Annotated in this window: 44 protein-coding genes; 24 read left to right on the top strand and 20 right to left on the bottom strand. The window is 70.4% G+C overall.

Annotated features, from left to right (window positions below; translation table 11 throughout):
- Both ABZS64_RS32790 and dapD read left to right on the top strand, forming a co-directional pair.
- The coding region (locus ABZS64_RS32790) for a DUF1906 domain-containing protein (protein WP_355837572.1) at positions 1 to 447 on the top strand (447 nt) is incomplete at its 5' end.
- Between the two features lie 290 nt (positions 448 to 737).
- Entirely contained in the window at positions 738 to 1,727 is a 990-nt protein-coding gene (gene dapD / locus ABZS64_RS32785; RefSeq protein ID WP_355837570.1) for a 2,3,4,5-tetrahydropyridine-2,6-dicarboxylate N-succinyltransferase, read from the top strand.
- A 214-nt stretch (positions 1,728 to 1,941) separates the two neighbouring features.
- On the opposite strand, the gene dapA is transcribed toward dapD, so the two are convergent.
- Entirely contained in the window at positions 1,942 to 2,817 is an 876-nt protein-coding gene (gene dapA, locus ABZS64_RS32780) for a 4-hydroxy-tetrahydrodipicolinate synthase (RefSeq protein ID WP_355837568.1), read from the bottom strand.
- Positions 2,818 to 2,975: 158 nt separating this feature from the next.
- Between dapA and ABZS64_RS32775 the strand changes: the two genes are divergently transcribed.
- The 3 genes from ABZS64_RS32775 to ABZS64_RS32765 are packed head-to-tail and all read left to right on the top strand — an operon-like array spanning position 2,976 to position 5,088.
- Positions 2,976 to 3,713, top strand: coding sequence for a glucose 1-dehydrogenase (locus ABZS64_RS32775; protein ID WP_355837566.1), 738 nt, complete (start codon positions 2,976 to 2,978; stop codon positions 3,711 to 3,713).
- The gene (locus ABZS64_RS32770) at positions 3,710 to 4,345 is read left to right on the top strand and encodes a DUF4232 domain-containing protein (protein ID WP_355837564.1); all 636 of its coding nucleotides are present in this window, start codon (positions 3,710 to 3,712) and stop codon (positions 4,343 to 4,345) included. Before ABZS64_RS32775 ends, ABZS64_RS32770 begins: the two co-directional genes overlap by 4 nt.
- 17 nt (positions 4,346 to 4,362) lie before the next feature.
- Positions 4,363 to 5,088 carry an antibiotic biosynthesis monooxygenase gene (locus tag ABZS64_RS32765; RefSeq protein WP_355837562.1) on the top strand — a complete coding sequence of 242 codons (726 nt, stop codon included), beginning with the start codon at positions 4,363 to 4,365 and terminating at the stop codon, positions 5,086 to 5,088.
- Positions 5,089 to 5,100: 12 nt separating this feature from the next.
- Here ABZS64_RS32765 and ABZS64_RS32760 read toward each other — a convergent pair whose 3' ends face one another.
- Complete coding sequence (locus tag ABZS64_RS32760; protein ID WP_355837560.1) at positions 5,101 to 6,933, bottom strand: endonuclease/exonuclease/phosphatase; 1,833 nt, start codon at positions 6,931 to 6,933, stop codon at positions 5,101 to 5,103.
- Positions 6,934 to 7,260: 327 nt separating this feature from the next.
- On the opposite strand from ABZS64_RS32760, the gene ABZS64_RS32755 reads away from it, so the two are divergent.
- Positions 7,261 to 8,709 (top strand): hypothetical protein, encoded by a 1,449-nt coding sequence (locus tag ABZS64_RS32755; RefSeq protein WP_355837558.1) that lies wholly within the window; start codon positions 7,261 to 7,263, stop codon positions 8,707 to 8,709.
- Between the two features lie 632 nt (positions 8,710 to 9,341).
- On the opposite strand, the gene ABZS64_RS32750 is transcribed toward ABZS64_RS32755, so the two are convergent.
- From ABZS64_RS32750 to ABZS64_RS32735, 4 genes are all read right to left on the bottom strand, one after another.
- On the bottom strand, positions 9,342 to 9,797 hold the full coding sequence (locus ABZS64_RS32750) for a hypothetical protein (protein ID WP_355837556.1): 456 nt from the start codon (positions 9,795 to 9,797) through the stop codon (positions 9,342 to 9,344).
- 14 nt (positions 9,798 to 9,811) lie between these two features.
- Entirely contained in the window at positions 9,812 to 10,903 is a 1,092-nt protein-coding gene (locus ABZS64_RS32745; protein ID WP_355837554.1) for a hypothetical protein, read from the bottom strand.
- 109 nt (positions 10,904 to 11,012) lie between these two features.
- On the bottom strand, positions 11,013 to 11,252 hold the full coding sequence (locus ABZS64_RS32740) for a hypothetical protein (protein ID WP_355837552.1): 240 nt from the start codon (positions 11,250 to 11,252) through the stop codon (positions 11,013 to 11,015).
- A gap of 153 nt (positions 11,253 to 11,405) precedes the next feature.
- Positions 11,406 to 12,185 carry an SDR family oxidoreductase gene (locus tag ABZS64_RS32735; RefSeq protein WP_355837550.1) on the bottom strand — a complete coding sequence of 260 codons (780 nt, stop codon included), beginning with the start codon at positions 12,183 to 12,185 and terminating at the stop codon, positions 11,406 to 11,408.
- 108 nt (positions 12,186 to 12,293) lie between these two features.
- On the opposite strand from ABZS64_RS32735, the gene ABZS64_RS32730 reads away from it, so the two are divergent.
- From ABZS64_RS32730 to ABZS64_RS32715, 4 genes are all read left to right on the top strand, one after another.
- Positions 12,294 to 13,751: an alkaline phosphatase PhoX gene (locus ABZS64_RS32730; RefSeq protein ID WP_355837548.1), complete on the top strand. Its 1,458-nt coding sequence runs from the start codon at positions 12,294 to 12,296 to the stop codon at positions 13,749 to 13,751.
- A 503-nt stretch (positions 13,752 to 14,254) separates the two neighbouring features.
- Positions 14,255 to 14,929 carry a GntR family transcriptional regulator gene (locus tag ABZS64_RS32725; RefSeq protein WP_355837546.1) on the top strand — a complete coding sequence of 225 codons (675 nt, stop codon included), beginning with the start codon at positions 14,255 to 14,257 and terminating at the stop codon, positions 14,927 to 14,929.
- 14 nt (positions 14,930 to 14,943) lie between these two features.
- Complete coding sequence (locus tag ABZS64_RS32720; protein ID WP_355837544.1) at positions 14,944 to 15,960, top strand: 1-aminocyclopropane-1-carboxylate deaminase; 1,017 nt, start codon at positions 14,944 to 14,946, stop codon at positions 15,958 to 15,960.
- A gap of 39 nt (positions 15,961 to 15,999) precedes the next feature.
- Positions 16,000 to 16,230 (top strand): hypothetical protein, encoded by a 231-nt coding sequence (locus ABZS64_RS32715; protein WP_215093417.1) that lies wholly within the window; start codon positions 16,000 to 16,002, stop codon positions 16,228 to 16,230.
- A gap of 79 nt (positions 16,231 to 16,309) precedes the next feature.
- Here ABZS64_RS32715 and ABZS64_RS32710 read toward each other — a convergent pair whose 3' ends face one another.
- Both ABZS64_RS32710 and ABZS64_RS32705 read right to left on the bottom strand, forming a co-directional pair.
- Complete coding sequence (locus ABZS64_RS32710; protein WP_355837541.1) at positions 16,310 to 17,527, bottom strand: TerD family protein; 1,218 nt, start codon at positions 17,525 to 17,527, stop codon at positions 16,310 to 16,312.
- A 127-nt stretch (positions 17,528 to 17,654) separates the two neighbouring features.
- Complete coding sequence (locus tag ABZS64_RS32705; protein ID WP_355837539.1) at positions 17,655 to 18,464, bottom strand: NAD(P)-dependent oxidoreductase; 810 nt, start codon at positions 18,462 to 18,464, stop codon at positions 17,655 to 17,657.
- Between the two features lie 239 nt (positions 18,465 to 18,703).
- Between ABZS64_RS32705 and ABZS64_RS32700 the strand changes: the two genes are divergently transcribed.
- Together ABZS64_RS32700 and ABZS64_RS32695 are read left to right on the top strand one after the other, a co-directional pair.
- Positions 18,704 to 19,648 (top strand): 5-dehydro-4-deoxyglucarate dehydratase, encoded by a 945-nt coding sequence (locus tag ABZS64_RS32700; RefSeq protein ID WP_355837537.1) that lies wholly within the window; start codon positions 18,704 to 18,706, stop codon positions 19,646 to 19,648.
- On the top strand, positions 19,645 to 20,814 hold the full coding sequence (locus ABZS64_RS32695; RefSeq protein ID WP_355837535.1) for a hypothetical protein: 1,170 nt from the start codon (positions 19,645 to 19,647) through the stop codon (positions 20,812 to 20,814). Before ABZS64_RS32700 ends, ABZS64_RS32695 begins: the two co-directional genes overlap by 4 nt.
- Here ABZS64_RS32695 and ABZS64_RS32690 read toward each other — a convergent pair.
- Positions 20,748 to 22,019: an MFS transporter gene (locus ABZS64_RS32690; RefSeq protein WP_355837533.1), complete on the bottom strand. Its 1,272-nt coding sequence runs from the start codon at positions 22,017 to 22,019 to the stop codon at positions 20,748 to 20,750. The genes ABZS64_RS32695 and ABZS64_RS32690 overlap by 67 nt on opposite strands.
- A gap of 170 nt (positions 22,020 to 22,189) precedes the next feature.
- On the opposite strand from ABZS64_RS32690, the gene ABZS64_RS32685 reads away from it, so the two are divergent.
- The 5 genes from ABZS64_RS32685 (at position 22,190) to ABZS64_RS32665 (ending at position 28,414) form a co-directional block, all read left to right on the top strand.
- Entirely contained in the window at positions 22,190 to 22,834 is a 645-nt protein-coding gene (locus ABZS64_RS32685; RefSeq protein ID WP_355837531.1) for a GntR family transcriptional regulator, read from the top strand.
- Positions 22,831 to 23,742: a dihydrodipicolinate synthase family protein gene (locus tag ABZS64_RS32680; RefSeq protein WP_355837529.1), complete on the top strand. Its 912-nt coding sequence runs from the start codon at positions 22,831 to 22,833 to the stop codon at positions 23,740 to 23,742. Before ABZS64_RS32685 ends, ABZS64_RS32680 begins: the two co-directional genes overlap by 4 nt.
- On the top strand, positions 23,739 to 25,478 hold the full coding sequence (gene araD / locus ABZS64_RS32675; RefSeq protein ID WP_355837527.1) for an L-arabinonate dehydratase: 1,740 nt from the start codon (positions 23,739 to 23,741) through the stop codon (positions 25,476 to 25,478). The genes ABZS64_RS32680 and araD overlap by 4 nt, the downstream gene beginning before the upstream one ends.
- Before the next feature lie 75 nt (positions 25,479 to 25,553).
- On the top strand, positions 25,554 to 26,891 hold the full coding sequence (locus tag ABZS64_RS32670) for a S28 family serine protease (RefSeq protein ID WP_355837526.1): 1,338 nt from the start codon (positions 25,554 to 25,556) through the stop codon (positions 26,889 to 26,891).
- A gap of 116 nt (positions 26,892 to 27,007) precedes the next feature.
- Complete coding sequence (locus ABZS64_RS32665) at positions 27,008 to 28,414, top strand: NCS2 family permease (RefSeq protein WP_355837524.1); 1,407 nt, start codon at positions 27,008 to 27,010, stop codon at positions 28,412 to 28,414.
- Between the two features lie 25 nt (positions 28,415 to 28,439).
- Here the strand turns inward: ABZS64_RS32665 and ABZS64_RS32660 are convergent, their stop codons facing one another.
- The 6 genes from ABZS64_RS32660 to ABZS64_RS32635 form a co-directional block, all read right to left on the bottom strand.
- On the bottom strand, positions 28,440 to 29,891 hold the full coding sequence (locus ABZS64_RS32660) for a penicillin-binding protein 2 (RefSeq protein WP_355837522.1): 1,452 nt from the start codon (positions 29,889 to 29,891) through the stop codon (positions 28,440 to 28,442).
- Positions 29,892 to 29,984: 93 nt separating this feature from the next.
- Positions 29,985 to 30,632: a response regulator transcription factor gene (locus ABZS64_RS32655; protein ID WP_355837580.1), complete on the bottom strand. Its 648-nt coding sequence runs from the start codon at positions 30,630 to 30,632 to the stop codon at positions 29,985 to 29,987.
- A gap of 5 nt (positions 30,633 to 30,637) precedes the next feature.
- Complete coding sequence (locus ABZS64_RS32650; RefSeq protein WP_355837578.1) at positions 30,638 to 31,852, bottom strand: histidine kinase; 1,215 nt, start codon at positions 31,850 to 31,852, stop codon at positions 30,638 to 30,640.
- A 38-nt stretch (positions 31,853 to 31,890) separates the two neighbouring features.
- Positions 31,891 to 32,925, bottom strand: a complete 1,035-nt coding sequence (locus ABZS64_RS32645) for a hypothetical protein (RefSeq protein ID WP_355837520.1) — start codon at positions 32,923 to 32,925, stop codon at positions 31,891 to 31,893.
- A 79-nt stretch (positions 32,926 to 33,004) separates the two neighbouring features.
- On the bottom strand, positions 33,005 to 33,475 hold the full coding sequence (locus tag ABZS64_RS32640) for a GNAT family N-acetyltransferase (protein WP_355837576.1): 471 nt from the start codon (positions 33,473 to 33,475) through the stop codon (positions 33,005 to 33,007).
- A 6-nt stretch (positions 33,476 to 33,481) separates the two neighbouring features.
- Positions 33,482 to 34,252 (bottom strand): IclR family transcriptional regulator, encoded by a 771-nt coding sequence (locus tag ABZS64_RS32635; protein ID WP_355837518.1) that lies wholly within the window; start codon positions 34,250 to 34,252, stop codon positions 33,482 to 33,484.
- A gap of 131 nt (positions 34,253 to 34,383) precedes the next feature.
- Between ABZS64_RS32635 and ABZS64_RS32630 the strand changes: the two genes are divergently transcribed.
- The 4 genes from ABZS64_RS32630 (at position 34,384) to ABZS64_RS32615 (ending at position 38,606) form a co-directional block, all read left to right on the top strand.
- Complete coding sequence (locus tag ABZS64_RS32630; RefSeq protein WP_355837516.1) at positions 34,384 to 35,922, top strand: aldehyde dehydrogenase (NADP(+)); 1,539 nt, start codon at positions 34,384 to 34,386, stop codon at positions 35,920 to 35,922.
- A gap of 5 nt (positions 35,923 to 35,927) precedes the next feature.
- The gene (locus ABZS64_RS32625; protein WP_355837514.1) at positions 35,928 to 36,542 is read left to right on the top strand and encodes a DUF1349 domain-containing protein; all 615 of its coding nucleotides are present in this window, start codon (positions 35,928 to 35,930) and stop codon (positions 36,540 to 36,542) included.
- 228 nt (positions 36,543 to 36,770) lie between these two features.
- Entirely contained in the window at positions 36,771 to 37,490 is a 720-nt protein-coding gene (locus tag ABZS64_RS32620) for a DsbA family oxidoreductase (protein ID WP_355837574.1), read from the top strand.
- A gap of 69 nt (positions 37,491 to 37,559) precedes the next feature.
- Positions 37,560 to 38,606 carry an aminotransferase class V-fold PLP-dependent enzyme gene (locus tag ABZS64_RS32615; protein WP_355837512.1) on the top strand — a complete coding sequence of 349 codons (1,047 nt, stop codon included), beginning with the start codon at positions 37,560 to 37,562 and terminating at the stop codon, positions 38,604 to 38,606.
- Here ABZS64_RS32615 and ABZS64_RS32610 read toward each other — a convergent pair.
- Positions 38,555 to 39,103, bottom strand: a complete 549-nt coding sequence (locus ABZS64_RS32610) for a MarR family winged helix-turn-helix transcriptional regulator (protein ID WP_355837510.1) — start codon at positions 39,101 to 39,103, stop codon at positions 38,555 to 38,557. The genes ABZS64_RS32615 and ABZS64_RS32610 overlap by 52 nt on opposite strands.
- Positions 39,104 to 39,239: 136 nt before the next feature.
- Between ABZS64_RS32610 and ABZS64_RS32605 the strand changes: the two genes are divergently transcribed.
- Entirely contained in the window at positions 39,240 to 40,319 is a 1,080-nt protein-coding gene (locus ABZS64_RS32605) for an alkene reductase (RefSeq protein ID WP_355837508.1), read from the top strand.
- Between the two features lie 60 nt (positions 40,320 to 40,379).
- Here the strand turns inward: ABZS64_RS32605 and thpD are convergent, their stop codons facing one another.
- The 4 genes from thpD to ectA are packed head-to-tail and all read right to left on the bottom strand — an operon-like array spanning position 40,380 to position 43,540.
- Complete coding sequence (gene thpD / locus ABZS64_RS32600; RefSeq protein ID WP_355837507.1) at positions 40,380 to 41,276, bottom strand: ectoine hydroxylase; 897 nt, start codon at positions 41,274 to 41,276, stop codon at positions 40,380 to 40,382.
- Positions 41,277 to 41,279: 3 nt separating this feature from the next.
- Positions 41,280 to 41,684: an ectoine synthase gene (locus tag ABZS64_RS32595; RefSeq protein WP_355837505.1), complete on the bottom strand. Its 405-nt coding sequence runs from the start codon at positions 41,682 to 41,684 to the stop codon at positions 41,280 to 41,282.
- 28 nt (positions 41,685 to 41,712) lie between these two features.
- The gene (ectB, locus tag ABZS64_RS32590) at positions 41,713 to 42,981 is read right to left on the bottom strand and encodes a diaminobutyrate--2-oxoglutarate transaminase (RefSeq protein WP_355837503.1); all 1,269 of its coding nucleotides are present in this window, start codon (positions 42,979 to 42,981) and stop codon (positions 41,713 to 41,715) included.
- A 22-nt stretch (positions 42,982 to 43,003) separates the two neighbouring features.
- A complete protein-coding gene (gene ectA / locus ABZS64_RS32585) occupies positions 43,004 to 43,540 on the bottom strand; it encodes a diaminobutyrate acetyltransferase (protein ID WP_355837501.1) in 537 nt (178 codons plus the stop codon).
- A 387-nt stretch (positions 43,541 to 43,927) separates the two neighbouring features.
- On the opposite strand from ectA, the gene ABZS64_RS32580 reads away from it, so the two are divergent.
- Complete coding sequence (locus tag ABZS64_RS32580) at positions 43,928 to 45,013, top strand: amidohydrolase family protein (RefSeq protein WP_355837499.1); 1,086 nt, start codon at positions 43,928 to 43,930, stop codon at positions 45,011 to 45,013.
- Positions 45,014 to 45,331: 318 nt separating this feature from the next.
- Positions 45,332 to 46,252, top strand: a complete 921-nt coding sequence (locus ABZS64_RS32575; protein ID WP_355837497.1) for an SCO1860 family LAETG-anchored protein — start codon at positions 45,332 to 45,334, stop codon at positions 46,250 to 46,252.
- Positions 46,253 to 46,352 lie beyond the last annotated feature (100 nt).

Below are 46,352 nucleotides of genomic sequence, written 5' to 3'. Positions count from 1 at the left end.
GCCACGCAGGGAGCGAAGGACGGCGCCGACGCGGTGGCCAAGGCGACCGCCCTCGGCATGAAGGCGGGCAGCCCCCTGTACCTGGACATGGAGCCGTACGACATCAGCGACTCCGCCTGCAACAACGCCGTCCTCACCTACGTCCGCGCGTGGAACAAGGCCGCGCATGCCAAGGGCTACTGGGCCGGCTTCTACGGGTTCAAATCCACCAGCGCGACAGCCGTCGCCACCGTCAAGGACCGCACCGACATGCCGGACATCATGTGGTACGCACTGTGGGACAGCACGCGAACCACCACGCGGGACTGGCCCTGGAGCCCCACAATGTGGACCGGCCACAGGCGAGCGCACCAGTACACGGTCAACAGCAAAGAGAGCCGAGGGGGCGTCACTCTGACCGTCGACCGCAGCGACTGGGACGCCCCCGTCGCCATCATCGCCCGGTGAAACATTGCAGCCCAGGTCGCGTTCGTTTGACCCTGGGATGCCCGCTGACCTGCTGTGCTTCGTGGCTGCCATGGCGAGCGACCAAAGCGTCCTGGGTCGCTTCCGACCGCTCTGGTCTCTGGCGGGGCGCCCTGGATAGGGCGGGTGCGACCGGTCCGGTGGCTGCGGACCCGGGCGCGGGGTGCCCGGCTGCGGAGCCCGCAGCCAGTGCCCCCGGACGGGCGGGGCCGGGGCGACCGGGACGTGAGACCGGTTCGCACGCGCCCGGCCTTGCCGGTTAGGTTCTCCTCATGACCGACACCACTGCTCCTCGCACCACCGGCGCCGTCGCCGCCGGGCTCGCCACCCTCGCCGCCGACGGCACCGTCCTCGACACCTGGTTCCCCGCCCCCGTGCTGGCCGCCGAGCCCGGCCCCGCCGGGACCGAGCGGCTGACCGTCGAGCGTGCCGTCGAGCTGCTCGGCGGGGGCGCCGCCAAGGCGATCGGCCCCGACGTCCGCCGTGGCGTCGAGGTCGTCGCTGTCCGTACGGTCATCGCCTCGCTCGACGACAAGCCGCTGGACGCCCACGACGCGTATCTGCGCCTGCACCTGCTGAGCCACCGGCTCGTACAGCCGCACGGCCAGAACCTGGACGGCCTCTTCGGGCTGCTCGCCAACGTCGCCTGGACCTCGCTCGGCCCGGTCGCCGTCGACCAGGTGGAGACGGTTCGCCTGAACGCTCGCGCCGAGGGCCTGCACCTGGCCGTGACGAGCGTCGACAAGTTCCCGCGGATGACGGACTACGTCGCGCCGAAGGGCGTGCGCATCGCCGACGCCGACCGCGTCCGCCTCGGTGCGCACCTCGCCGAGGGCACGACCGTCATGCACGAGGGCTTCGTGAACTTCAACGCCGGCACGCTCGGCACGTCAATGGTCGAGGGCCGTATCTCGGCGGGCGTCGTCGTCGGCGACGGCTCGGACATCGGCGGCGGCGCGTCGACGATGGGCACGCTCTCCGGCGGCGGCAACGTCCGGATCGTCATCGGTGAGCGCTGCCTGATCGGTGCCGAGGCGGGCGTCGGGATCGCGCTGGGCGACGAGTGTGTGGTCGAGGCCGGTCTTTACGTCACCGCCGGGACGCGGGTGACGATGCCCGACGGGCAGATCGTCAAGGCGCGCGAGCTGTCCGGCGCGAGCAACATCCTCTTCCGCCGGAACTCGGTCACCGGCTCCGTCGAGGCCCGTCCGAACAACGCGGTGTGGGGCGGGCTCAACGAGGTGCTCCACAGCCACAACTAGGGCCTGTCGTTTGGATCAGGCGGGATCAGTGAGCGGCCCGCCGCGGAGCGGCTGATGTCACTGCGGTGCGTGCGATCGCAAGGCGGAGGATGGAGCCGACGCGGAGCGTCGGCGACTGACGACAACGCAGCGTGGGGGCACCTCCCGTGCCCGAAGGGCTACGGGGGAGTGCGTGCCAGGGCACGCGAGCCCGGCAAGATCCGAACGACAGGCCCTAGGCGCCGAGCAGCTCCTCGTACGCAGCGCGCAGCCCGTCGACCGCCTCGCGGCCGGCGGGCTGCAGCGGTTCGCGGACCGGGCCCGCGTCCAGCAGGGCCTTGGCCGTCACCGTGCCCGGCAGGCCCGAGGCCATCATCAGTTCGGCCAGCGGGAGCGTGAGGCCGTTGAGGCGGGCCGCCTCCGCGGTGTCGCCCTTGTCGTACGCGTCGAGCACCGCGCGCAGCGGGCGCGGCGCCACATTCGCCACGGTGCTGATGTAGCCCGCGCCGCCCACCGCGTACAGCGGCAGGTTCAGCTCCTCGCCGCCCGAGTAGTACGCCAGCGAGGTGCGGGCGATCACCTTGGCCGAGCCGAGCAGGTCGTACGCGCAGTCCTTGACGGCCACGATCCGCGGATGGTCTGCCAGGCGCAGCACCGTGTCGACCTCGATACGGGTGCCGGTGCGGCCGGGGATGTCGTACAGCATCACCGGGAGCGACGTCGCGTCCGCGACCGTACGGAAGTGCGCTTCGAGCGCGTCCTGGGGCGGGCGGCTGTAGTACGGCGTGACGACCAACAGGCCGTCCGCGCCTGCCTGTTCGGCCGCGCGTGCCAGCTCGACGGTGTGCCGCGTGGATGCGCTGCCGACTCCCGCCACGACGGACGCGCTGTCGCCGACCGCCTCGCAAACGGCCCGTACCAGCGCGGTCTTCTCCATGTCGGTCGTGGTCGGGGACTCGCCGGTTGTGCCGTTCAGGACCAGTCCGTCGCAGCCTTCGGCCACCAGCTGGACCGCATGGCGGGCGGCTGCCGCCAGGTCCAGCTCGCCGGTGGCGGTGAAGGGCGTGATCATCGCGCAGAGCGCACGGCCGAAGGGGCGTGATGTCGTCATGTTCCGCAGTGTCGGCCCGCCAACACTGAAGGTCCACTTAGATCTGCTTGGGATGAAGGGCAAGCAGAGCTGAATAGTCGGTCGGGCATGGATCACGCATTCACCTCTGACATGATCGGTTCCGGGCGAGGCAGGACCGACATGGGAGGAATCCGAACATGACTGAACAGCGTGTGGCCCTGGTGACCGGTTCGTCGTCCGGCATCGGCGAGGCCGTCGCCCGCCGGCTGGCCGCCGCCGGGATCAGGGTCGTCGTCAACTCCGCCCACTCGGCGCAGGCGGGCCGGAAGCTCGCGGACGAGCTCCCGGACGCGGTCTACGTCCAGGCGAACGTGGCCGAGGAGGGTGAGTCCGCGCGGCTCGTCGAGGCCGCCGTCGCCGCGTACGGACGGCTCGACATCCTGGTCAACAGCGCCGGCATCACCCGCTTCATCCCGCACGACGACCTCGACGCGGCGACGCCCGACGTCTGGCGGGACATCTTCGACGTCAACGTCCTCGGCGTCTGGCAGACCATCACCGCCGCCGTCCCCCATCTGCGGGCAAGCGGCGGTGGCAGCGTCGTCAACATCTCCTCGCAGGCCGGTGTGCGGCCCGGCGGAAGCTCGATCCCGTACGCCGTGAGCAAGGCTGCCGTCAACCATATGACGGCGCTGCTGGCCAAGACGCTGGGGCCGGACGTGCGCGTCAACGCGGTCGCGCCCGGGTTCATCGACACGCCCTGGTTCGACGGGGTCGAGGGCGCGGACGAGGCCAAGGCGCGGGTCGCCGATGCGGTTCCGCTGCGCCGGGTCGGCCGGGCCGAGGACATCGCTGATGCGGTCTTCGACCTCACCAACGCCTCGTACATCACCGGCGAGGTCCTGCTCGTGGACGGCGGAGGGCACCTGCTGTGAGGCGGACCGCGGGAGTGACGGCCGCCCTGGTGGCGGCAGTGGTGCTGAGCGGCTGCGCGAGCGACCCGGAGCCGCCCCAGGGACCCGGGGATCCCAGCTGGAAGTGGAGGGTGAAGGCCGACTCGCTCACCGCGTCCCCCCGGCGCCAGCACGACGCGCGGCCAGGGCCGACTCCGACTCCGATGCCGAGTCCGACGCCCACCCCGGCGGTGTGCCCCGCCTCCGGTGTGGTGATCACCAACGGTGAGGTGAATGCCGCGATGGGGCGCCGGGCCATGGTCATCACATTGAGGAACTGCGGGAAGCGGACGTATCACGTCAACGGCTATCCGCAGGTCGGGGCCCTGGGCAAGGACCGCGAACCGCTCAAGCTGAAGATCACGCACGGCGAGGCGGACGCCGGCAGGGTCCGGGGCCCGGAGCCGATCACGCTCGCGCCCGGCAAAAGCGCGGTGTCCGTGCTGAACTGGACGAACCGCGTCACCTCCTTCGATCCGCCCAAACCCGGTGCGTATCTGGTGATCGCGCCGGCCGCGGGCGAGGAGAAGCAGACGCTTCCCTTCTATCTCGACATGGGCACCGCGGCCGAACTGGACACCACTGCCTGGGCAGTTGACCTCAACCGCAGTTGACGTTTCACGATGGCGCCATGAGCGCAAACGTGATTGTGACCGTGCGGCCCGACGCCCGCCCCGACATCGGCCGTTCCGGCGTCGGCGTCGTCAAGGTGTCGCTGTGGGACGTCGGCACGCCCGAGCGGCAGCGGGCGACCGTCGACGCCATCTCCAAGGTGTGGGACAGCAGGGACTGGCCGTATGCCGGACTGCTGTCCTACACCGTCCACACCGGTGAGGACGGCAGGAGCCTTCTCCACTACACGCAGTGGAGGGACGAGGAGGCCTTCCATGAGTTCCTGCGCAGCCACCGGGACGACAGGGACGCCGAGATCGACGCCGCCGTACCCGGCATCCAGCGGCTCGGGCTCCGTTCGTACGAGCTCTACCGCAGCGGGGCGCTCAACGAGGACGACAGCCGTATCCCCGGCTGCGTCGTGATCGTCGACGTCGAGTTCGACGGACCGGACGCCGCGCGCCAGCGGACCTGGGTCGACGGTGTCTTCGATGCGCTGAGGAGCGACCCGAAGCTGCATCCCGGCGGGATCTCCGGGCACTTCCACATCAGCGTGGACGGGACCCGGGTGCTCAACTACGCCGAGTGGGAGAGCGCCGACGCACACCGCGAGGCGCTGGCCGCGCCCGGTACCGGGGTGGGATCGACCAGTCCGCAGTGGGCGAAGGTGCAGAGCTTCCCCGGCGTGACCGGCGGCGGCGTGAACCGGTACACGCCCGCGCTGAGCTTCCGCGCGGGCGTGTAGCGGGCAAGAAGGTTACGGACGGAAGCGCAGCACCTGCGGGTCGTGGTCGCTGTTCTGGTCCGCGAACTCCGCGTTGATGTGGACGCTGTCGTACGCGAAGTCGTCCACCGCCGGGCTGGTCAGGATCTGGTCCAGAACCTGGCTGTTGCCCTGGTAGACGTACGAGTAACGCTCCGAGCGCGGAAGGGACTTGACCGCCGGGTAGAGCGCGCCGCCGTCGGTCAGCGCCTTCGTCGTCGCCGAGAACTCGAAGTCGTTGATGTCGCCCACGACCAGGACATCGGCGCGGCGGTCGGTCTTGATGATGTCCTTGACGAAGGTGTTCACGGCCTGCGCCTGCAGCAGACGCTTGGCCTCGGAGGAACGGCTCGGCGGCTGGTGCTGCGAGGTCAGGCCCTCGTCGCCGCCCTTCGAGCCGAAGTGGTTGGCGATCACGAAGACCGTGCGGCCGCGGAAGGTGAACTCACCGGCCAGCGGCTTGCGGCTGTTCTCCCAGGCGGTGTTCGCCGGGTCGATCCGGCCGGGGGAGAGCGTCAGGGCCGCGCGGCCACGCTCCCCCGCGACGACAGCGGTCGGCGTCTTCGCGTCGCCGCCCGGGCGGTCCGTGAAGGAGACCCGCTCGGGGTTGAAGAGGAAGACCTGGCGGATGTTGCCGCCGGGCTCGCCGCCGTCCTTGTTGTTCTCGGGGTCGATGCTGCGCCACTCGTACGCCGGGCCGCCGGCCGCCGCGATCGCCGCGGTGAACTTCTTCACCGTTTCGCCGGCCGTTACGATGCCGGTGTTCTTGGCGCCGTTGTCGTCCTGGATCTCCTCCAGGGCGAGGATGTCGGGCGAGGCGAGGTTGTTGACGACGGCCTTGGCCAGTGCGTCGAACTTCTCCTGCGGGTCGCTCGGGTCGAGGTTCTCCACGTTGTACGTGGCGACCGCGAGCTCGCCGCGGCTCTGCTTGCGCGTCACCTCGGGCTCCAGGCCCCGGTCGGTGACCGTGCCGAGTGTGCGCGCGGTGATCGTGTAGCCGCCGAACTGGTTGAAGTCCAGGGGGCCTTCGGTCGTCCCGGAGAGCACATCACCGACGTTCGCCTTGGGGAAGGGCTTCTCGGCGAGCGGCGCCAGCTGCTGGATCTGGAGCCGGCCGGTGTTCTGCGCGGTGTACGAGCTGTAGAGCGTGCCGCCGCGGTGGGTGCGGTTCTCGAACGGCTTCACCGTCACCCACAGCTCGGCGAACGGGTCGGTGGCGCCGACGACGCGGGAGGTGCCGATGCGTACGTCGGTGCCCTCCAGGGACTCGTAGTAGTCCAGGGCGTACGTGTCGGGGTCGAGCGGGAGCGCGTTGATGCTGTTGCCCGCGGCCGCGTCGCCGGAGGGGGCGTACTCCGAGGGCACCGACCAGGCGGAGATCCTGACCGGCGCGGGCAGCGCGTTGCCGGAGGAGACCACGGTGACGGTGGGCTTGGCGATCTGCGTGAGCGACTGGTTGCCGGAGGTCGTGCCGCCGGGAATGTACTCGCCGACCGTGCCGGAGACGAGCACGCTGTCGCCGGCCGCGACGGTCGGGGTGGAGCCCGTGTAGACGAAGACACCCTCGCTGGTGGCCGGGTTGTCGTCGGCCTGCGGGTCCTGGAACCAGAAGCCCTTCGAGCCGTAGGTCCGTACGCCCGTGACGATGCCGGGGACCCCGGTCACCTGCTGGCCGGTCAGCGGGGAAATCCGGGTGGAGCCCTGGATGTCATGGATCCGGACCTCGGCCGCGGATGCGGCGGAGGAGCCGGCGAGCAGGCCGGCGGCCAGCGCGGCGGAGACGACGGCCGCGACGGCGGCGGTTCTCGGTATGACGGAGGAAGGCATCAAGGTTCTCCGGATGTGAGGGTCGAGGGGTGGTGCGGTGGTTCTACGCGCGTCAATCTCTTTGCTGCGCGGGGGAGTTGTCAAGAGTGGACGGGTGTACGGAGGGGGACGGGACGGTGAACCGGTGCGCGGGCCTCGTGCCGGAGGCGTACGGGCGGTGCTCGGGCGGATTGCCGACGGCGCTCAGAGGGCATTCGGGGGGCGTGCGGGCGGCGCGGGGTGCGTCCCGGCGGGCAGGCGCACACTCCCCGGGCGCGGCGAAACCCGGTGAAATACGTCTACGCTGGGGGCCGCCCGGACCCCGTACGCCCCGAGGAGAAGCACCAGATGCCCGAAGACCGCCCCACCCTGCCGCCGGTTCGGCTGCACTCGGAAGCGGAACTGGCGCGGGACGCGCTGGCCACGCCGCTGCTGACCAGGGCCGTCCGGCTCGCCCGCTGGGCGGGGCCGGACACAAGGGTCGGCGCGGGTGGTGAACTCGTCGACGAGCAGCTGCCCGCGGCCGCCGAAGAGCTGGGACTCGGGGCCGAGGACGACGGCCCCGCGTATGCGAGCGAGGCATGGCGCGCAGCCGTCGACACCGGGCTCGTCGAGGTCGAGGACCCGGCCGACGACGACGCCGAGTACGGCACGGCCGCGGCGGGCGAGAACCTCGCGCTGATCACCTCGGGCTCGCCGCAGGAGATCCTCGCGATCTGGCTGGACGCGCTGGAGGCCGTGCACGCCGATGCCATCGCGCCGGTCCTGGACGATCTGGCCGACGCGATCGGCGAAGACGGCCAGATCGACTACGAGGCACTGGACTGGGACCCGGACGCAGAGGCCGAATTCCTCGACGGGGTCCTCGGGAACCTGTATCTGCTGACCGTCACGGAGGGCGGCGCCGGCGACCAGCCGGTGCCGCTGCCCGCGCTCGCGGCGTCGATGATCGTGCCCGACGACATGGGCGAGCCGACCGACGACGTACTGGAGCAGGTGTCGGTCGCGATGATGCGGCTGGACGACCAGTTCCAGCTGTTCGAGCCGGTCGGTCTGGTCGAATACCGGCCGGTGGACGAGGCGTTGATGGCGGAGGAGGGCGAGGAGCCCGCGCCGCCCGTCGACGACGAGGACGTCTCCCGGTACGGGATGGTCAAGCTCACGCCGCTCGGGCTCTACGGCATCAGGGCCCGGATGCTGGAGGCGGGGATCGACGCGCCGGCGGTGGGGGAGCTGGCGGACAAGGGCGCGGACGTGCTCCTTGACGGGCTTGCGGGCTTCCCGGAGCTGGCGGCGCGGGCGGAGACGGAACAGTGGCTCGCCCGGCGTGTGCCCGCCGACTCGGCGCGCGATCTGCTGGCGGCGGCGCGGGGCGCGGACGAGGGAGCCCCACTGCGGCGCCTGCACTGCCAGCAGGCGCTGACCCTGGTGGGCCCGCAGGCCGAACCGGCGGTCCGAGCGGTACTCGACGACGCGGAACTGGGCGGTTTGGCGCGGGTCTGGCTGGTGGAACGGGGCGCGGCGGATGTGCCGGCGCCGCCGGAGTCGATGATCTTCTGGCTGGCGATCGACACGATTGCGGCGCAGCTGGACGCGGAGGGGGACCTGGAGGAACTCCAGGGCCTGGTGGAGGGCCTGGTCGGCCAGCACAGCGGCTTCTTCGATGCGGCGTGGCGGGTGGAGCATCCCGCGACGGCGGAGGTGCTGGAGGCGATGGGGAGGCTGCACCCGGACAAGCGGGTGGCGAAGGAGGCCCGGAAGGCGGCGTTCAAGGCGCGGTCGCGGTCGGGGGGTTGACGTTTCCCCACCCCGCCCCTTCCCGGCTGTGACATTTGCGGCTCCGCCGCGTGGGGGGGCTCAGCCCCCGACGGGCTGGGCGGGGGCTGACGCACCCGCGCCCCGCGGGCGCGCACGCTTCGCGGCGCGAAGGGCGGCAAGCCCGCAGGCCCGGACCGGCCGCGGGGACGCGCACGCTTCGCGACGCGGGGGTACGCCCGGGGTGCGCACGCTTCGCGGCGCGAGGGCAAGCCCTCAGGCTCGGGCCCCCGACCGGGCCTCGGGGACGCGCGGCGCGGAGGCAGGCCCCGGACACTCGGCGCGGGGGCGCAGGCTTCGCGGCGCGAAGGGGTAACTCCCAGGCTTGGGCCTGGCGACCGAGCCTCGGGGACGCACGCTTCGCGGCGCGGGAGGCGGCAGGCCCCCCTGGGCGCGCGGACCCCCCGGTCCCCTGCGGGCGCGAGCTCTGGGGTGGGCGGGGGTTGACGCCCCGGGCCTCGGGACGCGCACGCCTCGCGGCGCGAGGAGGCGAGCCCCCAGGGCCGGGCGCGGACCGGGCACCGGGGCAAGTCCGCCGGGTCCGGGGCGGAGCCCCGGGTCGGTGACGTGGCGGGCGGCGCCTCGCGCAGCGCGTCGCCCGCCCGGAGGGATCGTCAGCACTCGTACCGTGTCGTGTGCTTGAACGACGACGTCGCGCCCTCGAAGCCGTACGTACCCCGGTACGCCGGCGGGTTCTGGTACTCACCCACGATCGTGATCGTGTTCGCGCACGAGCCCTGGCCCGCCCGCTTCGCGTCCAGCCGGAGCTGGTCGCCGATCGTGCCGCCCGTGATGTTCCACGGGGCGCCGCAGATGCCCGACGTGATCTGGCCGCCCGTCACCACGTGCGGGTAGGTGTTCGGGTTGTACTTCAGCTCGATCGCGAAGGTGACCTGACCGTTGTGCAGTTCCAGCTTCGCCGTCGCCTGGAGCGCCTCCGCGGAGACCTCCATCGGCTTGGCGAACGCCTCGTCGCGGGTCTTGACCTCCGCGCCCTGCGGGTTGAGATAGCGGTGCTCGGCGTGAGCCTGCGCGCCGCCGCCCTTCTGCTTGCGTGCCTGTGTGGTCATGGTGCCTCTCCCCGTCAGGCCAGCTGCTCGGCGATCTCGACGCGCAGCAGCGCGCGGACGTTCTCGATGTGGTTGGCCACGGTCACCACCGAGGAACCGGCGAACAGCAGACCGAGCGCGACGTTGTCGAACGAGGTCACCAGCGAACCGGAGTCGCCGCCCGCCGAGATGTTCGTCGTCAGGATCTGGTCCTTGAAGCGGGCCGTCCCCGCCGTGCCGTAGTTGACGTCGATCGTCGCGTCCACCGCCACGATCCGGCCGAAGCTGACGTTCGTCGTACGCCCGGTCTTCTTGACCAGGTCGCCGACCGCCACATTCGCCTTGCGCCGCCAGGCCCGCGGTGCGGCGCCGAAGTACTGCTCGCGCGTCGCGTCCTCGAACTCGACCTTGCCGAGCGCCGCGTCGACGACGTTGTTGTGCTGCGCCGGCGGGATCTGCGGTGCGAACTGGATGGTGATGAACCGGTCCAGTGTCGCGATCCGGTCCGCCGGGTCCTGGCCTCCGTCGAACACACCGGGCTGTACGATCGGGCTGCCCAGCTGCGCGCGGTTGGAGTCGGCGAGCACATGGTTGTTGCTCAGGATGTAGAACTTCCCCGGCACACCGAGCCCCGGCCCCGGCGGATCCGTCGTGGCCCCGGGCAGGAAGTCGTACACCACAGTGCCGAGCGTCCCGGCCGTCACCCGTACATTGCCGACCGAGATACCGGAGGGCGCGGGCCGCAGCCGGCGCCGCAGCAGCTGCGGCTCCAGCGTGCCCATCTCACGAAGCTCTTCGAGCAGCGGCTGCGACAGCTGAGCGAGCTGCTCCGCGACGCTGCCGTCCGGCCGGTACGCGGCCTCCGGCTCCACCCCGCGGCGCGGCTGCTGCGGCCGCTGCCGGCGCTGGGCGGAGACATGGCCGACCGCCATCACATCGGTCGGTGTTCCGTCGTCCATCTGCTGCGGGATCACATCCCGCTCGGGCAGCATCGACTCCGGGACCTTCTGGGTCACGAAGACGAGCACGGCCTCTTCGCCCGTGGGCCGTCCGTCACTCCACTTCACGCCGTGGCCGAAGCCGACGACATTGGCGAGCGGAGCCTGCGGTCGCAGGAAGTCGCTCATCGCCTGTTGCCGGGAGCTGTCACTTACTTGCCCGCCGGTCGGTCCTCGCATCATTTCGGGCTGGCTCGTCACGCCAGACCACCTCTTCCCCTGGTCCGAAGGGGTTCCCTCAGTGCTCCTGGTCATGGGCGGTGACTTCACCGATGGCGAGCACGCGCACCGGTACGCCCTCGAGCTGTGCGGGAACCACGTCTTCTTCCCGGAGCCGGTCGCGGGGCACTTTGCGGGTGACGAAGACGACGATCACGTCCTCGCCCGAGTGCTCGTCCCTCCCGGTACCGACACCGGTCACATTGGCCAGCTGCATGAGCCGGCTCTCATGGAGTTCGCGAGCCCGTTTCACGTCCATCCGGAATGGCTCGCCTCCCCCCGCAGGTGATGCAGGTGTAGGGCATGTCTATTGCCACGCCCGTCGGGGGTCAAGGAGTACCGCACTAAATCTTGGGATTGGTGATGATCCGTTCCTGATGACCTTCTTTACGAAGATTATCCGGACGGACCGTCAGGTACGCAGATGCGAAGCCCCGTTGAGGTCGAGCACCGCCCCCGAGGCCCACTCGGCCATCGGCGACGCCAGCCACAGCACGGCCGCCGCGATCTCCTCCGCCGACGCCACCCTCCCGAAGGGGCTCTGCGCACGGATCGCATCCCCCTCGGCCCCGCTCAGCCGGTGAGCCACCCTCTCGGTGTCGAAGAAGCCTGGTGCGACGGATGCGACCCCGATTCCGTACGGGGCGAGAGACACTGCGAGCGACTGGCCGAGCGCATGCACGGCGGCCTTCGTCGCTCCGTACGCCGGATGGTCCGGCTCCCCGCGGAAGGCCCCGCGGGAGCCGATGTTGACGATCCGTCCGCCCGATGCCGCATCGATCATCCGGCGTGCGGCCAGATGGCTGAGATTCGCCGTAGCAAGGAGATTGACCGATACATGACGCTGCCACAGCTCCGCCCACTGCTCGTACGGCGTCTCGGCGAGCGGATGCGGCACGTTGACGGCCGCGTTGTTGATGAGCACATCGAGGCCGCCGAGCCCGTCCGCTGCGCGTGCGGCGATCGCCGCCGCCCCGGCCGGGTCCGACAGATCACCTCCGACCAGCACATGTCCCGTACCGGCGAGGGAATCCAGGGTGAGGCGCGCCTCGTCCTCGCGAGATCCGTAGTGCACGGCCACTCGGTCGCCGTTCGCGGCGAAAGCCTGGGCGACGGCCCGGCCCAGGCCCCGTGAGGCTCCGCTGACGAGGACACGGCGGCCGGTGGCCGGCAAGCGCACTGGGGCATTCATGGACAGCGGGGCCTCTCGATGTCGGTCGGAGTTCAATTGCCGTTTATACGCGAGCGGAAGTGTGTGCCCGTCATCAGCCAGCCGGATGCGTTCCTTCAGGAGTACTCGATGCCGCTCACCCGCAGGGAATTCACCAAACAATCCGCGCTCACCGGCGCCGGCGTCGCCCTCACGGGCGTCGTCGGCTCGCTCGCCACCGCGCCCGGCGCACTCGCCGCGGAGGACACGGCCGAGGCCGCCGGAAGCGTCGACACCGCCGGCCACCACCACGGGCCCGGCTACGGACCGCTGCTCCCCGACCCCGAGAAGATCCTCGCGCTGCCCGCCGGGTTCAGCTACCGGATCATCACGCACAGCGGTGTCACCAAGCTGGACTCGGGTGAGTTCACCCCCTCCAACCACGACGGCACGGCCACCTTCGACGGCCCGCGCGGAGTGACCCTCCTCGTCATCAACCACGAGCTCAAGGGCCCCCGCTCCGGCTGGAAGTACCCGGTCCCGCTCAGCGACGGTCTCGTCTACGACCCGGCCGCGTCCGGCGGCTGCTCGGTCGTCGAGGTCCACCGCAGCGGCGAGGTCGCCCAGTGGGTCGGCATCGCGGGCACCTCCACCAACTGCGCCGGCGGCCGCACCCCGTGGGGCACCTGGCTCACCTGCGAGGAGACCGAGGACCTCGCCGGCAAGAACGGCATGACCAAGGACCACGGTTATGTCTTCGAGGTCGACCCCTACGACCGGCGCGCCAACCGCGACCCGAAGCCCGTCAAGGCCTTCGGCCGGTACGCCCACGAGGCCGTCGTCATCGACCCCAAGCGCGGCCACGCCTATCTGACCGAGGACGCATCGGGCCCGAACGGCCTGCTCTTCCGCTGGGTCCCGCCGCAGGGCTTCCAGCACGGCCGCGGACACCTCAGGCACCTCGCCGACGACGCGGGCGTACTCCAGGCGACCAAGTGCTACGACTCCGGCGGCCAGTTCGTCGACGACCTCTCGCGCGCCACGAAGATCGGCACGGTCTACGGCGTCGACTGGATCGACGTGCCCGACCGCGACGGCCGCACCACCTCCGTGCGCAAGCAGTTCGCGGACAAGGACATCACCCGCGCCCGCAAGCTCGAAGGCATGTGGTGGGGTGACGGAGGCGTGTACATCGTCTCCTCGTACGCCCGTGAGGAGAGCCCCGTCCAGCACGACGGCCAGGTCTGGTTCTACGACCCCAAGCGCCGCACCCTCACCCTGAAGGTGCTGCTCGGCGTCAACCCGGACCCGTCCAAGGACGGCGCGTTCGACGGCCCCGACAACATCACCGTCTCGCCGTACGGCGGTCTCGTCATCGCCGAGGACGGCGAGGGCGTCCAGCACCTGTTCGGCGCGACGGAGCGCGGGCGCACGTATCCGATCGCCCGCAACGAACTGAACATCGGCACCGAAGAGGAGCCGGAGTTCAGCGAGTTCACCGGTGTCGTCTTCTCGCCCGACGGACGGACGCTTTACGCCAACATTCAGACTCCGGGCATCATGCTCGCCATCACCGGACCCTGGAAGCGCCACTCGCAGCGCGACTAGCCGGTTCTTCGACACTCGCGCGGTGGCACGCCCGTACCGTCTTGGCGGTACGGGCGTACCGGCTTGCCATGTATGCGTGCGAAGGAGCGTCAACCCCCGTGGGACGCTGCACGGATCAGTGGAGTACGCCACGGTGTCAGAGACCCTGGCGGTTCAGGTGTCAGATGCCCTACTGCGGCTCGGAGTTGCGAGCATCGTTCGGGAACGGCCCGTAAGAGTTCACGCGCGGAGTGTGATTGCCGGCCATGAAGTCGTCAGCAAGTACCCGCTGTTCCAGAGCGCGAAGTGAGATGCACGGTTACGACGGCGCTATTGGCTTGGACCGGGTAAAGAGCGTCACCGAGTCGGGGCTTCAGCCGGTATATAGCGTTGCGGTCGATCCGTCGCGACTGTATGTGGTCAACGGCATCGTAGTCGGCGATGCAGGGGCCGGGACGCCTACTGGCTCTGGACCTGAGGGCAGCCGTTGTGCTCCCATGGATTGACATCTAACATTTCAGTTCATGGGAGCACTCAGGCCTGTACCGAGGACCCTGCTGCGCGACACGGCGTACGCGGCCATCCGCGACGCCATCGTGCGAGGCGAGCTGCCGCCCGGGGACCCCGTGCGCGACGCCGATCTCGCCGAGCGGCTCGGGCTCTCGCGTGCCCCGGTGCGCGAGGCGCTCGCGCGGCTCGCCGAGGAGGGGCTCGTCGAGACCAAGCCGCAGAGCTATACGCGCGTGACGCGGCTCGAACCGCGGGCCGTGCGCGAGGCCGCCGTCGTCGTAGGCGCGATGCACGAGCTGGCCGCCCGCGCCGCCGTGCCGCTGCTCACGCCCGCTGACATCGACGCGATGCGCGAGGCGAATGCCCGCTTCGAGAGCGCCACCCGCACCGGCGCCGTCGGCGAGGCCCTGCAGGCCGACGACGAGCTGCACGACGTGCTCGTGCGGACCTGCGGCAACCGCGCCGTCGCGGCCACGATCGCGCGCCACACCCCGCTGATCCGCCGGCTGGAGTGGCGGCAGTTCGCGGAGGCGAGCGCGCTGGAGTCGGCCCGGCTGCACGACCGGCTCATCGACGCCTGCGCCGAAGCGGACGCCGACGCGGCGGCCCGTATCACCGCGCGGATCTGGCACGCGCTCGAAGAACTCGCCGATGAATCGGATGAATCGGCTGAATACGGCACGGTCTGACCGAGGGAGCCCGCATGTCGATCACGTCGTACGAGCGCTGTCCACTGCTGTTCGGGCCCTCACCCGTGCACCGGCTCGACCGGCTGACCCGCCATCTCGGCGGCGCCGAGATCTGGGCCAAGCGTGAGGACTGCAATTCCGGCATCGCCTACGGCGGCAACAAGACCCGCAAGCTGGAGTACCTCGTCGCCGACGCCCTCGCCAAGGGCTGCGACACCCTGGTGTCCATCGGCGGTGTGCAGTCGAACCACACCCGTCAGGTCGCGGCCGTCGCCGCCCGCGTCGGGCTCGGCTGTGTGCTGATTCAGGAGAGCTGGGTCGACTGGCCGGACTCCGTCTACGACAAGGTCGGGAACATCCTGATCAGCAGGCTCGCGGGCGCCGACGTCCGCCTTGTGCGCGCCGGGTTCGGGATCGGCGTCAAGGAGAGCTGGGAGCGGGCGCTGCGCGAGGTCGAGGAGCGCGGCGGCCGGCCGTACGCGATCCCGGCCGGGGCCTCCGACCATCCGCTGGGCGGTCTCGGCTTCGCGAACTGGGCGTACGAAGTGGCCGAGCAGGAGCGGGCGGCCGGTGTGTTCTTCGACACCGTCGTGGTGTGCTCGGTGACCGGCAGCACACAGGCCGGGATGGTTGCGGGCTTCGCCGCGCTCGAAGAGGCGGGCGGCCCGCCGAGGCGTGTGATCGGCATCGACGCGTCCGCCGCGCCGGAGCGCACAAGGGAACAGATTGGGCGAATCGCTCGCAACACCGCCTCACTCATCGGGGTGGAGCGTGAACTGCGGGACTCGGACATCGAGCTGGACGAGCGTTACCACGCGGGGACCTACGGCATTCCGGACGAAGCGACGCTGGAGGCCATGCGGCTCGCGGCCCGTACCGAGGGGATGGTGACCGATCCGGTGTACGAGGGGAAGTCGATGGCGGGCCTGATCGACCTGGTGAAACGCGGAGAAATCGGCTCCGGATCGAGGGTGCTTTATGCCCATCTCGGCGGTCAGCCGGCGCTCAACGCCTACAGCGCTCTGTTCTGACGTGGCGTGGCGGGCCCTCGAGGGCCCATACTCCAGGTAATGACAAAGTCAGCCGGATCCCGCCGCTATTTGCCCTCCAGTCCCTTCAACAAACCGGCCGCGGCCGCCCCGCCGATTGAGCAGTACGAGGTGGGCGACCGGGTCTCGCACGATCAGTTCGGGCTCGGAAGAGTCATCGCAGTCGAAGGAGACAACGCCGCCGTGCTTGTCGACTTCTCGGGGCGTCAGGGAAGAATCCTGAGCCCGTACTCCAAGCTGGCCAAACTCTGAAGACCGTGGCCGCCGGGCCCGCCATCACCTGAAGCGGTGGCGGGCCCGGCGGTGTCGGTCGTCGCAGTGCCTGCTGGGGTCACAGCGCCTGGGCGGCGGGCTTGACCATGCCCCGCACCGTGCGGGACTTCGCGAACTCACCCATCGCAGTCATCTCCCATTCGCCGGAGAACTGCTTGATCAACTTGGCCATCATCACGCCGGTCTGCGGCTCCGCGCCTGTCAGATCGAAGCGGACCAGCTCCTCGCCCGACGCCGCGTCGATCAGTCGGCAGTAGGCTTTGGCCACCTCGGTGAACTTCTGTCCCGAGAAGGAATTGACGGTGAAGACCAGACCCGTCACATCGGCCGGGATCCGGCCGAGATCCACGACGATCACCTCGTCGTCACCCGCACCCTCGCCCGTCAGATTGTCGCCGGAGTGCTTGATCGCGCCGTTCAGGATCGACAGCTTGCCGAAGTAGCAGCTGTCCACGTGGTTGCGGTTCGGGCCGTAGGCGATGACGGAGGCGTCGAGGTCGATGTCCTTGCCGCGGAAGGCGGGCTCCCAGCCGAGGCCCATCTTGACCTGGGACAGCAGCGGGCGGCCGCCCTTGACCAGCGAAACCGTCTGGTTCTTCTGGAGGCTGACGCGGCCCTTGTCCAGGTTGATCTTTCCGGCGCCGGGGGCCGGAGCCGCCGGGGGAGCCGCGGGCGGGGGCGGCGCGGCCGCGGCGAGACGCGGGTCGACCGGCGGGGCCGGTGCGACGGGCGCGGCGGCGACGGGAGCGGGCGCTGCGGGGGCGGCAGCGGGCTCCTCGTCGACGGAGACGCCGAAGTCGGTGGCGATGCCCGCGAGCCCGTTCGCATAGCCCTGGCCGACCGCGCGGGCTTTCCAGGCGCCGTTGCGGAGATAGATCTCCACGACGACCAGTGCGGTCTCGGCGCCGAGCTGCGGCGGGGTGAAGGTGGCGAGCGCGCTGCCGTCGTCGGCATTGCGGATGGTGGCGGTGGGCTCGATGCCCTGGAAGGTCTGGCCCGCGGCGTCCGGGCTCGCCGTGACGACGATCTTCTCGATGCCGGGCGGGACGGCGGAGGTGTCCACCACGATCGCGTCGGGGGCGGTGCCTCCGCCGGATCGGTAGCTGACGCCGGGGCCCGCCGGCTGGTTGTAGAAGATGAAGTCGTCGTCGGAGCGCACCTTGCCGTCGGCGGTGAGCAGCAGGCCCGATACGTCGAGCCGCACCGGGGCGGCGACGTCCACCGCCACGCGCGCGGCGGAGAGAGGGATGTTCGAGCCGGGGGTCATAGCGGTCATGCCAGGGGTAACGAGCGAGGGCGCTTTACCGTTCCCTTACCTTTGGACGATCACCCGGGCGACCCCTTCGGCCATCTGTTGCGCGGGTGGTTGCGGGCCGTGCGCTCGTTGCCGAAGCCCCGGCCCGTCAGTAGGGCCACCGGGGCGGGTTGGTGGTGAAGTGGCCGCCCAGATGTGCGTGGTCCGGGTTGTCCGGGTCGAGTTCGCCCTGTTCCGCGACGAGCTTCTCGGCGTACTGCTCCGAGTCGTCCTGCGGCTCGTAGCCGAGGGAGCGGGCCGTCGAAAGGTCCCACCACAGGCGGGTGTTGGCGGACGATCCGTAGACCACGGTGTGGCCGACGTTCTCGGCGGTGAGCGCCGCATGGAAGAGGCGGGCGCCGTCGCCGGGGCTCAGCCAGACCGACAGCATCCGCACCGACGTGGGCTCCATGAAGCAGGAGCCGATACGGACGGAGACGGTCTGAACGCCGTGCAGGTCCCACTGGAGCTGGGCCAGGTCCTCGCCGAAGCACTTGGACAGGCCGTAGTACGTGTCGGGGCGGCGCGGGGTGTCGATGGGGATCAGGGGGTCGTCCCCCTGGGGGCGGGGGGTGAAGCCGACCGCGTGATTGCTGGAGGCGAAGACGATGCGCTCGACGCCTTCTTCGCGGGCCGCCTCGTAGAGGTTGTACGTGCCTTCGATGTTCGCGCGGAGGATCTTCTCGAACGAGGCTTCCAGGGAGATGCCGGCGAGGTGGATGATCGCGTCGACGCCCCGTACCGCTCGGCGCAGCGCCTCTTTGTCGGCGAGGTCGGCGGTGATCGCGTCCGGCACGCCCTCTATGGGGGTGGCATCGAAGAGCCGGAGCTCGTAGCCGTACGCGGGCAGGAGCCCCCGCATCAGCGTGCCGAGGCCGCCGGCGGCGCCGGTGAGCAGGACGGTGCGGGGAGCGGGCATGGATGGATCTCCTCGAAACGCTCAGGTCCGTAGACGGCATTCACATGCATGGACACGCTAGGGAGTGGTCCGGACACCGTCAAGTGTGGCGCGGAGGGGCCGACTCCGCCTCTGAGTTGCGGGTTTCCGTCTTGACCCGGCCCGCGCGGCTGCCTTAGCGTAACGGCGTTCAGAAATATGGACGTCGATCAGAATTGTGCACGGGCCCCACGGCTCGGTGCACGGCCCAGGGAGCGCCCGTGACCTCAGCCCCGCTCGCCGCCCGGCTCACCCGGGTCGAAGGACCGCTGTTCTTCCCCGTCACCGCGTACGGACCGGACGGCGCCCTCGACCTCGATGCCTTCCGCACCCATGTGAGACGCGGCATCGACTCCGGCGCGGCCGCGGTCTTCGCATGCTGCGGCACGGGCGAGTTCCACGCCCTGACCCCCGAGGAGTTCGGCGACTGCATCGCCGCGGCCGTCGCGGAGACCGCGGGCGAGGTGCCGGTCGTCGCAGGCGCGGGCTACGGCACGGCGCTCGCCGTCCAGTTCGCGAAGATCGCCGAAGCCGCCGGCGCGGACGGACTGCTCGCGATGCCGCCCTATCTCGTCGTCGCCGACCAGGCCGGGCTGCTGCGGCACTACACCGCACTCGCCGAAGCCACCTCACTCGACGTCATCGTCTACCAGCGCGACAACGCCGTCTTCACCCCCGAGACCGTCGTCGAACTCGCCCAGGTCGACGGCATCATCGGCCTCAAGGACGGCTACGGCGACCTCGATCTGATGCAGCGCATCGTCGGCGCCGTCCGCCGCGAGCTGCCCGACGAGGACTTCCTCTACTTCAACGGGCTGCCCACCGCCGAACTCACCGGCCTCGCCTACCGCGGCATCGGCATCACCCTGTACTCCTCCGCCGTCTTCGCCTTCGCCCCCGACATCGCGCTCGCCTTCTACCGCGCGCTGATCACCGGCGACGACAAGACCGTCAACCGGCTGCTCGACGGCTTCTACGGACCGCTGGTCGAACTGCGCAACCTCGGCCGCGGCTACGCCGTCTCGCTCGTCAAGGCGGGCGTACGGCTCGAAGGCCTGGACGTCGGCGAAGTGCGGCCGCCGCTGAGCGAACCCCTCCCCGGGCACATCACCGCCCTCGCCGAACTGATCGAGCGCGGCCGTGCCCTGCTGGAGGACGGCGCGTGAAGACCTCCGCCTTCCTCTACCCGTGGGACGTCGTCGGTGACCCGGACGCGGCGGCCCGCATCGCGGACCTCGGCGTCCAGCAGGTCACCCTCGCTGCCGCCTACCACTCCACACGAGCCCTGACCCCGCGCCACCCCCGGCACCGGATCGTCACCGCGCAGCACGCCGCCGTGCTGTACGAGATGGACGAGGAGCGCTGGGCGGGCCATGAGCTGCGTCCGTACGCCGCGGGGGACTGGGCCGCCGGAGACGCGTACGCGGAGGCCGCAGCGGCCCTGACGGACGCCGGGCTCGAGGTCCACACCTGGGTGGTCCTCGCCCACAACTCCCGCCTGGGCGCCGAATATTCGGACACCTCCGTCGTCAACGCATACGGCGACCGCTACCCGTGGGCGCCCTGCATCGCCCAGCCTCGTGTGCGGGCCCTTCTCGTCGGCCTCGCGGCCGAGGCGGCGACGCGGCCGGGCGCGCGGGGCACCGAGCTGGAGTCCTGCGGCTGGTACGGCCTCGCGCATCTGCACGCGCACGACAAGATCGCGGGCGTTGGGCTGGGTGATGCGGCGCAGTATCTGATGTCGCTGTGCTTCTGCGCGTGGTGCCGGGACGGGTATGCGGAGCAGGGCCTGGAGCCGGATCTTCTCGGCGCCGCCGTGCGCAGCGCGCTCGAGCCCGTCTGGGCGGGGGCCGCGCCCGCCGACGCCGGTACCGAGAAGCTGCTCGGCGGGGAACTCGCGGCGGCGACGCTGGAGTTCAGGGCGCGAGTGGCCCGCACGCTCCAGGAGTCCGCCGTCGCGGCGGTGCGGGCCGCCGCCCCCGACGGTTTCCAGGTGCTGCTGCACGCCGACCCCGTCGCCCACCACTGCGGCGCCAACGCAGGCGTCGACCCGGCGCACATTCTGTCCGTCGCGGACGGCGTGGTCGTGCCGTGCACGGGCGGTGCGGAGTTGCTCACGCTGTTCGCGGAGCAGGGCGTGGCCGGGGCCGGGGCGGTGCTGGCCGCGAACTTCACGGTCGTCAGCGGGATGGGCGGGAGCCCGGGGACGCTGGCGGAGGACGGGGCGCGGGCGGCCGCGCTCGGCGCGAACGAATTGCGGCTGTATCACGCGGGGTTGGCGTCGGACGCGGACCTGGTGTCCGTGGCGGACGCGGTGTCCCGGCTGGGCTGAACGCCGCAGGCGTCGCCCCGCCCCCGCGCGGACCGCAGCAGCACCAAGCCCAACCCGACCCCCGCCCCGCCAACCACCACCACCAGCACCCGTACGTCGACCAGCGCCACCAGCCCCGCTCCCACCGCCAGCGACACCGCGTTCGGGACGAAGATCAGGGTGTTGGCAGTCGCCGCCGTGCGACCGAGGACCGCGGCAGGGGTTTCGCGCTGCACCGCCGTCATCGCGGCGATCAGCGCGCACGGCAGGCCGAGCCCGATCGCCGCACTGCACATCAGCGCCGTCGCGTCGTACGGCAGCGCCCGCAGCCCGACCGCCATGCCGAACACCCCAATGCCCGCGGCGACGAAGACCCGCTCCGGAAGCCGTCGCAGCAGCGGACCGGCCAGCAGGCCGCTCAGTACGGAACCCACGCCCTGAACCGCGTACAACAGGCCCACGAACGCAGGGGAGTGGCCCAACACCTTGTCGGTCACCGCGAACGTCAGCGCGCCGTTCAGGCCCGCGAGCAGCATGAGCGCGCCGCCCGCGAGGACGAGCTGGCGCAGCATCGGTGAGCGCCACAGATACCGGGCGCCCTCGGCGGTGTCCGACCTCCAATCGGCTCCGGCCGCGCGGGAGGGACGCTCCTCCCGTACCCGCAGCAGCGCGAAGATCCAGGCGGCCAGCGCGAAGGACGCCGCGTCGAGCAGGGCCACCGACTGCCCGCCGAACCGGGCGAAGAGTCCCGCTCCCGCCAGCGGCGCGATCAGCTTCATGCCCTCGTTCGCCGTCATCCGCAGTCCGTTGAAGTCGCCGAGCAGACGGCTGTCCACGGCCGCGGCGACCAGCCCGGCCTCGGCGGCGTCGTGCACCACCCAGCTCACTCCGTACACCGTCAGCACCGCGAAGAGGATCCACACCCGCGCCGCCGAGTCGAGGGCGAGCAGCGGCAGCAGCAGCACCGACATCACGAGATTCGTCCAGATCAGCAGCGGCCGTCTGCGCACCCGGTCGGCCACCGTCCCCAGCAGCGGGCCGACCAGCATCGGCGCCCACATCGCGAACGTCGTCAGCGCGGCCAGACTGTCCGAGCCGGTCAGCGACTTGACCCAGATGCCGGCCGCCAGCCACATCGCGGACGTGCCGAAGCCCGACACGACCACCCCCGACAAATAGAGCCCCGCATTGCGGTCCCGCAGTACCGCACCCGCCGCCCAGCCCATGCTCGAACCCTTTCTCGTACGGCCAGGGTGAGGTCTGAGGAGCCCTTACCGGATCGGGCAGTTGACCTACTTATGGCCTTGACGCCGACCCGGCCGCGGCCTAACTTCAACGCGTCGTACTTCGTACGTCATATATGAGACGCGAGATATGAGAGCGTGAGAGAGCGCCGATGACCTTCGCTCCGGCCCCCATCCCCTCCCGCACCCAGTACGTCCTGGACGCGGTCAAGCACGCCATCCTCACCGGGCGGCTGCACCCGGGACAGGCCCTGGTCGAGACCGAACTGGCCGCGCAGTTCGGGGTGTCCAAGACCCCTGTGCGCGAGGCACTCAAGACGCTCGCCGGGACCGGTCTGGTCGTCATGAGCCAGTTCAAGGGCGCCACCGTCCGTACCGTCGACGCCACCATGGCCCGCGAGGTGTACGACGTACGGCTGCTGCTCGAACCCGAAGCGCTGCGCCGGACCGTCGAGTGCCGGGCGGACCTGGAAGCCGCCCAGGACGCGCTGCTGAAGGCCGACGACTCCGCCGACGGGGCCGGACGGGCCCTGGCCAACCGGGAGTTCCACCGCGCCCTCTATCTGCCCTGCGGGAATCCGCTGCTGACCCGGATGCTCGACGACGTACGCGACCAGGCCGCCCTGGTCGCGGCCGTCGCCTGGGCCGCAGACCCCTCCTGGGAGCGCGAGGCGGCCGAGCACCGGGAGATCCTGCGGCTCGCGGCCTGCGGCGACGCGCAGGGGGCCGCCCGCGCCCTGCACGAGCACATCGCCGGTTTCGTACGGCGGGCCTTCCCCGAGGAGGACGAAGCATGACCGATCAGACACTGCCCGCCCTGCGCGCCGCGCTCGCCGATGTCGTGGCCATCCCGGTGACGCCGTTCGCCGCGGACGGCACCGTCGACGAGAAGGCCCAACGCGGTCTGCTGCGGCGGCTGATCGACGCCGGGGTCACCACCCTCACCCTGAACGGCAACACCGGGGAGTTCTACGCCCTCACCCCCGGCGAGCGACGCCGGGCCGTCGAACTGACCGCCGAGGAGGCCGCGGGAGCCGCGACGATCGTCGCCGGAGTGGGCCACGAGGTGCCCACGGCCGTCGCCGCCGCGCTGCACGCGCGCGATGCGGGCGCGCAGCTGGTGATGGTGCACCAGCCCGTGCACCCGTACGTCTCGCAGGACGGCTGGATCGACTACCACCGGGCGATCGCCGACGCGGTCCCCGGGCTCGGCGTCGTCCCGTACATCCGCAACCCCCTCCTCGAGGGCCGGACACTGGGCGGACTCGGCGCCCTGTGCCCCAATGTCATCGGCGTGAAGTACGCGGTCCCCGACGCGGCCAGGTTCGCCGCCTTCGCGCGCGACGCGGGCCTGAACCGCTTCGTCTGGGTGGCGGGACTCGCCGAGCTGTACGCGCCCTCCTACTGGTCCGCAGGCGCCACCGGTTTCACCTCGGGGCTCGTCAACGTCGCCCCGTCCGTCTCGCTCGCCATGCGCGACGCGCTGCGCGAGGGCCGCTACGCGGACGCCATGGCCGTCTGGGAGCGGATCAGGCCCTTCGAGGAACTGCGCGCGGCCCACCAGTCCGCCAACAACGTGACCGTCGTCAAGGAGGCGCTCGCCTCGCTCGGCCTGTGCCGCCGCGAGGTGCGCCCGCCCAGCCGCACCCTGCCCGAGGAACAGCGCGCCGAGGTCGCCGCCCTGGTCGCGGGATGGGACGCATGACCGACACGCACCCCGAGGAGCTGAGCCCCGAACAGTTGCGCAGCCACCAGTGGTACGGCACCGAGGGGCTGCGCTCCTTCAGCCACCGCGCCCGCACCCGCCAGCTCGGCTATCTGCCCGAGGAACACCTCGGCAAGCCGGTCGTCGCGATCCTCAACACCTGGTCCGACATCAACCCCTGCCATGTCCATCTGCGCGACCGCGCGCAGGCCGTCAAGCGCGGCGTCTGGCAAGCAGGCGGCTTTCCCCTCGAATTCCCGGTCTCCACGCTCTCCGAGACCTTCCAGAAGCCGACCCCGATGCTCTACCGCAACATGCTGGCGATGGAGACGGAAGAACTGCTGCGCTCGTATCCGGTGGACGGCGCGGTGCTGATGGGCGGTTGCGACAAGTCCACGCCCGCGCTGCTGATGGGCGCCGCCAGCGCCGATCTGCCCAGCGTGTTCGTCCCGGCGGGGCCGATGCTGCCGGGCCACTGGCGGAACGAAGTCCTCGGCTCCGGCACGGACATGTGGAAGTACTGGGACGACAAGCGGGCCGGTCTCATCGGTGACGCCGAGCTGGCAGAGCTGGAGAACGGCCTTGCGCGCTCGCCCGGCACCTGTATGACCATGGGCACCGCCTCCACGCTGACCGCCGCGGCCGAGGCGCTCGGCGTCACCGTCCCCGGCGCGTCCTCGATCCCGGCCGTCGACTCCGGGCACGAGCGGATGGCCGCCGCGTCCGGCCGCCGGATCGTCGAGCTGGTGCGCCGGGACCTGAAGCTGTCGAAGATCCTCACCCGGGAGGCGTACGAGGACGCGGTGGCCACCGTCCTCGCCCTCGGCGGCTCGACGAACGCCGTGATCCATCTGATCGCCATGGCGGGACGCTCGGGAGTGCGGCTCACGCTCGACGACTTCGACCGCATCGCCCGTACGGTGCCGGTGCTGGCCAACCTCCGGCCCGGCGGCCGGTACCTGATGGAGGACTTCCACTTCGCGGGCGGACTCCCGGCGTTTCTCGGACAGTTGACGGACGTACTGCATCTGGACCGGCCCACCGTCGCGCACCCGACCCTGCGCGAGCAGCTGGCGGGCGCCCAGGTCCACAATCCCGATGTGATCCGCCCGCGCGACAACCCCCTCGCCGACGAGGGCGGAGTGGCGGTGCTGCGCGGCAACCTCTGCCCGGACGGCGCGGTCATCAAGCACATCGCCGCCGATCCCCGGCTCCTCGAACACACCGGTCCCGCTGTGGTCTTCCCCGACTACCGGACCATGCAGCGGACCATCAACGACCCGGAGCTCGGCATCACCGCCGACCATGTGCTGGTGCTCCAGGGCGCGGGCCCCAAGGGCGGCCCCGGCATGCCCGAGTACGGGATGCTGCCACTGCCCGACCATCTGCTCAAGCAGGGCGTACGGGACATGGTGCGGATCTCGGACGCCCGGATGAGCGGCACCAGCTACGGCACCTGTGTGCTGCACATCGCGCCCGAGTCGCACATCGGCGGGCCGCTTGCGCTGGTCGAGAACGGCGACCTGATCACCCTGGACGTCGCCGCGCGCACGCTGCGGCTTGAGATACCGGACGAGGAGCTGGCGCGGCGCAGGGCCGCCTGGACGCCGCCGCCCGAGCGGTACGAGCGGGGTTACGGCGCCCTCTACAGCGAGCAGATCACCCAGGCGGACACCGGCTGCGACTTCGCGTTCCTCGCCGCGCAGGGCAACAACCCTGATCCGTACGCAGGTTGAGCCGTCCGGGGGACGACACGGCGGCATACGATGCCCCGACGCCCATCCGTCAACTTCCGTACGAGGGGACTCAACGTGCGCAACACGAGGTTCGCCGCGCTGCTCGGTGCCGGTCTGATGGCGGTCACGGCGCAGTTCGCCGGGGCCGGTGCCGCGAGCGCGGCGCACGCAGCCCCGGCAGCCGCCGACATCCGCGAACAGCTCGAGCGCATCCCGGGCATGACGGTCGTCTCGGTCGGCGAGAAGGAAGGATTCCCGTACTACACGCTGACGTTCGCGCAGCCCGTCGACCACAGCCGCCCCTGGGAGGGCAGCTTCACCCAGCGGCTCACGCTCTGGCACAAGGCGGCCGACAAGCCCACGGTCTTCTACACCGGCGGCTACACCCTGGCCACCTCGACCACTCAGCTCACCAAGGTGATCGACGCCAACCAGGTCTCCATCGAGCACCGCTACTTCGGCCAGTCCCGGCCCGCGGGCGCCGCCGGTGACGACTGGTCGAAGCTGACCGTCTGGCAGGAGGCGAGCGACGAGCACCGCCTCACGCAGGCGCTGCGCGGCATCGAGCGCGGCAGATGGCTGGGCACGGGCGTCAGCAAGGGCGGCATGACCGCGACGTACCACGAGCGCTTCTACCCCGGCGATCTGGACGCCGTCGTCGCCTTCGTCGCTCCCAATGACGCCAACAACCGGGACGACAGCGGCTACGAGCGGTTCTTCACGACGGTCGGGACGCCCGAATGCCGGGCCGCGCTCAATGCCGCACAGCGCGAGATGCTGGTGCGCCGCGACGCGCTGCTGCCGAAGTTCGAGGCGGACGCCAAGACGAATGGCGACACCTTCGAGGAAACACTCGGGACGACCGGCCGCGCCTATGAGTTCGCGGTGCTCGACCAGGTGTGGAACTTCTGGCAGAGCGGCACGATCGACAACTGCCCGACCGTCCCGGACGCCAAGACTGCCGGCGACGACGAGCTCTACGACTGGTCGAAGAAGCACGGCTTCAGCGTCTACCAGGACGAGTCACTGGGCACCAACGGCTCGGGGCCCTACTACCGGCAGGCCGCGACCCAGCTGGGCTGGGCGGATCTGAAGTTCAAGCACCTGCGGGACGTGCGCCGCTACCCGGACATCTACCAGCCGAACTCGGTGCTGCCCGCCGCCATGCGCGGCTCCTACGACAACGCGGCCATCGCGGGTGTCGACCGCTGGGTGCAGACCCGCGGCGAGCGGATGATGTTCATCTACGGCGAGAACGACCCGTGGAGCGCAGAGAAGTTCAGCCCGAGCCGTCATGACTCGTACCGCTATGTGGTGCCCGGCTCGAACCACGCGGCGCAGCTCGCCAAGCTCCCGGCCGGCGAACAGGCGCAGGCGGTCGAGACGATCAAGCGCTGGGCCGATGTGAAGTAACCGGATGAGAAGCAGGTGGAGCCGGTGCGGAAGTAACACCGGCATAACCTGAAACGCTCTTCCCGTGGGAACAATCCAGCTACCCGCCAGCCGGATTGCCGTCCACGAGGAGAGCCATGTCTGCACAGGTCGACCGGTACTTCCACATCAGCGCGAGAGGCTCGACCTTCGCACGCGAGATCCGTGGCGGCTTTGCCACGTTCTTCACGATGGCCTACATTCTCGTGCTCAATCCGATCATCCTGGGCAACGCGGAGGACAAGTTCGGCGCCCATCTCTCCGGTCCCCAACTGGTCACCGCGACCGCCCTGGTGGCCGCCGTGATGACCGCGATCATGGGGCTGGGCGGCAATCTCCCGCTCGCCATCGCCGCCGGGCTCGGCCTCAACGCCGTCGTCGCCTTCCAGCTCGCGCCGATGATGAGCTGGCCCGACGCGATGGGCCTGGTCGTCCTCGAAGGCATCCTCATCTGCCTCCTGGTCGTCACCGGGCTGCGCGAGGCCGTCATGCACGCCATTCCGTCCTCGCTCAAGCAGGCCATCAGCGTCGGCATCGGGCTGTTCATCGCCTTCATCGGCTTCATCGACGCGGGCTTCGCGACCCGCATACCCGGCGACAACGGCTCCGTTCCCGTCCAGCTCGGCGCGAGCGGTCATCTCTCCGGCTGGCCCGTCCTGGTCTTCTGTCTCGGCGTGCTGCTCACCGTCGCGCTCATGGCCCGCAAGGTGAAGGGCGCGATTCTCATATCCATCGTCGCGATGACCGTCGTCGCGATCGTCATCAACGAGATCGCCGACATCAAGCCGGCCGCCTGGGGCCTGACCGTGCCGTCCGTGCCCGACGACATCGTGTCCGCGCCCGACTTCGGACTCATCGGCAACTTCAGCCTCTTCGGAGCCTTCGACCAGATCGGCGTCGTCACGCTCGTCCTGCTGGTCTTCACGCTGATCCTCAGCGACTTCTTCGACACGATGGGCACGGTCGTCGGCATCACCAACGAGGCCGGGCTGCTGGACGAGAACGGTAAGGTCCCGAACCTCGGCCGGGTGCTGCTGATCGACGGCGTCGCCGCCGTGGCCGGAGGCGCGGCATCCGCCTCCTCCAACACCTCGTACATCGAATCGGCCGCCGGCGTCGGCGAGGGCGCGCGCACCGGATTCGCCTCCCTGGTCACCGGCGCCCTCTTCGCCCTCGCCCTCTTCTTCACACCGCTCGCCACGGTCGTGCCCGCCCAGGCCGCGGCGCCCGCGCTCGTCGCCGTCGGCTTTCTGCTGATGGCGCAGGTGCGCCACATTGACTGGGAGCAGTACGAGATCGCCATCCCGGCCTTCCTGACGATCGCGGTCATGCCGTTCACGTACTCCATCACCAACGGCATCGGCGCCGGCTTCATCGCCTATGTCGTCATCAAGGCCGTGCTGGGCAAGGCCCGTGCCGTGCACTGGCTGCTCTGGGGCACGGCCGCGCTGTTCGCGGTCTACTTCGCGATCGACCCGGTCGAGCAGCTCCTCGGCGCCAAGTAGCCATCCGGAGCCAGCGCTTCGGGCGTCACGACTTCAGAGCCGCGGCCATCATCTTCTGGGCGATGGGCGCGGCAAGACCGTTGCCGCTGACCTCGGAGCGGGCAGCGCCCGAGTCCTCGATCATGACGGCGACCGCGACCTCCTTGCCGCTGCTGGAGTCCTTGGCGTGGGAGGTGAACCAGGCGTACGGCGTCTTGCTGTTGTTCTCGCCGTGCTGGGCGGTACCGGTCTTGCCGCCCACCTCCGCGCCGTCGACCTTGGCATTGGTCCCGGTGCCCTCCTCCACCACCGTCACCATCGCGCTGCGCAGCTGCTCGGCGGTCGACGAGGAGACGATCCGCTTCGATCCGGCGTCCTCGTACGACTGAAGCGTGTTGCCGTCCGCGTCCACGACCTTGGAGACCATGTGCGGCGCCTGCATGACGCCGTCGTCGGCGATCGCCGCCGAGACCATGGCCATCTGCATCGGGGTCGCGGTCACATCGAACTGGCCGATGCCGCTGTAGGCGGTCGAGGGCTTGTCCATCCCGGTCGGATACACACTCGGCAGGGCCCGCACCGGGGAGTCCTGCTTCGTGTCGTTGAAGCCGAACTTCTCCGCCATCGCCCGGACCTTGTCCTGGCCGAGGTCGACCGCCAGCTTCCCGAAGACGTTGTTGCAGGAGTACTGCAGCGCGGTGCGCAGGGTCGCGTTCTCGCAGGGTGCGGACTTGTTCTCGTTCTCCAGGACCCGGGACGTGCCGGGCGGGGTGTACGGATCGGGGCTGTCCGTCCTGGTGTCCACAGACGCGTACAGCCCGTCCTCCAGTGCCGCCGCCGCGACCACCAGCTTGAAGGTCGAGCCGGGCGGCAGCGGCTGTCGCAGCGCCCGGTTGACCAGAGGCTTGTCCTTGTCGGCCAGCAGCTTCTTCCACGCGTCGCCGTCCGTCGTCCCGCTGATCTTCGACGGGTCGTACGCGGGAGTGCTGACCATCCCCAGGATCTCCCCGGTCTTCGGGTCGATGGCGACGGCCGCGCCCTTGGTGTCGCCGAGCGCCTCGTAGCCCGCCTTCTGGACGGCCGGGTCGACGGTGGTGAGCACGTCACCGGGCTCCTGCTGCTTGCCGGTGAGCGCGTCGACCGGATTCTTCAGACGGCTGTCGGTGCCGTCGAGGACATGGCTGTAGATGCCCTCGAGCTGGGTCGCGCCGTACGCCTGCGAGCTGTAGCCGGTGACCGCGGCGTAGAGCGAGCCGTCGGTGTAGGTGCGTTTGTAGGCGAGGTCGCCGCCCTCCGTCTTCTTCGAGCCCGTGACCGGTGACCCGGCCACGATTATGTCGCCCAGCGGATGCGCGTACTGCGCGATGGTCTTCCGCCGGTTGTGTTCGTCGTCCGCGAGAGCCCGGGCTTCGTACGCCTGCACCCAGGTCGCCCGTATCAGCAGGGCGAGCACCAGCAGCAGCGAGAAGACCGCGGCGTTCCTGATCGTCTTGTTCATCCCATGAGAGGGACGAGCGAGCGGGCCGTGCCGTTCCGGTCCGCCGGGCTTCTCAGAGAATCCTCATCCGCGCTCCGTGCCCGCCGTCGGGCCTCAGCCCGGCGAGATGAACCCCGACTCGTACGCCGCGATCACCGCCTGCGTACGGTCCCTGGCGCCGGTCTTCGCCAGGACCGAGGCCACATGGGTCTTGGTCGTCGCGTGCCCGACGCCCATCCGCCCGGCGATCTCCGCGTTCGTCAGCCCCGTCGCCATCAGCCGCAGCACCTCTGCCTCGCGCTCGGTCAGCCGGGCCGCCCACGGCGGGGGAGCAGCGGGCCGGCGGCTGCCGTACTCGGCGGCCAGCGAGCGCACGGCGGCCGGGAAGAGCAGCGAGTCGCTGCGGGCCACAAGACGGACCGCCTGGACGAGCTCCTCGGCCGCGGCGCGCTTGAGCAAGAAGCCCGCGGCTCCGGCGCGCAGCGCCTCGTACACATAGGAGTCGTTCTCGAAGGTCGTCACCACCACGATCCGCGGCGGCCCGTCGAGCGTGCCAAGGATCTGCTCGGTGGCCCGGATGCCGTCGATCTCCGGCATCCGCACATCCATCAGGACCACGTCGGGGCGCAGCTCACGCACCACCGACACCGCCTCCGCGCCGGTCGACGCCTCGCCGATCACCTCAAGATCGTGCTCGGCGTCGAGGATGACGCGCAGGGCCGTGCGGACCATGCGCTCGTCGTCCGCGAGGACGACCCGGATCGCGCTCACCGGCCACCGCCCAGGGGCAGCCGCGCCGACAGCCGCCACACCGCGCCCTGCGCTCCCGCCTGCGCCCGTCCGCCCAGCAGCGCGGCCCGCTCGGCGATGCCGCGCACTCCGCGGCCGCCTCCCGGACGGACCACCCGGGCCCTGTCGGGCAGCGGATTCTCCATCGTGATCTCCAACTCCTCGCCGCACAGGGCGATCCACAGGTTCACCGGGGACGCCCCGGCGTGGCGCAGGGCGTTGCTCAGCCCCTCCTGGACGATGCGGTATGCCTCGCGCGAGACGGGTGCGGGGACGGCGGCCAGGTCGCCGTCGGCGGTGAGCGACACCGGGACGCCGCTGCGGGCGAGCAGACCGTCCAGGGTGTCCAGGGTCGGCCCGGTGAGCCGGGCGGCGTTGTTGTCGTCGTCCTGGCGCAACAGGCCCAGTACGGAGTCGAGTTCGCCGACCGTACGCCGGGTGGTCTCCTCGATCGCGGCGAGTGCTTCCCGTACGAACTCCGGATCGCTGTCCAGGACCTTGCGGGCAGCGCCCGCCTGCAGGGTGACGGCGCTCAGGGCGTGGCCCACCGAGTCGTGCAGCTCGCGGGCGAGACGGTTGCGCTCGGCCAGTTCGGTGGCCCGGCGTTCGGCGGCCTCCAGCCGGTCCGCGGGCGTGGGTCCGAGCAGTACCGGGGCCTGGCGGGCCAGCAGCGCTCCGGCCGCCGCCGCGCAGGCGGCGAGCGCGGTCAGCATGGCGATCCCGGCGAACGGGGAGAGGGCCAGTGCCCAGGGGCGGTCGAGGTAGTCGGGGACCATGACCCAGTCCCGGAGCCCGGCGGAGAGCGGCAGCAGGATCAGCGTCACCGCGAACGGCGGCAGCGCCAGCGTGGCCCCGCTGATCAGCGCGCCGATCCCCACATGCAGCGTGAACCAGCCCGAGGTCCGCAGCCGCGCGGCCCGCGAGCGCGCCGGCCCCTCCGCGAAGCGCTCGGCGGGCACCCCGCACAGCGCCTTGGCCACGGCCACCGACAGTGGTCTGGCGAGCGGGAAGAGCGCGCTCACCGCGGCTATCGGCAGCGCTATGCCGTATGCGCCGAACTGCAGGGCGACGGAGTTGGTGAACATGCCCTGCGCCCCGACGACCGGGGCGACGATCACCGTGCCGACGAGCCAGTACGGCATCAACAGGGCGCCGCCCAGGATCAGATGGAGCCAGCGAAGCCTGGCCCGCATCCCGAACAGCGCCCGGCCGGACGCCGCGAGCTCTCTCTTCACGCGCCGCGCCGCCGCAGGAACGAGGCGGTCCCGGTGACGACGAGCAGACCGGCGATCATGCCCACAGAGTAGGTCAGAGTCATCAACCCCGATGCCCTCTCGCCTTCTTCACCCGTCGGCAGTACCGCGGCGATCAGCAGCCAGATGCCCCAGCAGCCCACCGCGCCCGAGCCCAGCCAGGCCATGGCCAGCGGAGCCTTCAGCGGCAGTGCCGGGGCCGGGCGGAAGGCGAGCAGCAGCACTCCGGCCACGGCGACGGCCACGAACAGGGCGCTGATCCCTTCGACCACGTAGAAGTCGGCCGTTCGCTGCTCGATCCGCGTCGCGGCGAGACCGGTCGTCGCACCGCAGGCCCACAGCAGGCGCATCGTGGCGGGGAAGAGCCCGAGCACGGCGGCGGCCACGGCGGTCACCTTCAGCGTCCGCCCGGTGGCGGCCCTGGGCAGGTCCCAGACCCGGCCCCGCCACACATGGCCCCAGCGCTGCCTTGCGTACAACACGAAGAGGGTTCCAAGGGCCAGGCCCTGGACGATGAAGCCCGTGTAGACGACCCCGAAGACCCACTCGTCCAGGAACGGCTCGTCCCCGGCCCCTGGGAACCGGTCTCCGGTGAAAGCGTGCGTCAGCAGCTGGACCGGGAAGCCGACCATGATCGGGGCGAGCAGACCGCCCGCGATCCAGATGGGCGTGGCCAGCAGCCAGGCGGGGACGCGGCGGCCCCATGCCTGGGTGAGCAGCAGCGCCAGCACGATGACGGAGCCGTCCATCAGGACGGTGACGCTGTTGGCCGCGGCCATCAGACCGCGGTGCTCGAGGAGCCCGCTGCCGTCGGGAATGCCGATCCTGCTGCCCGCGATCCAGGCGATCTTGAGCGAGAGATACGGAACGCAGGAGGCGATGGCGAGCGCCCGCAGCACCCGGTGTGCGGGGCCGTGCCGCTCGGGTGCGCCGCGAAGCCGGCGCTCGGGGGTGCGGGGGCCTGCCCCCGCCTTCGGGAACGGCCGGGACCGGGGAACACTGTGCGGGCTCATGCCGCTTACGCTCCCGGCTCCGCGAGCCGGGCACCTCCTGCGCTGCGACGATCCTTCTCCGCCGTGCGGCGGAGGGGCGTCAGCCCGCGAGGGTGAGGAGCACCTCGTCGGTCTCGCCGCCGCGGGCGTGCGCGTAGCCCCGGTCCCTGCCGGTGACGGTGAATCCGCACTTCTGAAGGACCCGGATCGAGCCCGCGTTGTCGGCTGCGGCGCGGGCGTGCAGCGGACGCTGCGGTACGAGTTCGATCAGCGCGCGCAGAGCGGCGGTGGCCACCCCGCGGCCCCAGTACGCGCGGTCGATGAAGTACGTGACCTCACGCTCCTCGGGCGGCCCGTACACCGCGGCGTGGCCGACCACCACACCGTCGGCGAGCACGGTCCGTGTGACGGCGTCCGAGGCGCGGATCCTCGCCCAGTGGGCGTCGAAGAGGGCCCGGTCGGCCGCGTTCTCACTGGTGAAAGCGGCCATCCGGTTCGACTCGGGGTCGTTCATGTGCCGGAAGAATTCCGGCACATCGCTGTCGACGACCTCGCGCAGGGCGATGAGCAGTGTCATTCAGAGTCTCCGGGTGGCGAGCGTGAGCCGGTCGCGGGCGTCGAAGAGCGCGTCCTTGATCATCTGCTCGTGGCCGGGGGTGAGCCGGGCCACTGGCACCGAGCAGCTGATCGCGTCGCGCGCCGGGGTGCGGTACGGGATCGCGATTCCGAAGCAGCGCAGCCCGAGGGTGTTCTCCTCGCGGTCCACCGCATAGCCCTGCTCGCGGATCAGATGCAGCTCCTCGATGAGCTTCTCGCGGTCCGTGATGGTGTGCTCGGTCAGCGAGGCCATGGTCTCGGGCAGCAGCTTGCGCACCTGCTCGTCGCTGTGGGTGGCGAGCAGCGCCTTGCCCAGCGAGGTGGAGTGGGCGGGCAGTCGGCGGCCGACGCGGGTGAAGGGGCGCAGATAGTGCTGCGACTGGCGGGTGGCGAGATAGACGACATTGGTGCCGTCGAGCCGAGCGAGGTGGATGGTCTCCGTGGTGTCGTCGGAGAGCCGGTCAAGGGTGGGGCGGGCGGCTGCCACGACCTCGTCGCCGTCGATGTAGGAGGTGCCGACAAGCAGCGCCCGTACGCCGATGCCGTACCGCGTGCCGGTCGCGTCGGTCTCCACCCAGCCGAGCTCCACCAGGGTGCGCAGCAGCATGTAGAGGCTGGACTTCGGGTAGCCGACGGCCTCCTGGACGGCGGCGAGGGAGTGCATGCCGGGGCGCCCGGCGAAGTACTCGAGCAATTCCACCGTCCGCACCGCGGACTTGACCTGTGCCCCACCGGAATCGGCAGTTGTCATTGCTCGTCGCCCCTTCTTGACCGCGCAGAACGCCCGGAAATAGAGTCCCCACACATTCATCATCAGGAACGCTGTTCAGAATACCGAACAAAACCCCTGATGGGTGGCAGTAGACCGGGAAGGAAGCCGCGGTGGCAGCAGCACCAGTCTGGAGTGTCGACCCCCGAACCGGGAACCCGCGTGAGCAGGTTGCGGTGGAGTCGACGGCCGAGGAGATCGACCGCGCGGTCCGTTCCGCACACGCCGCCCGCCCCGCGCTCGCCGACCGGAGTGTACGCGCGCTCCTGCTGCGCACCGCCGCCGACCTGCTCGACGAGGCGAGCGAGCACGTCATCGAGGCCGCCGACGCCGAGACCGCACTCGGCCCCACCCGCCTCACCGGTGAACTCGCCCGCACCACCGCCCAGTTGCGCGCCTTCGCCGACGCCGTCGACGAGGGCGCCTATCTCGACATCCACATCGACCACGCCGACGGCAGCCGTACGCCGCCCTGGCCGGACCTGCGCCGCTACAAGATCCCCCTGGGCGTCGTCGCCGTCTACGCCGCCAGCAACTTCCCGCTCGCCTTCTCCGTGCCCGGCGGCGACACCGCCAGCGCTCTCGCGGCCGGCTGCCCGGTCGTCGTCAAGGCGCACCCCGACCACCCCGGCACCTCCGAACTGTGTGCGTCCGTCCTGCGCAGGGCCGCCCATCGCGTCGGCCTGCCCGAGGACATCGTGGTCCTGGTGCACGGCTTCGAGGCGGGCGTCGAGCTGGTACGGCACCCGCTGGTCGCGGCCGCCGGCTTCACCGGATCCGTACGCGGCGGGCGTGCCCTCTTCGACGCCGCGGCCGCACGGCCCGCGCCCATCCCCTTCCACGGCGAACTCGGATCCCTCAACCCCGTCGTGGTCACCGAGGCGGCGGCCGGGGAGCACGCCGAACAGCTCGGCGCCGGGCTCGCGGGCTCGATGACCCTGGGGGAGGGCCAGTTCTGCACCAAGCCCGGCTTCGTCCTGGCCCCCGCGGGTGACGCGGGCGACCGGCTGCTGAAGTCCCTGACGGCCGCCGTCAGCGAGACCGAGCCCGGCGTGATGCTCGACCACCGGATGCGCTCGGCCTTCGTCGACGGCGTACGGGAGAGGGCCGCACTGCCGGACGTGGAGGCCCCCATCACGCCCGGCGCGGGCGGCGAGCACACCGTCAGCGCGGGCTTCCTGTCCGTACCGGCCAGGCTGCTGGCCGCCGAAGGCCCGCACGACCTGCTGCTCGAAGAGTGCTTCGGCCCGGTCACCGTCGTCGCGCGCTACGCGTCCGAAGCCGAGGTCACCGCGGTCCTCGGCCGCCTGCCCGGCAATCTCACCGCCACCCTCCACCTCTCCGAGGGTGAGGCCGCGGGCGAGGGCCGGGGAGCCGAGCTGCTCGCCGAACTCACCCCGCTCGCGGGCCGCGTCCTGGTCGGCGGCTGGCCCACCGGCGTCGCGGTGGCCCCCGCCCAGCACCACGGCGGCCCCTACCCGGCCACCACCTCCACCTCCACCTCGGTCGGTGCCACGGCGATCGAGCGCTGGCTGCGCCCGGTCACGTACCAGACGACGCCCGAGGCACTGCTGCCGCCCGAGCTGCGCGACGACAACCCGCTCGGTCTGCCGCGTCGGGTGGACGGCCGCCAGGAGACTCCGGGAAGCTGAGCGCTGTGAGCGACCAGATCGAACTGCCCGAACTCCCCTTCCCGTTGCGCCCGTACGGCCCCGATGCCAACTGGTCGTACGAGAAGGGCGCGCTGACCGGCTGGGCCGGCGCCCGGCAGGACCGTTTCGTCCCGCCCACGGGCGATTCGCTGGAACCCGCCTCCGACACTCCGCGCCTGCTCGGTGCGCCGGAGGGCGACTTCCAGCTCATCGCGCGGGTCACCGTCGGCTTCGCCGCGGCCTTCGACGCAGGCGTGCTCTATCTGCACGTCGGCGAACAGGAGTGGGCCAAGCTCTGCCTGGAGCTCTCCCCGGACAAGCCCACCATCTGCACGGTCGTCACCCGCGGCCACTCCGACGACGCCAACTCCTTCGAGGTGGACGGCGACAGCGCATGGCTGCGGATCAGCCGCACCGGCAAGGCGTTCGCCTTCCACGCGTCGACGGACGGCGAGCGGTGGACGTTCGTACGGATCTTCGCCCTGGGAACCGAGGAGCAGGCCGGGGCCGCGCTCGTCGGCTTTCTGGCGCAGTCCCCGGTGGGCGAGGGCTGTGTGGTGACGTTCGACGGGATCGAGTTCCGGGCGGGCTGGCCCGAAGGGCTGCGCGACGGCAGCTGAGGATCACCCGTGCATCAGCTGAGGATCACAGGGCGCACCAGCGGGCTCCTCATCGGCTGAGCCGAAGCCGGGCCGTCGCCGCCGCGGTGAGCGCCGACAGGACAGCACTGACCTGACCTCCGGGCGCTCCGCCACCGCGGGAATGAGCCGGTCCCGCAGCGCGTTGACCTCGCAGCGGAGGATGCCTCCGCACAGCCCTGCCCCCGCACGACCCTGGAGAGAATGAGCATGCGCGTCGAGATCTGGAGCGATATCGCCTGTCCCTGGTGCTACATCGGGAAGGCCCGCTTCGAGAAGGGGCTCGCGGCCTTCGCCCATCGCGACGAGATCGAGCTCGTGCACCGCTCCTTCGAGCTCGACCCGAGCCGCGCGAAGGGCGAGACGGGCCCGGTGGTCCCCATGCTGGCGAAGAAGTACGGGCGCACCATCGAGGAAGCCCAGGCGATGGAGGAGCACGTCGCCTCCAACGCGCGCTCCGAGGGGCTCGACTACCGCACCGAGGGCCGTGACCACGGCAATACCTTCGACATCCACCGGCTGCTGCACCTGGCCAAGGCCCGCGGCCGCCAGGACGAGCTGCTGGACCTCGCCTACCGGGCGAACTTCGCCGAGGAGCGTTCCGTCTTCGACCCCGAGATCCTGGTGGACCTCGCGGTCGAGGCGGGTCTGGACGCGGACGAGGCCCGGGCGGTCCTGGCGGACGAGGACGCCTACGCCGACGACGTACGGGCGGATGAGCGCGAGGCCGCCGAGCTGGGAGCGACCGGCGTGCCGTTCTTCGTGCTCGACCGCCGCTACGGGGTCTCGGGCGGCCAGCCCGCCGAGGTCTTCACCCAGGCGCTGGAGCAGGCGTGGCAGGGCCGGGCCATCACCCCGATCGGCACGGACTCGGCGGCCTGCGACGCGGACGGTTCCTGCGAGGTTCCGCAGGCCGGGGCCCATGCTTAGGCGTTACTGAGCGGTGTCCCTCAACGATTCGCGATTGACCTGCGGTTGAAGGCACCGCAGGGTGATCTCATGGAGAGCCTGGGTGGCGCCGAATTCGCGCCGGAGATGACCTATCTGAACACCTCCAGCTGCGGGCTGCTGCCGCGCCGGACCGTCGCGGCCGTGAGGTTGCTGGCCGACGAGCTCGCCGCCGGGCGTCCCGGAGGGGCAGGCGAGTGGTCCGCGGTGACCGCCGCCCGCCAGTCCTTCGCCCGGCTGAGCGGTGTGGACGAGGGGCGGGTGGCCGTCGGCGGTTCGGTCTCCGTGCACGTCGGACTGATCGCGTCCTCGCTGCACCCCGGTGCGGAAGTCCTCTTCCCGGAGGGGGAGTACGCCTCGGTCATCACGCCCTTCCTCGTGCGCGGCGATCTCAAGCTCCGGTACGCCCCGCTGGAGCATCTGGCCGACGCGGTGGGTCCGCAGACCTCACTGGTGGCGTTCTCCTCGGTGCAGTCCTCGGACGGCCGGATCGCGGACCTGTCTGCCGTCCGGGCCGCGGCCCTCGCGCACGGCGCCCGGACGCTCGTCGACGCCAGTCAGTCGGCGGGCTGGCTGCCGCTGGACGCTGCCGCCTGGGACCTCACCGTCACCGGCGGCTTCAAGTATCTGCTCTGCCCGCGCGGTGTCTCGTTCCTCACGATGACCGAGGAGGCCCAGGCAACCCTGGTGCCGATCCACGCCGGGACCTTCGCCGCCGAGGATCTGTGGGGCACCACCTACGGGCCGATCGAGGAACTGGCACGCTCGGCCCGCCGGTTCGACGAACCGCCCGCCTTCCTCTCGTACCACGGGGCCAAGGAGTCGCTCGCGCTCCTCGAAGAGACCGGCATCGACGCCGTGCACGCGCATGACACGGCGCTGGCCCGGCGGTTCAGGGCAGGACTGACGGAACTCGGGCACCGGCCGGTGCCCGGCGACTCGGCCATCGTCGCCGTGCCGGGGCTCGGCCACCGGGTTCCAGGTCTTGCCGATGCGGGAGTGGTCGTCTCGGAGCGGGCGGGCAATCTCCGCGCCGCCTTCCATCTCTACAACACGGCCGCCGAGGTGGACCGGGTGCTCGACGTGCTGTCCGGCTGAGACCGGCCCGGGCACTCCGCGGTCTGGAAGCAGAGGTTCTCCTCGACCTTCCCGAGCAGCCGGGTCAGTTCACGACGCTCGTCGGGGTCGAGCCCGGCGAGCGTGTACTCCTCCAGATTCGCCCAGGCCGCCTCCACCGCGGAGTGCAGGGCGCAGCTCTCCTCCGTCGCCTCGACGAGCACCGCGCGCCGGTCGCCGGGGTCGGGGCGGCGGCGGACGTGTCCTGCCTGTTCCAGCCGCTGGAGCATCTTCGTCACGGTGGACGGGTCCAGGTCGACGGCCTTGATCAGCTCCGACTGGCGCACCGCGCCCGCGTCCCACAGATGCATCATCACGAGCTCCTGCCCCGGGTAGAGCCCGGCTCCGCGCAGCAGCTTGCCCGCCGCCATGCGGTGCAGCCGGGCGACGCGGGAGAAGGCGAGGCTGACGGGTCCGCCGAGCGCGGCGGTCGGCAGCGACTCGGTACAGACGGGATCGGCCGCGGTCTCGGGCGTCATCGGGGCCTCCTCGGCAGGGGTGCGACTGTCTCGTGGACAGTGTCTCCAAGAATTTTACCTTGGTCGGCCAATTAATGGTCTACAGTGGCACTCGGCGCAAATGCTTGGCCGACCATATAACTCTCTGGGAGCACCCATGACCACCGCGTTCGACCCCATCGAACTGTCCGGCACACAGCTCGCGAACCGCATCGCCATGGCGCCGATGACCCGCAGCCGCGCCTACGGCGACGGCCTCACCGTGACCGAGTCCACCGTCGAGTACTACAGCCAGCGCGCCTCGGCCGGACTGATCGTCACCGAGGGCATTCAGCCCTCCGTCCTCGGCCAGGGATACCCGAACACTCCGGGCCTGCACAGTGAGGACCAGGTCGCCGCCTGGCGCAAGGTCACCGACGCCGTGCACGCCAAGGGCGGCAAGATCTTCGCCCAGATCATGCACGCCGGACGCATCGGCCACCCGGTGCTCTGGCCGGACCAGGAACTGGTCAGCGTGGCCCCCTCGGCCGTCGCCCCCGCGGGGCAGCTCTACACGCACGAGGGACCCAAGGACTTCATCGCCCCGCGCGAGCTGGGCGCCGACGAAATCCCGGGCATCATCGCCGAGTTCGTCGAGGCGGCCCGCAACGCCGTCGCCGCCGGCTTCGACGGCGTCGAACTGCACGGCGCCAACGGCTACCTCATCCACCAGTTCCTCGCCCCCAACACCAACCTGCGCACCGACGAGTGGGGCGGCTCCGTCGAGAACCGCATCCGCTTCGCCGTCGAGGTGACCAAGGCTGTGGCCGAGGCGATCGGCCCCGAGCGGACCGGACTGCGCGTCTCTCCCGGCAACGCCTACAACGACATCGCCGAAACCGACACCGAAGCGGTCTACCCCGCGCTGATCAACGAGATCGAGCCCCTGGGCATCGGCTATCTGCACATCGTCGAGATGGCCCCGGGGTACCGGGAGGTCACGCTCGAGCTGCGCAAGCGGTTCAGCGGCACCCTGATCCTCAACCCGGTTACCGAGGGCCCGACCGACCACGCGGCGCTCGGCCTGATCGAGGACGGGATCGCGGACATCCTCGCTTTCGGCGCGCTGTTCCTGGCCAACCCGGACCTGCCGGTCAGGCTCAAGGCCGAAGGCCCGTACAACACCCCGGACACGGCATCCTTCTTCGGCGGTGACGACAAGGGCTACATCGACTACCCCACGCTGAGCGCGAACTGAGCGCACACGGAAAGGGGGCGGGGCCGGTCCACCGGACCGGCCCCGCCCCCTTTCGCGCCCTCAGCGCACCGGCGTGAAGTCCCGCGCCCCGATGAAGTCCGGCCGCGGCACAGGCGCCGCGAAGGGCTTCACCGCAGCGTTCTCCACGCTGTTGAAGACGATGAAGACATTGCTGCGCGGATACGGGGTGATGTTGTCCCCGGAGCCGTGCATGCAGTTGCAGTCGAACCAGGTCGCGGACCCGGCCCTGCCGGTGAAGAGCCGGATGCCGTGCCGGTCTGCGAACCGGGTCAGCGCCCCGTCCGACGGGGTGCCGGCGTCCTGCATCTGCAGCGACTTCTTGTAGTTGTCCTTCGGCGTCTCACCCGAGCAGCCCAGGAACGTCTTGTGCGATCCAGGCATGATCATCAGGCCGCCGTTGGTGTCGCGGTTCTCGGTCAGCGCGATCGAGACCGAGACGGTCCGCATGTTCGGCAGTCCGTCCTCGGCGTGCCAGGTCTCGAAGTCCGAGTGCCAGTAGAAGCCCGAGGCGCCGAAGCCCGGCTTCACATTGATCCGGGACTGGTGGACATACACATCGGAACCGAGGATCTGCCGGGCCCGGCCCACCACCCGCTCGTCGCGCACCAGCGAGGCGAACACCTCGCTGAGCTTGTGGACCTCGAAGACCGAGCGGACGTCCTGGGACTTCGGCTCGATGATCGAGCGCTCGTCGGCCCGTACGGCGGGGTCGGCGATCAGCCGGTCCAACTCGGAGCGGTAGAGCGCGACCTCGTCCTGCGTGATGAGCTCGTCGACGGTGAGGAAGCCGTCGCGCTCGAAGCCCATCAGCGCGGACGGGACGATCGGCCCCGGCGCGCCGGGCGAGGACCAGACGACCGGGTCCTGGCGCGGGGTCGTCACCTCGCCCACGCCACGGGTCGGGTACAGGTCGGCGCGTACAGCGGCGGTGGTCATCTCTCAGCCCTCCTCGGACTCGGTCAGCAGGGGGTAGACGCCGTTCTCGTCGTGGTCCTCCCGTCCGGTGACGGGCGGGTTGAAGACGCAGACACAGCGGAAGTCGGTCTTGGGACGCATGGTGTGACGCTCATGGCCGTCCAGCAGATACATCGTGCCGGGCTCGATCCAGTGGGTCTCGCCGGTCTCGTCGTTGGTGAGCTCGGCCTCGCCCTGCACGCAGAGCACGGCCTCGATGTGGTTCGCGTACCACATCGACGTCTCCGTACCCGCGTACAGCGTGGTCTCGTGGAGCGAGAAGCCGACCCTCTCCTTGGCGAGCACGATGCGCTTGCTCTCCCAGGTGCCGGACGCGGCCTTCACATGGCGCTCGGTGTTCTCGATGTCCTTGAACGATCGGACGATCACGGTGAGTTGCTGCCTTTCTGTTCTGTGGTTAAGCCGTCTCGCGGATGCTGCGGGCCAGGATGCGCAGGCCCTCGTCGAGCTCTTCGGGCGAGACCGTGAGCGCGGGCAGCAGTTTGACCACTTCGCTCTCCGGGCCCGAGGTCTCGAGCAGCAGCCCCAGCTCGAAGGCGCGGGCGCACACGGCCGAGGCGCGCGACTTGTCCTCGAACTCCAGGCCCCACACCAGGCCGCGGCCGCGGAAGCTCACGCCGGGCTCCGCGCACTCGCCCACGATGGCCAGCAGCGCCTGCTCGACCTGCTGGCCGCGCTCGAGGGTCTGCTTCTCCATCTGGCCGTCGGCCCAGTAGGTCTCCAGCGCTGCGGCGGCGGTGACGAAGGCCGGGTTGTTGCCGCGGAAGGTGCCGTTGTGCTCGCCCGGCTCCCAGATGTCCAGCTCCGGCTTGAACAGGCAGAGGGACATGGGCAGTCCATAGCCGCTGATGGACTTCGACAGGGTGACGATGTCCGGCGTGATGCCCGCCTCCTCGAAGGAGAAGAAGCCGCCGGTACGGCCGCAGCCCATCTGGATGTCGTCGACGATCAGCAGCATGTCCTGGCGGTGGCACAGGTCCTGGAGCGCGCGCAGCCACTCGGGGCGGGCGACATTGATGCCGCCCTCGCCCTGCACGGTCTCGACGATGACGGCGGCGGGCTTGTTGAGCCCGGAGCCCTGGTCCTCCAGCAGACGCTCGAACCAGAGGAAGTCCGGGACCTGGCCGTCGAAGTAGTTGTCGAACGGCATGGGCGTGCCGTGCACCAGCGGGATGCCGGCACCGGCCCGCTTGAAGGCGTTGCCGGTGACGGCGAGTGAGCCGAGCGACATGCCGTGGAAGGCGTTGGTGAAGGAGACGACGGACTCGCGCCCCTTCACCTTGCGGGCCAGCTTGAGCGCCGACTCGACCGCGTTGGTGCCGGTCGGGCCGGGGAACATGACCTTGTACGGCAGGTCGCGCGGCCGCAGAACCACGTTCTGGAACGACTCCAGGAAGGCGCGCTTGGCCGTGGTGGCCATGTCCAGGCCGTGGGTGATGCCGTCGCGCTCGATGTAGTCGATCAGCGCGCGTTTCAGCACCGGGTTGTTGTGCCCGTAGTTGAGTGATCCGGCGCCGGCGAAGAAGTCGAGGTAGGTGTGGCCGTCCTCGTCGTGGAGGTAGCTGCCCTGCGCACGGTCGAACACTGCGGGCCAGCCGCGGCAGTAGCTGCGCACCTCCGACTCCAGTGTCTCGAAGACGCTCAGGGCGGGCGGGGTGATGGTCACAGCAGTCTCCAGATGTGGGGGGTCAGGCGGAGAAGGGGCCGATGCGGTACAGGACTTCCGGCTGGTGCGATCCCTCGGGGAACAGCCCGCCGTCGAAGAGGACTTCGCGCGACAGCTGCGCGCCGTGGCGCTTCGCGTACGAGGTGAACAGCCGGTCGGACGCGGTGTTGTCGGGGGTGATGGTCGTCTCGAACTCCCGCACCCCGCGCTCGCCGGTCACTCTGGCGGTCAGCGCGTCGAGCAGCACACCGGCCAGTCCCCGGCCGCGGTGCGCGTGGTCGACGGCGACCTGCCAGACGACAAGGGCCTCGGGGCAGTCGGGGCGTACATAGCCGGTGACGAAGGCGATGGGCTCGCCGTCGGCGCCGCGCGCCACCACGGAGGTGGCCGCGAAGTCCCGACACCACAGCAGGTAGCTGTACGAGGAGTTGAGGTCCAGGACCTCGGAGTCGCGGGCGATGCGCCAGATCGCGGCTCCGTCCTCCACTCGTGGGGTGTCGATCTCCGTGAATTCGCTTTGGGGGTTGGCTCGTACAAGGTCTTCTTGTGCGGCGGTCATGCCGAGGGAATTTACCGAGCTAATTCAGAAAATGCATTGAGGGAAGGGGTTGGGTGAAGCGGCTGACTGTGTTATCGCGCGTGCGCGGACGCCGTGGCCGACGGGTAGCGATTTCAGGTGTTTTGTCCTGCAAATAAGGGGTGAACCGGGCGCGCTTGTGGGGTCGGTCACATATCTGTAACCGTCGCGAGATCGGTCCGAATTACGGCCTTCGGTCCTGTCGAAACCTTGGCGTTTAGGATCGCGGAACGGGGGCAGACGAATACGGGAAGCTGCCCGAAATAAAGCAGATTCCTGAATTCTTGATTAACGCCGACTTTGCTGTCCGGAGAAATACTGTTCACTGCCGTTCTCGGGGCGGGGCCAGACGCCTCGTACAGTGCTCGTATGAGCGATCACGTGGTGCTGCATGTGAAGGGGCGGGTGCTCGTCGGGCCCGAGGAGGTGAGGGACGAGCTGTGGGTGGTCGACGGCCGGATCTCGTACGACAGGCCGCGTGCCGAGGCCGTCACCGTGAGCGGCTGGGTGCTGCCCGGACTGGTCGACGCGCACTGCCATGTCGGGCTCGACCACCATGGCGCGGTGGACGACGCCACCAGCGAGAAGCAGGCGCTCACCGACCGGGACGCGGGCACGCTGCTCATCCGCGACGCGGGATCCGCGGCCGACACCCGCTGGATCGACGACCGCGAGGACCTGCCGAAGATCATCCGAGCGGGCCGTCATATCGCGCGCACCCGCCGCTACATCCGCAACTTCGCCCATGAGATCGAGCCGGAGGACCTGGTCGCCTATGTCGCCCAGGAGGCCAGGCGCGGCGACGGCTGGGTCAAGCTCGTCGGCGACTGGATCGACCGGGACGCCGGGGACCTGACCGCCTGCTGGCCGCGGGACGTGGTCGAGGCGGCGATCGCGGAGGCGCACCGGCTGGGCGCCCGGGTGACCGCGCACTGCTTTGCCGAGGACTCGCTGCGGGATCTCGTCGAGGCGGGCATCGACTGCATCGAGCACGCCACAGGGCTCACCGAGGACACCATCCCGCTGTTCGCCGAGCGTGGCGTCGCCATCGTGCCGACCCTCGTCAACATCGCCACGTTCCCGGACCTCGCGGCGGGCGCCGAGTCCAAGTTCCCGAAGTGGTCCGCCCATATGCGGAGGCTGCACGAGAGCCGATACGACACCGTGCGCGCGGCCTACGACGCGGGCATCCCGGTCTTCGTCGGCACGGACGCAGGCGGCTCACTGGCCCACGGTCTGGTGGCGGCGGAGGTGGCCGAGCTGGTGAAGGCGGGCATCCCGCCGGTCGAGGCGCTGTCGGCGACGGCCTGGGGTGCGCGTCAGTGGCTGGGCCGCCCGGTCCTCGAGGAGGGCGCACCGGCGGATCTGGTGGTGTACGACGAGGATCCGCGGGCGGACGTCAGGGCGCTGGCGGGGCCGCGCCGGGTGGTCCTCAACGGCAGGGTGATCGGCTGACGGACGCTGTCCCCGTGCTGATCGCCGTGTTGACCGAGCGTGACGCGGGGCGGGCGTCGTTCGTTGATCCCTTTTACGTGCGATCACGCGAAGTCGACCGGCGCACGACCCCTTCGCCGTGACGCGCGGGGCTCAGGGGAACGGACGTACCTCAAGAATCGAATATGGGCACGGAAACCCCACTTTGGGATGAACTCACGCCAGGTGTCTGTCAGTTCACTCTCAGTGCGTAAAGATTCCGGTGTCTCAAGTCGCCGCCGCACCACGAGTCCCCGTGGGGGCGGCCGACGCCGTGTCTCTTGTGGGGGTTCCACCACCTTGAACAGCAACACCCTCCGCATGCCCGCACGCCGCTGTGCCGCAGCGACGGCCGCCGCCGCGCTGGTCGCAGCACCCGTGGCCCTCGCCGCCCCGGCGCATGCCACCGGGGGCGGCGGCGAGGGCCGGGCGAGCGCCGTCGTCCTCCGTGCCGGGCTCGATGTCTCCCTGCTCAACAAGACCGTCAGCGTCCCGCTCAAAGCCGCACTCAACGAGGTCCAGGCGCCCGCGAGCGCCGAAAAGACCGCGCTGACCGTGCAGTTGGACGGGGTCGACCAGGGCAGGCCCCTCCAGCTGCTGCGCGCGGACGTGGCCACCGCCAAGGCGACGGCCGACCGGCACCGGGCCGAGGGGTACACCAACCTCGCGCGCGCCCGCGTTCATGTCCCCGGCCTTCCGCTGCTCTCGCTCATCGAGGTCGAGCAGGTCACGTCCAAGGCCGTCTGCGAGGCGGGCAGGCAGCCGGTCGCCTCGTCGAATCTGCTCGGCCACGTGACGGTGCTCGGCAAGAAGACCACGCTCTCCACCGGTGGCACCACGCGGGTCGAGGTGCCGGGGGTCGGCGAGGTCAGGCTCGATCTGTCGAAGACGCACACGACGTCGCGTACGGCCGCGGCGACGGCACTTCGGCTCAAGGTCTCGGTGAACCCGCTCAAGCTGAACGTCGCGGAGGTGACGGGGGTGGTCACGCTCGCGGAGGCGACGTGCGAGTCGCCGAAGGCACCGGTTGAGCCGAAGCCGTCCGCGAAGCCGAGCGGCGGGGTGAAGGCGCAGTCCGGCTCCGGCCCGTCGAAGGAGAACCTCGCGGAGACGGGGGGCGGTTCGGCCACGTCGTACGTCGCCGGGGGCGCGGCGATTCTGCTGGGGCTGGGGGGTGGGGCGATGATTCTGGCCCGCGCCAGGTCCCGCGCGCGGGACTGACACGGACCAGCTTCAACTGGCACCACTTCTACGAGCGGCTGGGCGGCGGGATCTTCCTCCAGTCGTTACGTGAAGAGATGATCAGGCGTTACGACTACGT

Source organism: Streptomyces sp. NPDC005408, assembly GCF_040606445.1.
Taxonomy (GTDB): Bacteria; Actinomycetota; Actinomycetes; order Streptomycetales; family Streptomycetaceae; genus Streptomyces.
Note: the sequence above shows the minus strand (reverse complement) of the source record. Positions and strands in the feature narration are given on the sequence as shown.

Excerpts from the sequence above, each read along its gene's own strand:
- dapD (WP_355837570.1), top strand. The coding sequence starts at position 738 with ATGACCGACACCACTGCTCCTCGCACCACCGGCGCCGTCGCCGCCGGG.
- dapA (WP_355837568.1), bottom strand. The coding sequence starts at position 2,817 with ATGACGACATCACGCCCCTTCGGCCGTGCGCTCTGCGCGATGATCACG.
- ABZS64_RS32775 (WP_355837566.1), top strand. The coding sequence starts at position 2,976 with ATGACTGAACAGCGTGTGGCCCTGGTGACCGGTTCGTCGTCCGGCATC.
- ABZS64_RS32765 (WP_355837562.1), top strand. The coding sequence starts at position 4,363 with ATGAGCGCAAACGTGATTGTGACCGTGCGGCCCGACGCCCGCCCCGAC.
- ABZS64_RS32760 (WP_355837560.1), bottom strand. The coding sequence starts at position 6,933 with ATGCCTTCCTCCGTCATACCGAGAACCGCCGCCGTCGCGGCCGTCGTC.
- ABZS64_RS32755 (WP_355837558.1), top strand. The coding sequence starts at position 7,261 with ATGCCCGAAGACCGCCCCACCCTGCCGCCGGTTCGGCTGCACTCGGAA.
- ABZS64_RS32750 (WP_355837556.1), bottom strand. The coding sequence starts at position 9,797 with ATGACCACACAGGCACGCAAGCAGAAGGGCGGCGGCGCGCAGGCTCAC.
- ABZS64_RS32745 (WP_355837554.1), bottom strand. The coding sequence starts at position 10,903 with ATGAGCGACTTCCTGCGACCGCAGGCTCCGCTCGCCAATGTCGTCGGC.
- ABZS64_RS32740 (WP_355837552.1), bottom strand. The coding sequence starts at position 11,252 with ATGGACGTGAAACGGGCTCGCGAACTCCATGAGAGCCGGCTCATGCAG.
- ABZS64_RS32735 (WP_355837550.1), bottom strand. The coding sequence starts at position 12,185 with ATGAATGCCCCAGTGCGCTTGCCGGCCACCGGCCGCCGTGTCCTCGTC.
- ABZS64_RS32730 (WP_355837548.1), top strand. The coding sequence starts at position 12,294 with ATGCCGCTCACCCGCAGGGAATTCACCAAACAATCCGCGCTCACCGGC.
- ABZS64_RS32725 (WP_355837546.1), top strand. The coding sequence starts at position 14,255 with ATGGGAGCACTCAGGCCTGTACCGAGGACCCTGCTGCGCGACACGGCG.
- ABZS64_RS32720 (WP_355837544.1), top strand. The coding sequence starts at position 14,944 with ATGTCGATCACGTCGTACGAGCGCTGTCCACTGCTGTTCGGGCCCTCA.
- ABZS64_RS32715 (WP_215093417.1), top strand. The coding sequence starts at position 16,000 with ATGACAAAGTCAGCCGGATCCCGCCGCTATTTGCCCTCCAGTCCCTTC.
- ABZS64_RS32710 (WP_355837541.1), bottom strand. The coding sequence starts at position 17,527 with ATGACCGCTATGACCCCCGGCTCGAACATCCCTCTCTCCGCCGCGCGC.
- ABZS64_RS32705 (WP_355837539.1), bottom strand. The coding sequence starts at position 18,464 with ATGCCCGCTCCCCGCACCGTCCTGCTCACCGGCGCCGCCGGCGGCCTC.
- ABZS64_RS32690 (WP_355837533.1), bottom strand. The coding sequence starts at position 22,019 with ATGGGCTGGGCGGCGGGTGCGGTACTGCGGGACCGCAATGCGGGGCTC.
- ABZS64_RS32685 (WP_355837531.1), top strand. The coding sequence starts at position 22,190 with ATGACCTTCGCTCCGGCCCCCATCCCCTCCCGCACCCAGTACGTCCTG.
- ABZS64_RS32680 (WP_355837529.1), top strand. The coding sequence starts at position 22,831 with ATGACCGATCAGACACTGCCCGCCCTGCGCGCCGCGCTCGCCGATGTC.
- araD (WP_355837527.1), top strand. The coding sequence starts at position 23,739 with ATGACCGACACGCACCCCGAGGAGCTGAGCCCCGAACAGTTGCGCAGC.
- ABZS64_RS32665 (WP_355837524.1), top strand. The coding sequence starts at position 27,008 with ATGTCTGCACAGGTCGACCGGTACTTCCACATCAGCGCGAGAGGCTCG.
- ABZS64_RS32660 (WP_355837522.1), bottom strand. The coding sequence starts at position 29,891 with ATGAACAAGACGATCAGGAACGCCGCGGTCTTCTCGCTGCTGCTGGTG.
- ABZS64_RS32650 (WP_355837578.1), bottom strand. The coding sequence starts at position 31,852 with ATGCGGGCCAGGCTTCGCTGGCTCCATCTGATCCTGGGCGGCGCCCTG.
- ABZS64_RS32645 (WP_355837520.1), bottom strand. The coding sequence starts at position 32,925 with ATGAGCCCGCACAGTGTTCCCCGGTCCCGGCCGTTCCCGAAGGCGGGG.
- ABZS64_RS32635 (WP_355837518.1), bottom strand. The coding sequence starts at position 34,252 with ATGACAACTGCCGATTCCGGTGGGGCACAGGTCAAGTCCGCGGTGCGG.
- ABZS64_RS32620 (WP_355837574.1), top strand. The coding sequence starts at position 36,771 with ATGCGCGTCGAGATCTGGAGCGATATCGCCTGTCCCTGGTGCTACATC.
- ABZS64_RS32615 (WP_355837512.1), top strand. The coding sequence starts at position 37,560 with ATGGAGAGCCTGGGTGGCGCCGAATTCGCGCCGGAGATGACCTATCTG.
- ABZS64_RS32610 (WP_355837510.1), bottom strand. The coding sequence starts at position 39,103 with ATGACGCCCGAGACCGCGGCCGATCCCGTCTGTACCGAGTCGCTGCCG.
- ABZS64_RS32605 (WP_355837508.1), top strand. The coding sequence starts at position 39,240 with ATGACCACCGCGTTCGACCCCATCGAACTGTCCGGCACACAGCTCGCG.
- thpD (WP_355837507.1), bottom strand. The coding sequence starts at position 41,276 with ATGACCACCGCCGCTGTACGCGCCGACCTGTACCCGACCCGTGGCGTG.
- ectA (WP_355837501.1), bottom strand. The coding sequence starts at position 43,540 with ATGACCGCCGCACAAGAAGACCTTGTACGAGCCAACCCCCAAAGCGAA.
- ABZS64_RS32580 (WP_355837499.1), top strand. The coding sequence starts at position 43,928 with ATGAGCGATCACGTGGTGCTGCATGTGAAGGGGCGGGTGCTCGTCGGG.